General features: G+C 72.8%; 50 protein-coding genes (1 of these 50 running past the window's edge). 27 read left to right on the forward strand and 23 right to left on the reverse strand.

Annotated elements, in window-relative coordinates:
- Positions 1-452: 452 nt before the first annotated feature.
- Positions 453-1652, reverse strand: coding sequence for a PucR family transcriptional regulator (locus SGA01_RS29290; RefSeq protein WP_141300093.1), 1200 nt, complete (start codon positions 1650-1652; stop codon positions 453-455).
- 194 nt (positions 1653-1846) lie between these two features.
- Between SGA01_RS29290 and SGA01_RS29295 the strand changes: the two genes are divergently transcribed.
- The 5 genes from SGA01_RS29295 to SGA01_RS29315 are packed head-to-tail and all read left to right on the forward strand — an operon-like array spanning position 1847 to position 6722.
- Complete coding sequence (locus tag SGA01_RS29295; RefSeq protein ID WP_141300095.1) at positions 1847-2665, forward strand: ABC transporter ATP-binding protein; 819 nt, start codon at positions 1847-1849, stop codon at positions 2663-2665.
- Positions 2662-3456 (forward strand): ABC transporter ATP-binding protein, encoded by a 795-nt coding sequence (locus tag SGA01_RS29300; protein ID WP_141300097.1) that lies wholly within the window; start codon positions 2662-2664, stop codon positions 3454-3456. The genes SGA01_RS29295 and SGA01_RS29300 overlap by 4 nt, the downstream gene beginning before the upstream one ends.
- Positions 3453-4343: a branched-chain amino acid ABC transporter permease gene (locus SGA01_RS29305; RefSeq protein ID WP_055640585.1), complete on the forward strand. Its 891-nt coding sequence runs from the start codon at positions 3453-3455 to the stop codon at positions 4341-4343. The genes SGA01_RS29300 and SGA01_RS29305 overlap by 4 nt, the downstream gene beginning before the upstream one ends.
- Complete coding sequence (locus SGA01_RS29310) at positions 4336-5460, forward strand: branched-chain amino acid ABC transporter permease (protein WP_141300099.1); 1125 nt, start codon at positions 4336-4338, stop codon at positions 5458-5460. Before SGA01_RS29305 ends, SGA01_RS29310 begins: the two co-directional genes overlap by 8 nt.
- Positions 5457-6722: an ABC transporter substrate-binding protein gene (locus SGA01_RS29315; protein ID WP_141300101.1), complete on the forward strand. Its 1266-nt coding sequence runs from the start codon at positions 5457-5459 to the stop codon at positions 6720-6722. The genes SGA01_RS29310 and SGA01_RS29315 overlap by 4 nt, the downstream gene beginning before the upstream one ends.
- Here the strand turns inward: SGA01_RS29315 and SGA01_RS29320 are convergent.
- Positions 6710-7546 carry an NAD-dependent epimerase/dehydratase family protein gene (locus SGA01_RS29320; protein ID WP_141300103.1) on the reverse strand — a complete coding sequence of 279 codons (837 nt, stop codon included), beginning with the start codon at positions 7544-7546 and terminating at the stop codon, positions 6710-6712. The genes SGA01_RS29315 and SGA01_RS29320 overlap by 13 nt on opposite strands.
- A gap of 59 nt (positions 7547-7605) precedes the next feature.
- Between SGA01_RS29320 and SGA01_RS42985 the strand changes: the two genes are divergently transcribed.
- Positions 7606-8619 (forward strand): GNAT family N-acetyltransferase, encoded by a 1014-nt coding sequence (locus SGA01_RS42985; protein WP_371866201.1) that lies wholly within the window; start codon positions 7606-7608, stop codon positions 8617-8619.
- A gap of 82 nt (positions 8620-8701) precedes the next feature.
- Here the strand turns inward: SGA01_RS42985 and pssA are convergent, their stop codons facing one another.
- The 9 genes from pssA to SGA01_RS29370 all read right to left on the reverse strand — a co-directional run bounded on the left by pssA (position 8702) and on the right by SGA01_RS29370 (position 19607).
- On the reverse strand, positions 8702-9574 hold the full coding sequence (pssA, locus tag SGA01_RS29330; protein ID WP_141300220.1) for a CDP-diacylglycerol--serine O-phosphatidyltransferase: 873 nt from the start codon (positions 9572-9574) through the stop codon (positions 8702-8704).
- Positions 9567-10223, reverse strand: coding sequence for a phosphatidylserine decarboxylase (locus tag SGA01_RS29335; RefSeq protein ID WP_055640581.1), 657 nt, complete (start codon positions 10221-10223; stop codon positions 9567-9569). Before SGA01_RS29335 ends, pssA begins: the two co-directional genes overlap by 8 nt.
- 169 nt (positions 10224-10392) lie before the next feature.
- Complete coding sequence (locus tag SGA01_RS29340) at positions 10393-11598, reverse strand: acyl-CoA dehydrogenase family protein (protein WP_055640580.1); 1206 nt, start codon at positions 11596-11598, stop codon at positions 10393-10395.
- Between the two features lie 2 nt (positions 11599-11600).
- Positions 11601-12125, reverse strand: coding sequence for a MaoC family dehydratase (locus SGA01_RS29345; protein WP_030320137.1), 525 nt, complete (start codon positions 12123-12125; stop codon positions 11601-11603).
- A 4-nt stretch (positions 12126-12129) separates the two neighbouring features.
- A complete protein-coding gene (locus SGA01_RS29350; RefSeq protein ID WP_055640579.1) occupies positions 12130-13095 on the reverse strand; it encodes an HpcH/HpaI aldolase/citrate lyase family protein in 966 nt (321 codons plus the stop codon).
- Entirely contained in the window at positions 13092-15128 is a 2037-nt protein-coding gene (locus SGA01_RS29355; RefSeq protein WP_141300105.1) for an ethylmalonyl-CoA mutase, read from the reverse strand. Before SGA01_RS29355 ends, SGA01_RS29350 begins: the two co-directional genes overlap by 4 nt.
- Before the next feature lie 14 nt (positions 15129-15142).
- Entirely contained in the window at positions 15143-16480 is a 1338-nt protein-coding gene (gene ccrA / locus SGA01_RS29360; protein ID WP_141300107.1) for a crotonyl-CoA carboxylase/reductase, read from the reverse strand.
- Positions 16481-16891: 411 nt separating this feature from the next.
- Positions 16892-17710, reverse strand: coding sequence for a TetR family transcriptional regulator (locus SGA01_RS29365; protein ID WP_055640576.1), 819 nt, complete (start codon positions 17708-17710; stop codon positions 16892-16894).
- Positions 17711-17825: 115 nt separating this feature from the next.
- Positions 17826-19607 carry a 3-hydroxyacyl-CoA dehydrogenase family protein gene (locus SGA01_RS29370; protein ID WP_055640575.1) on the reverse strand — a complete coding sequence of 594 codons (1782 nt, stop codon included), beginning with the start codon at positions 19605-19607 and terminating at the stop codon, positions 17826-17828.
- A 310-nt stretch (positions 19608-19917) separates the two neighbouring features.
- Between SGA01_RS29370 and SGA01_RS29375 the strand changes: the two genes are divergently transcribed.
- Positions 19918-20532, forward strand: a complete 615-nt coding sequence (locus SGA01_RS29375; RefSeq protein ID WP_141300109.1) for a HEAT repeat domain-containing protein — start codon at positions 19918-19920, stop codon at positions 20530-20532.
- Here SGA01_RS29375 and SGA01_RS29380 read toward each other — a convergent pair.
- Together SGA01_RS29380 and SGA01_RS29385 are read right to left on the reverse strand one after the other, a co-directional pair.
- The gene (locus SGA01_RS29380; RefSeq protein ID WP_229917849.1) at positions 20491-21750 is read right to left on the reverse strand and encodes an MFS transporter; all 1260 of its coding nucleotides are present in this window, start codon (positions 21748-21750) and stop codon (positions 20491-20493) included. The genes SGA01_RS29375 and SGA01_RS29380 overlap by 42 nt on opposite strands.
- 145 nt (positions 21751-21895) lie before the next feature.
- Positions 21896-22351, reverse strand: coding sequence for a RidA family protein (locus SGA01_RS29385; protein ID WP_141300111.1), 456 nt, complete (start codon positions 22349-22351; stop codon positions 21896-21898).
- Between the two features lie 453 nt (positions 22352-22804).
- Between SGA01_RS29385 and SGA01_RS29390 the strand changes: the two genes are divergently transcribed.
- Positions 22805-24058, forward strand: a complete 1254-nt coding sequence (locus tag SGA01_RS29390; RefSeq protein WP_371866204.1) for an MFS transporter — start codon at positions 22805-22807, stop codon at positions 24056-24058.
- Between the two features lie 97 nt (positions 24059-24155).
- On the opposite strand, the gene SGA01_RS29395 is transcribed toward SGA01_RS29390, so the two are convergent.
- Together SGA01_RS29395 and SGA01_RS29400 are read right to left on the reverse strand one after the other, a co-directional pair.
- Positions 24156-25847, reverse strand: a complete 1692-nt coding sequence (locus tag SGA01_RS29395) for an alpha/beta fold hydrolase (protein ID WP_141300113.1) — start codon at positions 25845-25847, stop codon at positions 24156-24158.
- Positions 25848-25950: 103 nt separating this feature from the next.
- Positions 25951-26985 carry an Rv2578c family radical SAM protein gene (locus SGA01_RS29400; RefSeq protein ID WP_141300115.1) on the reverse strand — a complete coding sequence of 345 codons (1035 nt, stop codon included), beginning with the start codon at positions 26983-26985 and terminating at the stop codon, positions 25951-25953.
- A 158-nt stretch (positions 26986-27143) separates the two neighbouring features.
- Between SGA01_RS29400 and SGA01_RS29405 the strand changes: the two genes are divergently transcribed.
- Together SGA01_RS29405 and SGA01_RS29410 are read left to right on the forward strand one after the other, a co-directional pair.
- Entirely contained in the window at positions 27144-27587 is a 444-nt protein-coding gene (locus SGA01_RS29405; protein ID WP_055640569.1) for an SRPBCC family protein, read from the forward strand.
- Positions 27588-27825: 238 nt separating this feature from the next.
- A complete protein-coding gene (locus tag SGA01_RS29410; protein ID WP_141300117.1) occupies positions 27826-30333 on the forward strand; it encodes an MFS transporter in 2508 nt (835 codons plus the stop codon).
- A 24-nt stretch (positions 30334-30357) separates the two neighbouring features.
- On the opposite strand, the gene SGA01_RS29415 is transcribed toward SGA01_RS29410, so the two are convergent.
- Positions 30358-31581, reverse strand: coding sequence for a hypothetical protein (locus SGA01_RS29415; protein ID WP_141300119.1), 1224 nt, complete (start codon positions 31579-31581; stop codon positions 30358-30360).
- A gap of 205 nt (positions 31582-31786) precedes the next feature.
- Here SGA01_RS29415 and SGA01_RS29420 point away from each other — a divergent pair, with 205 nt between their 5' ends.
- The 4 genes from SGA01_RS29420 (at position 31787) to SGA01_RS29435 (ending at position 36982) form a co-directional block, all read left to right on the forward strand.
- Positions 31787-32620, forward strand: a complete 834-nt coding sequence (locus tag SGA01_RS29420) for a M55 family metallopeptidase (protein WP_141300121.1) — start codon at positions 31787-31789, stop codon at positions 32618-32620.
- On the forward strand, positions 32613-33947 hold the full coding sequence (locus tag SGA01_RS29425) for a M20/M25/M40 family metallo-hydrolase (RefSeq protein ID WP_141300123.1): 1335 nt from the start codon (positions 32613-32615) through the stop codon (positions 33945-33947). The genes SGA01_RS29420 and SGA01_RS29425 overlap by 8 nt, the downstream gene beginning before the upstream one ends.
- A gap of 63 nt (positions 33948-34010) precedes the next feature.
- Positions 34011-36032, forward strand: a complete 2022-nt coding sequence (locus tag SGA01_RS29430; protein WP_141300125.1) for a S9 family peptidase — start codon at positions 34011-34013, stop codon at positions 36030-36032.
- Entirely contained in the window at positions 36029-36982 is a 954-nt protein-coding gene (locus SGA01_RS29435) for a S66 peptidase family protein (protein WP_141300127.1), read from the forward strand. Before SGA01_RS29430 ends, SGA01_RS29435 begins: the two co-directional genes overlap by 4 nt.
- 114 nt (positions 36983-37096) lie before the next feature.
- Here the strand turns inward: SGA01_RS29435 and SGA01_RS29440 are convergent, their stop codons facing one another.
- Both SGA01_RS29440 and SGA01_RS29445 read right to left on the reverse strand, forming a co-directional pair.
- Positions 37097-38185 carry an adenosine deaminase gene (locus SGA01_RS29440; protein WP_141300129.1) on the reverse strand — a complete coding sequence of 363 codons (1089 nt, stop codon included), beginning with the start codon at positions 38183-38185 and terminating at the stop codon, positions 37097-37099.
- A gap of 220 nt (positions 38186-38405) precedes the next feature.
- Positions 38406-39152, reverse strand: a complete 747-nt coding sequence (locus SGA01_RS29445; RefSeq protein WP_055640561.1) for a GntR family transcriptional regulator — start codon at positions 39150-39152, stop codon at positions 38406-38408.
- Between the two features lie 214 nt (positions 39153-39366).
- On the opposite strand from SGA01_RS29445, the gene SGA01_RS29450 reads away from it, so the two are divergent.
- A complete protein-coding gene (locus tag SGA01_RS29450) occupies positions 39367-39621 on the forward strand; it encodes a LapA family protein (protein WP_141300131.1) in 255 nt (84 codons plus the stop codon).
- Positions 39618-39968: a hypothetical protein gene (locus tag SGA01_RS29455; RefSeq protein WP_141300133.1), complete on the forward strand. Its 351-nt coding sequence runs from the start codon at positions 39618-39620 to the stop codon at positions 39966-39968. The genes SGA01_RS29450 and SGA01_RS29455 overlap by 4 nt, the downstream gene beginning before the upstream one ends.
- On the opposite strand, the gene SGA01_RS29460 is transcribed toward SGA01_RS29455, so the two are convergent.
- A complete protein-coding gene (locus SGA01_RS29460) occupies positions 39904-41235 on the reverse strand; it encodes an MFS transporter (RefSeq protein WP_229917847.1) in 1332 nt (443 codons plus the stop codon). The genes SGA01_RS29455 and SGA01_RS29460 overlap by 65 nt on opposite strands.
- Before the next feature lie 126 nt (positions 41236-41361).
- Between SGA01_RS29460 and SGA01_RS29465 the strand changes: the two genes are divergently transcribed.
- From SGA01_RS29465 to SGA01_RS29490, 6 genes are all read left to right on the forward strand, one after another.
- A complete protein-coding gene (locus SGA01_RS29465; protein ID WP_141300136.1) occupies positions 41362-41901 on the forward strand; it encodes a CGNR zinc finger domain-containing protein in 540 nt (179 codons plus the stop codon).
- Between the two features lie 80 nt (positions 41902-41981).
- Complete coding sequence (locus SGA01_RS29470) at positions 41982-42521, forward strand: ArsR/SmtB family transcription factor (RefSeq protein ID WP_141300138.1); 540 nt, start codon at positions 41982-41984, stop codon at positions 42519-42521.
- Entirely contained in the window at positions 42518-43804 is a 1287-nt protein-coding gene (locus SGA01_RS29475) for an MFS transporter (protein WP_141300140.1), read from the forward strand. Before SGA01_RS29470 ends, SGA01_RS29475 begins: the two co-directional genes overlap by 4 nt.
- Before the next feature lie 175 nt (positions 43805-43979).
- The gene (locus SGA01_RS29480; protein ID WP_141300142.1) at positions 43980-44741 is read left to right on the forward strand and encodes a MerR family transcriptional regulator; all 762 of its coding nucleotides are present in this window, start codon (positions 43980-43982) and stop codon (positions 44739-44741) included.
- A gap of 170 nt (positions 44742-44911) precedes the next feature.
- Positions 44912-45463: a GNAT family N-acetyltransferase gene (locus SGA01_RS29485; protein WP_141300144.1), complete on the forward strand. Its 552-nt coding sequence runs from the start codon at positions 44912-44914 to the stop codon at positions 45461-45463.
- Positions 45464-45511: 48 nt separating this feature from the next.
- On the forward strand, positions 45512-47470 hold the full coding sequence (locus SGA01_RS29490) for a DUF5107 domain-containing protein (protein ID WP_141300146.1): 1959 nt from the start codon (positions 45512-45514) through the stop codon (positions 47468-47470).
- 347 nt (positions 47471-47817) lie between these two features.
- Here the strand turns inward: SGA01_RS29490 and SGA01_RS29500 are convergent, their stop codons facing one another.
- Together SGA01_RS29500 and SGA01_RS29505 are read right to left on the reverse strand one after the other, a co-directional pair.
- Positions 47818-48654 (reverse strand): methyltransferase domain-containing protein, encoded by an 837-nt coding sequence (locus SGA01_RS29500; RefSeq protein WP_141300148.1) that lies wholly within the window; start codon positions 48652-48654, stop codon positions 47818-47820.
- A 90-nt stretch (positions 48655-48744) separates the two neighbouring features.
- A complete protein-coding gene (locus tag SGA01_RS29505; RefSeq protein ID WP_141300150.1) occupies positions 48745-49395 on the reverse strand; it encodes a GNAT family N-acetyltransferase in 651 nt (216 codons plus the stop codon).
- Between the two features lie 174 nt (positions 49396-49569).
- Here SGA01_RS29505 and SGA01_RS29510 point away from each other — a divergent pair, with 174 nt between their 5' ends.
- The 3 genes from SGA01_RS29510 to SGA01_RS29520 all read left to right on the forward strand — a co-directional run bounded on the left by SGA01_RS29510 (position 49570) and on the right by SGA01_RS29520 (position 53479).
- Positions 49570-50814 carry a sulfite oxidase gene (locus tag SGA01_RS29510; protein WP_141300152.1) on the forward strand — a complete coding sequence of 415 codons (1245 nt, stop codon included), beginning with the start codon at positions 49570-49572 and terminating at the stop codon, positions 50812-50814.
- 153 nt (positions 50815-50967) lie between these two features.
- Positions 50968-52203: an aminotransferase class I/II-fold pyridoxal phosphate-dependent enzyme gene (locus SGA01_RS29515; RefSeq protein WP_141300154.1), complete on the forward strand. Its 1236-nt coding sequence runs from the start codon at positions 50968-50970 to the stop codon at positions 52201-52203.
- Between the two features lie 145 nt (positions 52204-52348).
- Positions 52349-53479, forward strand: coding sequence for an MBL fold metallo-hydrolase (locus SGA01_RS29520; protein ID WP_141300156.1), 1131 nt, complete (start codon positions 52349-52351; stop codon positions 53477-53479).
- Here the strand turns inward: SGA01_RS29520 and SGA01_RS29525 are convergent.
- Entirely contained in the window at positions 53459-54124 is a 666-nt protein-coding gene (locus SGA01_RS29525) for a DedA family protein (protein WP_141300158.1), read from the reverse strand. The genes SGA01_RS29520 and SGA01_RS29525 overlap by 21 nt on opposite strands.
- Positions 54124-54903 carry an MBL fold metallo-hydrolase gene (locus tag SGA01_RS29530; RefSeq protein WP_141300160.1) on the reverse strand — a complete coding sequence of 260 codons (780 nt, stop codon included), beginning with the start codon at positions 54901-54903 and terminating at the stop codon, positions 54124-54126. Before SGA01_RS29530 ends, SGA01_RS29525 begins: the two co-directional genes overlap by 1 nt.
- A gap of 180 nt (positions 54904-55083) precedes the next feature.
- Between SGA01_RS29530 and SGA01_RS29535 the strand changes: the two genes are divergently transcribed.
- The gene (locus SGA01_RS29535; protein ID WP_055640546.1) at positions 55084-55488 is read left to right on the forward strand and encodes a recombinase family protein; all 405 of its coding nucleotides are present in this window, start codon (positions 55084-55086) and stop codon (positions 55486-55488) included.
- Positions 55489-55715: 227 nt separating this feature from the next.
- A protein-coding gene (locus SGA01_RS29540; protein WP_141300222.1) for a phage holin family protein crosses the window boundary here: on the forward strand, positions 55716-57671 show its 5' portion. It continues 123 nt past the right edge of the window; the window shows 1956 of its 2079 coding nt (coding positions 1-1956); its start codon is at positions 55716-55718; the stop codon falls past the right edge of the window.

The following is a 57671-nucleotide window of genomic DNA, read 5'->3' on the forward strand; positions in this document are numbered from 1 at the left end:
ACCCCCGCCCCGTTGTGGGTTGCGCCCGCCGCACCCCACCCCGTTGTGACCATTCGTCCCGCCGGGGCGGGGAACCGGACGGCGCCCCACCCCGTTGTGGCCGTTTGTCCCGGCCGGCGATCGGGCGGCGCCCCACCCCGTTGTGGGCATTCGTTCCGCTGGGGCGGAACGGGTGGGCACAACGGGACGGCGCCCCTTGCCGGGCCTAGGCTTCCGCGCCTGGACCCGCACCCGGTGTGCGGCACCCCGGTGGTGCGGGTAGGTGCAGGGAGCGGAGGCGCCCGCAGAGGGCGCCGTCCCGTGTGCCCACCCGTCCCGCCCTGCGGGACGATTGCCCACACGGGGGTGGCTGCAAGGCCCCCGCACGGGCGGGGCGCGAGGTCCACGCAGGAGAGACGCAGGCCCACGCAGGCCGGGCGCAGGCACACGTGGCGTGGGTGGCTCGATCCGGCCTACCCCGGTGCCGTCAGGCGGAAGGCGTCCAGGGCCAGGGTCATCTCCGTGAGGTCCCGCGGGCGGGACAGTGACCTGGACGTCAGTTGTTCCAGGCGGCGCAGGCGGTTGAAGACCGTGTTCCGGTGGCAGTACAGGCGCCCCGCCGCCCGCCCCGCCGACCCCTCGCAGTCGAGCCACACGTCCAGCGTCTCCAGGAGGACCGCCCGGTCCGCCGGGTCCAGTTCGAGGAGGCCGCCCAGGACGTCCGAGACCAGCAGGCTCGCCATCTCCGGCTGGCCCACCACCAGCGCCCCCGCCATCCGGCGGTCGAGCCGCACGATCTGCCGGCTCCCCGGCGGGCACGTCCGCAGGGCCAGCTCCGCGAGGCGCCGCGCCCGGCCCAGCTCGGTCAGGCCGACCACGACCGGACTGATCCCGCCCGGCCCCGGGCACCGCCCGTCGAGGAGCTCCGACAGCGCGTCCAGACCGGTCTCCCCGGCCAGCGCCACCACCCCGATCTCGCAGTCCGCGCCCATCCGCCACAGGAACCGCACGCCCTCGCCCTGCACCTGCCGGTGGAACGGCTCCCGCTCCTCCCGCCGGTCGTAGCGCAGCACCACCACCGCGTACCGCCCCTGCTCCGGCAGGTCCAGGCCCGCCGCCGCACGCGCGACCAGCTCGGGCGACCGCTGCCCCTGGAGCAGCGCGTCCAGGAGCGCCTGGAGCTGCTCGTCGGTCCGGCGGCGCAGCTCCGCCTCCCTCGACCGGTACGCCTCCGACGCCGTGTCCGCCTGCGCGTCCACCGCCGACCACACCGTCGTCGCCGACTGCATCAGCGCCGTCAGGTGCGCCGTGTCCGCCCCCGCGCCCTCGATCAGCGCGTCCCACACGAGGTGCCCGGCATGCCGGTACGCGTGCACGACCAGCTCCAGGGGCATGCCCTGCGCGGCCCGCCGCCGCCCCATCTCCTCCGCGTGTTCGAGGTCCCGCCGGGGCGAGTTCCGGGGCGCCGAGATCATTTCGACCCCGATCCGCATCGCCTCGTGGGCCTCCTGCCAGTGCTGGTCGTACGGCAGGATCCGCCCGTAGGCGGGCTCGTACGCGTGCAGCTCCCTCAGATGCTCGTCCACCAGTTCCGGTACCCGCTCCAGAAGCGTCGTGCACGCCTCGGCGAGCACCTTCCAGTCGTCACCGGTCCGCCGTCTGCGCCGTCCCATGCCCGGAGGATCCACCGCTCCGGGCCCTCGGCACACCCCTGACGCGCAGCGTTGTGCGCATGCACAGCCCATCGCCGTCCCCGCTGGTCACCGGCAGCGATTCGGTCACCGGGCGTGGACGGGCGGTCCGGCGCGGTGCTGGGGTGAGCGCCATTGAACGGCCGGGTAACAAAAACGGCCGGGGAAGGGGATCCATGGGAGGAACCGCACCCGCCCTGGAGGTCAAGGACCTCACGGCGGGATACGGACCGGTGCGCGCGCTGCGCCAGGTGTCGCTGACCGTACCGGCGGGCGCCGTCGTCACCGTCCTGGGCGGCAACGGCGCCGGCAAGTCGACCCTGCTGCGGGCCGTCTCGCGCACCCTGCGGTTCCACGGCGGGTCCGTGGTCTCCGGCACGGTGAGCCGTGACGGCCGGCCGCTCGACGGGCTGCCGCCCGACCGGGTCGTCACCGCCGGCGTCTCGCAGGTGCCGGAGGGCCGCCAGGTCTTCGCCCGGATGACCGTCGAGGACAACCTGCGTGCGGGTGCCCTCGGCCGCCGCGGCGACCGCGCCGCGAAGGCCGCCGCGCTGCGCCGGGTCCACGAGCTCTTCCCGGTCCTCGCCGACCGAGCCCGCCAGCAGGCGGGGCTGCTCTCCGGCGGCGAACAGCAGATGCTCGCCGTCGGCCGCGCCCTGATGGCCGCGCCGGGCCTGCTCCTCCTCGACGAGCCGTCCCTCGGGCTCGCCCCGCTGATGGCCGCCCGGATCGCGGACGCCGTCCGCGAGATCAACGCCCAGGGCACGGCGGTGCTCCTGGTCGAGCAGAACGCGGCGCTCGCCCTGCGCCTCGCCTCCCGCGCCTACGTCCTGGAGGTCGGCGAGGTCACCCTCTCCGGCCCCGCCGCCGAGCTCGCCGTCTCCGACGAGGTCCGCCGCCGCTATCTGGGCGTGGTCGACGAGGACGCGGCCGCCGACGCGGCCCGCGCCCGGACCGCGCACCCGGTCCTGTCCCGCTGGGAGGAGAGCCGATGACCGACACATCAGCGGGTGCCCCGGAGGCCCTGGTCGTCGAGGACCTGACCGTGCGGTTCGCCGGGCTCACCGCCCTCGACGGCATCGGCTTCACCGTCCGGCCCGGCACCGTCCACGCCCTCATCGGCCCCAACGGCGCCGGCAAGTCCACCTGCTTCAACGTGCTCTCCGGCGTCTACCGGGCCACGGCCGGCTCCGTCCGGCTCGGCACGCACGAGCTGACCGCCCTGCCCCCGCACCGGATCGCGGACCTCGGCGTCGGCCGGATCTTCCAGAACCTGGCCCTGCCGCCCCGCGCCACCGTCGAGGACAGCCTGATGCTCGGCCGTCACCGGCTCACCCGCACCGGCTTCCTCGCCGCCGGCCTCCGGCTTCCCTCCGCCGCCCGCGAGGAGGCCCGCCACCGGGCCAGGGTCCGGGAGATCGCCGCCTTCGTCGGCCTGGAGAAGCAGCTCGCGCAGCCCGCGGGCGCCCTCCCGTACGGGCAGCAGAAGCTCGCCGAACTGGCCCGCGCCCTCTGCATGGAGCCGAAGCTCCTGCTCCTCGACGAACCCGTCGCCGGCATGACCGCCGACGAGCGGCGCCGTACGGCCTCCGTCATCGCGGGCGTCCGCGACGGCCTCGGCATCTCGGTCCTCCTCGTCGAGCACGACATGGGCCTGGTGATGAGGCTCGCCGACTCCGTCACCGTCCTCGACTTCGGCCGCCGGATCGCCGACGGGGCACCCACCGACGTCCAGAACGACCCGGCGGTCGTCCGCGCCTATCTCGGAGAGGAGTCCGCCGCGTGAGCACCTTCGCCGAGTTCCTGATCAACGGCGTCTCACTGGGCTCGATCTACGCCCTCATCGCCCTCGGCTTCGTGGTCATCTTCCGCGCCACCGAGGTCGTCAACTTCGCCCACGCCTCCCTCCTCCTGGCCGGCGGCTACGTCACCGCCGTGCTCCACGACGAGATCGGCTTCTGGCCCGCGCTGCTCGCCGGGATCGCGGGCGCGGCGGTGGTCGGCGCGGCCGTCGAGTTCTTCGTGATGCGCCGTCACCGGGGCGCCGACCACAGCGTCCTCGCGATCGTCACCATCGGCGTCGACATCCTGCTCGCCACCGAGCTGACCCGCCGGATCGGCACCGACATCCTCGCCCTCGGCGACCCGTGGGGCGACGCCGTCCTCACCGTCGGCCCGGTCACCATCGCGCAGACCCGGATCGCCGCGCTCCTCGTCGCGGCCCTCCTCATCACCGCCTTCCTGCTCGCCTTCCGCTACACGTCCTGGGGCGTCGCCATGCGCGCCGCCGCCGAGAACCAGGAGACCGCCGCCCTCATGGGCATCAGGCTCGGCCGGGTCTCGCTCGGGGCCTGGGCGGTCGCCGGCGCGCTCGCCGCCGTCGCCGCGCTCTTCCTCACCGTCTTCCCGACACCCGGACTGGAACGGGCCACCTCGCTCGCCGCCCTCAAGGCCTTCCCCGCCGCCATCCTCGGCGGCCTCGACTCCACCACGGGCGCCCTCGTCGGCGGACTCCTCGTCGGCATCACCGAGTCCCTCGCCACCGGCTACCAGAGCGACCTGGCCTTCCTGGGCCGGGGCATCGGCGACCTCGCCCCCTACCTCGTCATGGTCGCGGTGCTGCTGATCCGCCCGGCCGGACTCTTCGGTACGAAGGAGCTCGCCCGTGTCTGAGACCCTCGCCCGCGGCGGCCTGCGGGTCCGTACCCCCGCGCTGTACGGCTGGGCCGCGGCCGCCCTGGTCCTGGTCGCGCTCCCGTTCTACCTGGACCGGTTCTGGCTCCAGGCAGGGCTGTTCGCCATGGCCGCCGCCCTCGGCGCCCTCGGCATCAACCTGTTGACCGGAGCCACCGGTCAACTCTCCATGGGGCACGCCTTCTTCCTTGCCGTCGGCGCCTACGGCTACTGCCTCTTCGCCGGCGACGGCACGGACGGACTCGCCGGCCTCGGACTGCCCGGCTGGCTCGCCGCGGTCCTCGCGGTGGCCCTCGCGGGCCTGGCCGGCGGGGTGTTCAGCCCGATCGCGGGCCGGCTGCGCGGCGCGTACCTCGGCATCGCCACCCTCGCGCTGATCTTCATCGGGCAGCATGTGCTCTTCAACGCCCATGACCTCACCGGCGGTTACAACGGCCGCGCCGTCCCGCCGCTCTCCCTCTTCGGCCTCACCTTCGACGACACCGAACTCCTCGTCGCCCAGGTGCCGTTCGGGGCGGTCGAGAAGCTCTGGTACCTGGGCCTCGCCCTCCTCCTCGGCGGCGCCCTCTTCGCCCGCGGAGTCCTCAGGGGCCGCCCGGGGCGCGCCATGAACGCGATCAGGGACCACCGGATCGCCGCCGGGGTCATGGGCATCCCCGTGGCCCGCTACCGCGCCGCCGTCTTCGTCCTCTCCTCCATGTACGCGGGCCTGGCGGGCGTCCTGCTCGCGCTGGTCTTCCAGCGCACCGTGCCGGAGTACTTCGGCATGGCGCTGTCCCTCGAATACCTGGCCATGATCGTCATCGGCGGTCTCGGCTCGGTCGCCGGCGCGGTCGCCGGAGGCGTCTTCGTCTCCCTCCTCCCGCAGCTCCTCACCCGGTACAGCGACGCGCTGCCCCTGGTCTCCGCCCCGGGGACGGGCGGGATCGCACCGGGGGAGGCCTCGCGCTACCTCTACGGCGCCGCCGTCGTCGCGGTGGTGCTGTTCCTGCCCGGCGGCCTGGCGCGTCTCGCCGCCCGGAAACCCAAGAGCCCCACGCCCCACGACACCCCACCACCCTCTTCTTCCACCGAACCCTCAGGGGAGGCACGATGAACCACCGACGACAGGCCGTGCGGGGCCTGGCGGCCGCGCTCGCCGCACTGGTCGCCCTCACCGCCGCCGGATGCAGCTCCAAGGCCAAGACCGGCGACGGCAAGCAGACCGGCGCGGGCGGGGTGAAGACCGGCGAGGGCGTCACCGACAAGACGATCGCGCTGGGCGCCCTCACCGACATGACCGGCGTGTACGCGACCCTCGGGAAGAGCGTCACCCAGGCCCAGCAGCTGTACGTGAAGCAGGTCAACGCCGCCGGCGGGATCTGCGGCCGGCAGCTGGAGCTCACGGTCCGCGACCACGGCTACGACCCGCAGAAGGCGCTCGCCGCCTACACCGAGCTGGAGCCGAAGGTCGTCGGCTACACCCAGTTCATCGGCTCCCCGTTCGTCGCCGCGGTCAAGCCCCAGGTCGACGGCAAGGACAAGGGGCTCGTCCTGCCCCAGGCGTGGTCGGCCTCGCTGCTCGGCTCCCCGTACATCCGCGTCCTGGGTGCCACGTACGACGTCGAGACGATCAACGCCGTCGACTTCCTGCTCAAGGAGAAGGGCCTGAAGTCGGGCGACAAGCTCGGCCACGTCTACTTCGAGGGCGACTACGGCGAGAACGCGCTGAAGGGCTCGAAGTACGTGGCCGGGAAGGCCGGTCTGACCGTGGTCGAGCAGAAGATCAAGCCCACCGACAACGACATGTCGGCGCAGGTCTCGGCGCTCAAGCAGGCCGGGGTCAAGGCCGTCGTCATCAGCGCGGGCCCCCGCCAGGCCGCCTCCCTCGTCGGCGTCGCCGCGGCCACGGGCCTCAAGGTCCCGGTCGTCGGCAACAACTCGGCGTTCGCGCCGCAGCTCCTCGGCACCCAGGCGGGTCCCGCCCTGGAGAAGATGTACTGGTTCGCCTCGCCGAGCCTGCCCATCGGAGCGGACACCCCGACGGCGAAGAAGCTCGTCGCCGACTACCAGGCCGCCTACCCGGGCGACAGCCTCGACAACGGCATCGTCGCCGGCTGGACCGCGGCCGGCGTCTTCGGCGAGGCGCTGAAGAAGGCCTGCGCGGACAAGGACCTCACCCGCGAGGGCGTCGACAAGGCGCTCCTGACCCTGAAGGCCCACGACGCGGGCTTCGGCATGACCCACGACCTGGGCGACCCGAAGGCACCGTCCTCCCGCGAGTCCGTCATCATCCAGCCGGACAAGTCCGTCCCCGGCGGCATGCGCACGGTCCGGCAGCCGTTCGTCGCGGAGGCGGCGAAGTCCTACACGCCCTGATCCGTGAACCCGGTCCGCCAGGACGGGCGGACCGGGGCCCAGCCGAGGGCACGGGCCCGGGTGTTCACCGCGCCCCGGGCCCAGGGCGTCCGCCCCTCGGCCCGCTCCGGGGCCGGGACACCCAGGGCGTCCGCCAGGACCGGCAGCCAGTCGTGAGCGGCGGCGGGCTCGTCGTCCACCACGTTGTACGCCCCCGAGGGCCACGCGAGGGCCCGTACGGCCGCGTCGGCGGCATCGGCGACGTGCACGAACGAGCTCACCGAGGCGTCCGCCGCCGTGCTGCCGAGGAACCGGGCTTCCGGGTCCCCGGCCAGCGAGGCGGCCACCGCGCCGCCCGGCGCGTACCAGGTACCGGGCCCGTAGAGGATCCCGTAGCGCAGGACGACGGCCTCGGGAAGCTCGGACACCACGGCCTCCAGGGCCCGCACCCCGGCGACGATCCGGGCCCGGGGCAGCTCCTCCGTCCCGTCGAGCGGTACGGACTCGTCGGCGGGCGCGTCCCCGGGGGCGTACGCCCAGCTGATCGACTGCGCGACGATCCGTCCGACGCCCGCCGCCCGCGCCGCGTCCACGAGGTTCCGGGTGCCCTCGACCCGCACCCGGTTGTTCGCGGCGCCGTCCGCGCCACCCAGGTCCGTCAGCTGGTGCACCACGGCGTCCGGCGCGGCCTCGGCCACCGCGCGGCGTACCGCCCCGGCGTCCAGCACGTCCACCGGACGTGGACCGCGCCGGGAGATGCCCACCACCTCGTGCCCCGCGGCTTCGAGGCGGGGGACGAGCTGACGACCCACGGCGCCCGTGGCGCCCGCAACCAGTACACGCATGCGCCCCAGAGTAAAAGATCTTCACGTCCAGGAAACATGGCGGTGTGAAGCTCGGGCCCATGACTGCACGTATGACCGCGCACATCGAGGAGAACCGCTCCCACCCCGACCTCGCCGGCCTGCTCGGCGCCTACCACCTGGTCAACCAGGCGGAGAAGGGGACGACCGTGGAGACGGTCGCGGAGCTTCCGGCCGTATACCGCGTCGAGGCCGATGACCCCGCCGCCGCCTTCGTCGCCGACACCGTCCTGCTGGCCACTCCCGCCGGCGCCGACGCCCCGGCCGGCTGCGTCGTCCTCAAGGCACCCCGCGAGGGCCGTCCGCCCGAGATCAAGCGGCTCTGGGTCGCGCCCGAGGCACGGCGGAAGGGCCTCGCCAAGGCCCTCATGGCCGAGGCCCTGCGCCGGGCCGCCGCCTCCGGAGCGCCCGCCGTGCGGCTCACGGTCTGGTCCTGGCGCGACGAGCCGCTCGCCCTCTACCGGAGCCTCGGCTTCGCCACCGTCGCCCCATGGGACGACCGCCCGGACCTCCTCTGCCTGGAGAAGCCGCTCGACGTCGTCGAGCGGCTGTCACCCGAGGCCGTACGGGCCCACGCCGCCGGCGGTCTCGCCGCGCTCCTCGTGGACGCCGTCGACGGCGGGGCCTCCGTGGGCTTCCTGGCGCCCCTGGAGACGGCCCTGGCCGCCGCCTGGTGGTCCGGTGTCGCCGAGGAGGCCGCGGCGGGCGTCCGGGACGTCTGGGCCGCCTACGCCCCGGACGGGAGGCTGACCGGTGTCGTGACCCTCGTCCGCACCGGCACCGCCAACGGCCGGCACCGCGGCGAGATCGCCCGGCTCCTCGTCCACAGCTCCGCCCGCGGCCGCGGCCTCGGGGGGCGCCTGCTCGCCACGGCCGAGGCCCATGCCGCCGCCACCGGCCTCACCCTGCTCGTCCTGGACACCCAGACCGACAGCCCGGCCGAGCGGCTCTACCGGGGAGCGGGCTGGACGGCCGCGGGCACGATCCCGGACTTCGCCGCCGACCCGGCCGGCACCCTCCGCCCCACCACGCTCTACTACAAGCGCCTCGGCTGACGGCGCACGCCCCGGGCACACGAAAGGGCCCCGGGAGGCTTGTCGCCTCCCGGGGCCCTTCACGTACCACTCGTTCGTTGCGCTACCGCAGCTGCGCCGCGCGAGCCTCACGGCTCTCACGTCGGTTGCCGCGGAAGGTGTTCACCCGGCGGGCCGTCGCGAAGAGGGGGATCACGGCGCCCATCACCACCTGGAGCGCGCACCCGGTCTGGAGCAGGAACGCCCCGCCCGGGGCGTCGAACGCCCAGGCGGCCAGCATGCCCATCGCACCGACGATCCAGGCGAGCATCGCCACCGCGAGGACACCCCGCGGCTTGGGGTACTCGACCCGGCTCACCATCAGCCAGGCCACCCCGATGATCGCGAGGAGCGTCGGGACGAACGGCAGCTCCAGCAGCACGATCGAGACGACCGTCAGCGCGCCGAAGGGGCTCGGCATGCCCTGGAACATGCCGTCCTTCATGGTCACGCACGAGAATCTCGCGAGCCGCAGCACCACGGCGAGCAGCACCGCGACCGCGGCCACCGCCGAGACCTTCTGCTGCGCGCCGTCCGGCACCGCGACCATTCCGTACACGAGGACGAAGTAGGCCGGGGCCAGACCGAAGCTGATGAGGTCCGACAGGTTGTCGAGCTCGGCACCCATCGGCGAGCTGCGGAGCTTGCGCGCCACGATGCCGTCGAAGAGGTCGAAGATCGCCGCGGCCAGCATCAGGATCACGGCGGTGGCGGCGCTGTTGCGCGCCATGCCGGTCTCCGTGCTGCCGGTGAGATGCGGGATCAGGATGCCGGTCGTCGTGAAGTAGACCGCCATGAAGCCGCACGTGGCGTTACCGAGCGTGAGGGCGTCCGCTATGGACAACCTCAACGACAGCGGCATCTCCTCGGCCTCGTCGGCCGCGTCCGCCTCGGCGTCGGCAACCCATTCGGCGGCCCGTGTGTCGGGATCAATCACGGTCAATGCGAGTCACCCCCGCGGTTGTGGCCTGGCCGACCTCGACGGCGACCTCGACACCCTCCGGGAGGTAGATGTCGACCCGCGAGCCGAAGCGGATCAGACCGATCCGGTCACCCTGCTCGACCTTCGTCCCCTGCGGGATGTACGGCACGATGCGTCGTGCCACGGCACCCGCGATCTGGATCATCTCGATGTCACCGAGCTCGGTGTCGAAGTGCCAGACAACGCGCTCGTTGTTCTCGCTCTCCTTGTTGAACGCCGGGACGAACCCACCGGGAACGTGCTCCACGGACGTGACCGTGCCGGACAGCGGCGCACGGTTGACGTGGACATTCAGGGGGCTCATGAAGATGGCGACCCGGGTGCGCCCGTCCTTCCACGGCATGATGCTCTGCACCACACCGTCGGCGGGGGAGATGACCCGGCCCTGAGCGATCTCGCGCTCGGGGTCGCGGAAGAACCAGAGCATGCCGGCCGCGAGAGCGGTGGTCGGCACGGCGATGGCCGCGGCGCGCTTCGACTTGCGGGAGCGCACGAGGCTGAGCGCCGCGGTGGCCACGGTCGGCAGAAGCCACGGCGATGCTCCGCGTGCGATGCGTACGCCCTTGGGGCTGTCGCGGTGTGCAGAGGTTCGACTGTCGGGCATGGATGACCTTCGTAGCGGATGATGCCGCACGGGCAATGGGGGACGGCGGCTTTCCGGCGATGCTATCGGTTGCGGGGCGCAACTGGGCAAGCCAGGAACCGAGTCGACGGCCGGAAGACGAACACAGGGTGTGATCTTCTTCGCGGCCGAACCGACTCAAACGCGACAATCAACCCTGGAAGCGGTACTCCTCGAGCAGCCGACGACCAATGATCATTTTCTGGATCTCGGCGGTACCTTCACCGATGAGCAGCATCGGCGCCTCACGGTAGAGACGCTCGATCTCGTACTCCTTCGAGAACCCGTACCCGCCGTGAATGCGGAAGGCATCCTCCACGACCTCCTTGCAGTATTCGGAGGCGAGGTACTTCGCCATCCCTGCTTCGAGGTCGTTTCGTTCCCCGGAGTCCTTTTTGCGTGCTGCGTTCACCATCATGGCATGAGCGGCCTCGACCTTGGTAGCCATCTCGGCAAGCTTGAACTGAATCGCCTGGTGTTCGGCGATCGCCTTGCCGAAAGTGTGACGTTGCTGGGCATACGAGACACCCAGTTCGAAAGCACGCTGCGCGACACCGCAACCACGCGCCGCCACGTTCACACGGCCGACTTCCACGCCGTCCATCATTTGGTAAAACCCACGGCCCGTCGTGCCGCCGAGGACCCGATTGGCCGGAATGCGCAGTCCGTCCATGATGAGTTCGGTCGTGTCGACGCCCTTGTAACCCATCTTGTCGATCTTCCCGGGAATGGTGAGGCCGGGGCGGACCTCTCCGAAGCCGGGCTCCTTCTCGACGAGGAAGGTCGTCATCGACTTGTGGGGGGCGGTGCCCTCCGGGTGTCCTTCGTCACTTCGGACGAGAACGGCGACCAGCGTTGACGTTCCGCCGTTCGTCAGCCACATCTTCTGACCGTTCAGGACGTACTCGTCGCCGTCCTTGACCGCCTTCGAGGTGATGGCCGACACGTCCGAGCCGAGGCCCGGCTCCGACATCGAGAACGCGCCGCGCGTCTCGCCGGCCGCCATCCGCGGAAGGAAGTAGTCCTTCTGCTCCTGCGTGCCGTGCTGCTTCAGCATGTACGCGACGATGAAGTGCGTGTTGATGATGCCGGAGACCGACATCCAGCCACGGGCGATCTCCTCCACGCACAGCGCGTAGGTGAGCAGCGACTCGCCCAGGCCCCCGTACTCCTCGGGGATCATCAGACCGAAGAGACCGAGCTCCTTGAGCCCGTCGACGATCTGCTGGGGGTACTCGTCGCGGTGCTCCAGCTCGGTGGCGACCGGGATGATCTCCTTGTCGACGAACTCCCGGACGGTCTTGAGGATCTCCTGCTGGACGTCCGTGAGCCCGGCGGTCTGGGCGAGTCGGGCCATGGCTACTTCTCCGTCTTCTTGGCGGGCTCGATCAGCTCGGGGCGGCCGGGCTGCTCGCCGCCGCGCTCCTTGATGTACGTCTCGGTGGGCACCATGACCTTGCGGCGGAAGACGCACACGAGGGTGCCGTCCTGCTTGTAGCCCTTGGTCTCGACGTAGACGATGCCGCGGTCGTTCTTCGACTTCGACGGGGTCTTGTCCAGGACCGTCGTCTCGCCGTAGATCGTGTCGCCGTGGAAGGTCGGCGCCACGTGCCGCAGCGACTCGATCTCCAGGTTGGCGATCGCCTTGCCGGAGACGTCCGGCACGGACATGCCGAGCAGCAGCGAGTAGATGTAGTTGCCGACGACGACGTTCTTGCCGAAGTCCGTCGTGTTCTCGGCGTAATTCACATCCATGTGCAGCGGATGGTGGTTCATCGTCAGCAGACAGAAGAGATGGTCGTCGTACTCGGTGACCGTCTTTCCGGGCCAGTGCTTGTAGACGGCACCGACTTCGAACTCTTCGTAGGTACGACCGAACTGCATGGTGCTACGCCTCCGGGATCTCGAACTTGCTGGTGCGCTGCATGCCGGCGGCGCGGCCCTTGCCGGAGATGACCAGGGCCATCTTGCGGGAGGCCTCGTCGATCATCTCGTCGCCGAGCATCGCGGAGCCCTTCTTCCCGCCGGCCTCGGACGTGTAGTAGTCGTACGCGTCGAGGATCAGCTCGGCGTGGTCGAAGTCCTCCTGCGAGGGCGAGAAGATCTCGTTCGCGGCGGCGACCTGGTCCGGGTGCAGCACCCACTTGCCGTCGAAGCCCAGGGCGGCGGCGCGCTGCGCGACGGCCTTGTAGCCCTCCGGGTTGCGGATCTGGAGGTAGGGGCCGTCGATCGCCTGGAGGTTGTTGGCGCGGGCGGCCATCAGGATGCTCATCAGGATGTGGTGGTAGGCGTCGGCCGGGTAGCCCGGCGGCTGCTCGCCCACGACCAGCGACTTCATGTTGATGGAGGCCATGAAGTCGGCCGGGCCGAAGATGATCGTCTCGACGCGCTGGGAGGCCTGCGCGATCGCGTTGACGTTGGTGAGGCCCTGGGCGTTCTCGATCTGCGCCTCGATGCCGATCTTGCCGACCTCGAAGCCCATCGTCTTCTCGATCTGGGTGAGCAGGAGGTCGAGCGCGACGATCTGCTGGGCGTCCTGGACCTTCGGCAGCATGATGCAGTCGAGGTTCTGGCCGGCGCCCTCGACGACCGTGACGACGTCGCGGTACGTCCAGTGGGTCGTCCAGTCGTTGACCCGCACGACCCGGGTCTTGCCGGTCCAGTCGCCCTCGTTGAGGAACTTCACGATGGTGTGGCGGGCCTCGGGCTTGGCCAGCGGCGCGCAGGCGTCCTCCAGGTCCAGGAAGACCTGGTCGGCGGCGAGGCCCTGGGCCTTCTCCAGGAACCGCGGGTTGGAGCCGGGGACCGCGAGGCAGGAGCGGCGCGGGCGCAGACGGTTCACGGGGCTGGTCATGCGGGGACCTCCGTACTTTCAAGGGGGCTGAGCTTGTTCGCTTGCCGGATCTCGTCGACGATACGGCCGATGATCTCCGTGATGCCGAAGTCCTTCGGTGTGAAGACGGCGGCGACACCCGCACGCTTCAGATCTGCGGCGTCGGCGTTCGGGATGATCCCGCCGACGATGACCGGCACATCGGTCGCGCCCGCCTCGCGGAGGCGGTCGAGGACGTCCGGGACCAGCTCGGCGTGCGAGCCGGAGAGGATCGACAGGCCCACGCAGTGCACGTCCTCGGCGAGGGCCGCGTTGACGATCTGCTCGGGGGTCAGCCGGATGCCCTGGTAGACCACCTCGAAACCGGCGTCACGGGCGCGTACGGCGATCTGCTCGGCGCCGTTGGAGTGCCCGTCGAGGCCCGGCTTGCCGACGAGCAGCCGCAGCCGCCCGGCGCCGAGCTCCTCGGCGGTCCGCGCCACCTTGTCCCGCACGAGAGCCAGCGGGGTGCCGGCCTCCGCCGTCACCGCGACCGGGGCCGAGGAGACGCCGGTCGGCGCCCGGAACTCGCCGAAGACCTCGCGCAGGGCCTCGGTCCACTCACCGGTGGTGACGCCGGCGCGGGCGCACTCGAGGGTGGCCTCCATGAGGTTCCCGGTGCCCTTGGCGGCCTCCTTGAGGCGTTCGAGGGCCTTGCAGGGGCGCGGGTGGTTGAACGGCGGCTGGTAGCGGTTGTCCCGCCACGTCTTCAGCGAGCCGACCACCCGCGCCTCGACGGCCGGGTCGACCGTCATGATCGCGGTGTCCAGATCGGCGGTGAGAGGGTTCTCCTCCGTCGACTGGAAGATGTTGACGCCGATGATCTTCTCGTCGCCGGCCTCGATCCGGGCGCGCCGCTCGGCGTGCGAGGAGACGAGCTGCGACTTGAGGTAGCCGGACTCGACGGCCGCCATCGCGCCGCCCATCTCCTGGATCCGCTGGATCTCGGCCAGGCACTCCTCGACGAGCGAGTCGACCTTGGCCTCGATCACGTGCGAGCCGGCGAAGATGTCCTCGTACTCCAGCAGGTCGGACTCGTGGGCCAGCACCTGCTGGATGCGGAGCGACCACTGCTGGTCCCAGGGCCGGGGCAGACCGAGCGCCTCGTTCCAGGCGGGGAGCTGCACGGCCCGGGCGCGGGCGTCCTTGGAGAGGGTGACGGCCAGCATCTCCAGGACGATCCGCTGGACGTTGTTCTCCGGCTGGGCCTCGGTCAGGCCGAGCGAGTTGACCTGCACGCCGTAGCGGAACCGGCGCTGCTTCTCGTTCTCGATGCCGTACCGCTCGTGGGTGATCTTGTCCCAGATGCGGCCGAAGGCGCGCATCTTGCACATCTCCTCGATGAAGCGGACGCCCGCGTTCACGAAGAACGAGATGCGGGCGACGACCTCGCCGAAGCGGTCCTCCGGGACCTGACCGGAGTCGCGGACCGAGTCGAGCACCGCGATCGCGGTGGACATCGCGTACGAGATCTCCTGGACCGGAGTGGCCCCCGCCTCCTGCAGGTGGTAGCTGCAGATGTTGATCGGGTTCCACTTCGGGATGTTGTTGACCGTGTACGCGATCATGTCCGTCGTGAGGCGGAGCGAGGGGCCGGGCGGGAAGACGTGCGTCCCGCGCGACAGGTACTCCTTCACGATGTCGTTCTGGGTGGTGCCCTGGAGCTTGGTGATGTCCGCACCCTGCTCCTCGGCGGCCACCTGGTAGAGCGCCAGGAGCCACATCGCCGTGGCGTTGATGGTCATCGAGGTGTTCATCTGCTCCAGGGGGATGTCCTGGAACAGCCGTCGCATGTCACCGAGGTGCGAGACGGGGACGCCGACCCGGCCGACCTCGCCGCGGGCGAGGATGTGGTCGGGGTCGTAGCCCGTCTGCGTCGGCAGGTCGAACGCGACCGAGAGGCCGGTCTGACCCTTGGCGAGGTTGCGCCGGTACAGCTCGTTGGACGCCTCGGCGGTCGAGTGACCGGCGTAGGTCCGCATGAGCCACGGCCGGTCCTTCTGGCGCTCAGTCATCTATGGTCCCGGTGTCAGATGTTGCGGAAGCGGTTGATGGCGTCGATGTGCTTCTCGCGCAGCTCCGGGTTGCTGACACCCAGGCCCTCCTGCGGCGCGAGCGCGAGGACGCCGACCTTGCCCTGGTGCAGGTTGCGGTGGACGTCGTAGGCGGCCTGGCCGGTCTCCTCCAGGGAGTAGACCTTCGACAGCGTCGGGTGGATCTTGCCCTTGGCGATCAGGCGGTTGGCCTCCCACGCCTCGCGGTAGTTGGCGAAGTGCGAGCCGATGATCCGCTTGAGCGACATCCACAGGTAGCGGTTGTCGTACTCGTGCATGTAGCCCGAGGTGGAGGCGCAGGTGGTGATCGTGCCGCCCTTGCGGGTGACGTACACGGAGGCGCCGAAGGTCTCGCGGCCCGGGTGCTCGAAGACGATGTCGATGTCCTCGCCGCCGGTGAGCTCGCGGATGCGCTTGCCGAAGCGCTTCCACTCCTTCGGGTCCTGGGTGTGCTCGTCCTTCCAGAACTTGTAGCCCTCGGCGTTGCGGTCGATGACCGCCTCGGCGCCCATCGCGCGGCAGATGTCGGCCTTCTCCGGGGAGGAGACGACACAGATCGGGTTGGCGCCGCCGGCGAGGGCGAACTGCGTGGCGTACGAGCCGAGGCCGCCGCTCGCGCCCCAGATGAGGACGTTGTCGCCCTGCTTCATGCCGGCGCCGTTGCGGGAGACCAGCTGGCGGTAGGCGGTGGAGTTCACGAGGCCCGGGGAGGCCGCCTCCTCCCAGCTGAGGTGGCCGGGCTTCGGCATCAGCTGGTTGGACTTGACGAGGGCGATCTCGGCGAGGCCGCCGAAGTTGGTCTCGAAGCCCCAGATGCGCTGCTCGGGGTCGAGCATCGTGTCGTTGTGGCCGTCGGAGGACTCCAGCTCGACCGAGAGGCAGTGGGCGACGACCTCGTCGCCGGGCTTCCACGAGTTCACGCCGGGGCCGGTGCGCAGCACGACGCCCGCGAGGTCGGAGCCGATGACGTGGTACGGCAGGTCGTGGCGCTTGCTGAGGTCGCTGAGGCGGCCGTAGCGCTCCAGGAAGCCGAAGGTCGACACCGGCTCGAAGATCGAGGTCCAGACCGAGTTGTAGTTGACCGAGGAGGCCATCACGGCGACCAGGGCCTCGCCCGGGCCGAGCTCGGGCAGGGGCACGTCGTCGAGGTGCAGCGACTTGCGCGGGTCCTTGTCGCGGCTGGCGAGCCCGGCGAACATCTCGGCCTCGTCCTTGTGGACGGTGATGCCCCGGTACGACTCGGGGAGCGGGATGCTCGCGAAGTCGGCGGACGTGGCGTCCTGCGACTGGATCGCGGCCAGGATTTCCTTCACGGGTTGCCTCCGGCGATGAGCGTCCTGAGGGAGGGACGCCTGGGGGTTACGGCGGGAAGTGCTGCTGCTGTGGAGGTGTGCCGTCGGTTCGGCTCGGGTGGTGCGGTGGCGCGGCGCTGGTGGCGCGAGGGTGCCTGTGACGCAGGCGTCCGGGCGCACGAGCCGTCGGCTTGTGGGGACAGCCGGCGAACGAGGTGTTCTCTGCTCGCCGGCCGCCCGGACAACATCAACGTATGACACGCCGTGCCACCGCACAAGGCACTGCGTGCCAACAATTTCACTCAGATGCAATCCGCCCGTCACGGATGAGCGATGATCGATCGAAATCCGCCCTGAACTGGGACGATACGAAGAAGGCCGCCCCCGGGAACCGGGAGCGGCCTGCTCGATGGAGCGGTGTTCAAGGCATTCTCAGGGGCTCTTGAGCGCCTGCTGGATCGTGCGCATGACCTCGTCGAGCGGGGCGTCCGTGCGGGCCACGGCGACCACCACGTCACCGGTGGTGGAGGCCCTGACGGCCGGCGCCTGCTCGGTCTGCGGGGACGGGGCCGGCCGGCCCGCGCCTATGCCGCTGCCGAAGGTGTCCCGGACGATCGCGAAGGCGTGGTCCAGCTGGGCCTCCACGTCGCCCTGGCCGCCCGCCCGCAGCCAGCGGCGCAGCACGTGGTTGTGCGCGGTGACGACCGCCGAGGCGGCCACCTCCGCGAGCAGCGGGTCGTCGTTGCCGTCGTGGTGGTCGCGCTCGTCGAAGTGGCCCAGGAGATAGCGGGTGAACAGCCGCTCGTAGCGGGCCACCGAGGCGATCTCCCGCTCCCGCAGGGTCGGCACCTCACGGGTGAGCCGGTAGCGCTCCACGGAGACCGCGGGGGAGCCCGCGTACATCTTCATGACTTCCTTGATGCCCCGGCACACGGTGTCGAGCGGGTGCTCGTGCGGCGGGGCCGCGTTCAGCACCGCCTCCGCCCGCACCAGCGTGTCGTCGTGGTCGGGGAAGATCGCCTCTTCCTTGGAGCGGAAGTGGCGGAAGAAGGTCCGCCGGGCGACCCCGGCCGTGGCCGCGATCTCGTCGACCGTCGTCGCCTCGTACCCCTTGGTGGCGAAGAGCTCCATCGCCGCCGTGGCCAGCTCCCGGCGCATCTTGAGCCGCTGGGCGGCGGCACGGGTGCCCGCCGCGCTCTCCGGAGCGTCGGACGTGGACGTGGCACGGGGTGTCTTCGCGGCCTTGGGCATGGTCCGAACGTACTGCATCGGAGTGGGAGTGTGCCCAGGTGGGGGCGGGGAGCCCCCCGGGGCACCGGAGGTGCCCGGGGAGCTCAGCAGGCCGCCCCAGCCCGCGGTGGGCGGCTCAGCGGCGGGCATATTCGCGGAAGCCGCGTCCCGTCTTGCGGCCGAGGCAGCCGGCGGCCACCAGGTGCTCCAGGAGCGGGGCCGGAGCGAGGCCCGGGTCGCGGAACTCGCGGTGCAGCACCTGCTCGATCGCGAGCGAGACGTCCAGACCGACCACGTCGAGCAGCTCGAACGGGCCCATCGGGTAGCCGCCGCCCAGCTTCATCGCGGCGTCGATGTCGTCGAGGGTCGCGTAGTGCTCCTGGACCATCTTGATCGCGTTGTTCAGGTACGGGAAGAGCAGCGCGTTCACGATGAAGCCGGCGCGGTCGCCGCAGTCCACCGGGTGCTTGCGGATCTTCGCGGTGACCTCGCGGACGGTCGCGTGGACGTCGTCGGCCGTCAGGACCGTGCGGACGATCTCGACCAGCTTCATCGCCGGCGCCGGGTTGAAGAAGTGCATCCCGATGACGTCCTGCGGGCGCGAGGTGGCCCGGGCACAGGCCACGACCGGCAGCGAGGAGGTCGTGGTGGCGAGCACCGCGCCCGGCTTGCAGATCTTGTCGAGCCGCGCGAACAGCTCCTGCTTGATCTCCAGGTCCTCGGCGACCGCCTCGACGGCCAGGTCGACCTCGGCGAAGGCGTCGAGCGTGCCCGCGGCGGTGATCAGGGCCAGGGTGGTGTCACGGGCCTCGCCGGTCATCCGGCCCTTGTCCACGGAGCGGGCCAGGGACTTGGCGATCCGGGCCTTGGCCGTGTCCGCCTTCTCCTGCGAGCGGGCCGCGAGGACGACCTCGTACCCGGCCTTCGCGAAGACCTCGGCGATGCCGGAGGCCATGGTGCCGGAGCCGGCGACGCCGACCGAGCGGACCTCACGGGCGGCGCCGGCGTCGGCGGAGGTCAGCGGGGTGAGCGCGTCCCGGACGACCTCGCCGGAGCCCGGCGCCTCGTACGTGTAGAAGCCGCGGCCCGCCTTGCGGCCGGTCAGGCCCGCCTCGCTGAGCTGCTTGAGGATCGGGGCCGGGGCGTGCAGCCGGTCGTGCGAGGAGGCGTACATGGCCTCCAGGACCGTACGGGCCGTGTCGACGCCGATCAGGTCGAGCAGCGCCAGCGGGCCCATCGGCAGACCGCAGCCCAGCTTCATCGCCGCGTCGATGTCCTCGCGGGAGGCGTACTTCGCCTCGTACATGGCGGCGGCCTGGTTCAGGTAGCCGAAGAGCAGACCGTCCGCGATGAAACCGGCCCGGTCGCCGACCGCCACCGGCTCCTTGCCGAGGTCCTGCGCGAGCCGGGTGACGGCGTCGACGGCCCGCGGGTCGGTCAGCACGGAGGAGACCACCTCGACCAGCTTCATCGCCTGCACGGGGGCGAAGAAGTGCAGGCCGAGCACCCGCTCGGGGTGGGCCGAGTCGGCGGCGAGCCGGGTGACGGAGAGCGCGTTGGTGCCGGTGGCCAGGATGGCGTCGGGCCGGACGATCCCGTCGAGCGCCCGGAAGACCTCCTGCTTCGCCTCGTACGACTCGGGCACGACCTCGATCACGAGGTCGGCCTCGGCGGCCGCCTGGAGGTCGGAGAAGGTGCGGAAGCGGGCCAGGACGTCCTGCCGCTCCTCCTCGGTGATCCGCTCGCGGGCCACGGCGCGGGCGGTGGAGGCCTCCAGGGCGGCGACGGCCCGGGCGGAGGCGGTGTCGTCGATGTCGATGCCGATGACCTCGCGGCCGGCCCGGGCGAGGACGTCGGCGATGCCGGTGCCCATGGTGCCGAGACCGACGACGGCGATGGTGGAGAGAGGGGTGTCCATCAGGGGACTCCAGGGAGGAAGAGTGACGACTGAGGGCAGTGCGCGCGCGAGAGGGAAAGGGCGCGGGAAAGAACGAGGGCGAAGCCCTTGGAAGGAAGGGCGAAGCCCTGAAGAAAGGGGCGACGGACTCTGTCCCGGAGTCACATCGAAACTGCCGAACCGACGAAACGCTCACAACAACTGCGTCACCAGGTTGTTGTGAGGAGCGCGGGTGGTGACCCGCTCACCTGAGACTAACCGGCCGGTAACGAGCGCGCCAGTCCCGGCAAGTTGAGAAAGTGTGATCTGGATCGCGGATAGGCTCGGATGCATGGAAAGCGCCGAGGATCCGGAATTCTGCTCGATGATCGATCGATTGCGGGAAGAGATCGAGAATGACACCGGAGAAGTCCCGGCGGCATTCGGAGAACTCGCCGGAACCGACGACCCGGAAGAACTCCACCAGGTCCTCACCGCCCCCGGACAGCCGCTCTGGGCCCGCGAGATCGCCGCCTTCAAACTCGGACTCGCGGGCGACCCCCGGGCCTTCGAGGCGCTCGTCCTCCTCCTCAACCACCGCGACGCCGAGCGCTGCGTCACCGCCGCCCACGCCCTGGTCCGGCTCGGCGACCCGCGCACCGCCCGCGCGGCCGCCGCCCTCGCCACCAACGAACTCCGCGTCGCCTACGCCCTCCTGCCGGTCCGGCTGCTCGCGCAACTCCGCGCCCCCGAGTCCGTCCCGGCCCTGATCACCGTCCTCCGGCGGCGCCTGCCGGCCGACGACCCGCACTGGCGGGTCGGGCTCGCGTGCGTCGAGGGCCTCGGCACCCTCGGGGACCCGCGAGCCCGTACGGCATTGGAGTCCGCGCTGCCGCACCCCCGGCTCGGCCGCGCGGCCGAGGAGTCACTCGCCCGGCTCGGCTCCGACAGCGTTTCCGGCGGCTGACGGCGCCGGGAGCAGCGTCACGACCGCCGTGACGACGGCCGGCAGCGCCGCGAGCGCGAAGCAGAGGGCCAGGGGCAGCCGGCCGACGAGCAGCCCCGCTCCGGCCGTGGCCGCCGTGCCGCCCGCGTTGAACGCGGTGTTGACCCAGGCCCCGGCCTGGGTGCGACGGCCGGGGCCCGCCGACTCGTCGGCGAGCAGATAGGCGCTCGTGAGCGCGGGCGCCAGGAACAGACCGCCGAGCGCGACACAGCCGACCAGGACGTACGGGTGAGGGGACAGCCCCGCCGCCGCCAGGACCGCGCCGAGCCCGAGCGTGAGCAGCGACAGGCGTACGGCGGTGGGGATCCGTACGTCCACGGCGCCGAGCGCCAGACCGCCGACCGCGCTGCCCGCCGACAGGGCCGACATCGCCCACGGCACGACCCCGGGCCGGTGGTGCGCGTCGGCGAAGGCGATCACCAGCAGGTCGAAGGCGCCCAGGCAGACGCCCATCGAGGCGGCGACGGCGACGGCCCGCACGACGCCGGTACGCGCCGGGATCGCCGTCCCGGTCTCCGCCCCCGAGGCCTCGCTCGCGTCCGCCCGCTTCCTTCCGGCCCCGCCCCGCACCACCGGAGACGTGACGAGGGCGAGCGTCCCGGTCAGGACGAGCCCGGCGCTCACCGCGAGCCCGGCCGCCGCCGGCGCGTACCCCGTGAGCAGCCCCACCAGCAAGGGTCCGGAGACGAAGAGGAGTTCCTCCGCCACCGTGTCCAGGCTGTAGGCGCGCCGCAGCAGATCCCGGTCCGGGATCATCGCGCTCAACTGGGCCCGCATCACCGGGCCCAGCGGCGGGGTCACCGCGCCCGCCGCTCCGGCGAGGGCCATGAGCGTGAGCAACGGGGGCGCGGTCCCGGCGGCTGCCACCGCGAGCGCGGTGAGCAGCAGCGCGTATCCGAGCGCCAGCGGGGGCAGGGCCCGGCGCGGTCCGAGGCGGTCGACGAGGGCCGCCCGCGCGGGCGAGAGCAGGACGGCGGTCAGCCCCCACACGGCCATGACCGTGCCGGCCGCCGCGTACGAGCCGGTGCTCGTCTTGACCGAGAGGAGCAGGGAGAGCGGGGCTGTCCCGTTGGAGAGCCGCCCGAGCAGCGCCGCCCCGAAGGTGCGGCGGACGTGCGGGATTCTCAGGACCGCCGCGTAGGTGGGCGCGGGGGACAGGGCAGGGGAGGTCGCGGACACGGCGAAATACCTCGGGTGTTCCTCGGAAGGGCGCCGGGCGAGGGGGCCTGCGGCGCCGAAGCGTGCTGGGTCGGCTGAGGACCGCGCCGCGTGGGCACGATGCGTCGGGTCGCCGACTCCTAGGCACGGAAGAGGAACATGTGCGTCAACGTATCAAACGAAGATCCGCCCCACTGCCGTCGGGCACGTCCGTGACCTGCTCGGGGACGAGCGCGAACGCCTCGATCTCCAGGAGCAGTTCCGGCCGGACGAGCGCCGAGACCTGCACGGCCGAGCTCGCCGGGAGCGGCGCCCCCGCGAAGTAGGCGTCCCGGGCGTCCCGCACCGCCGGGAGGTGGGCCACGTCCGTGACGAAGTAGGTCAGCTTCACCACGTCCCCGAAACCCGCGCCCGCGGCGGCGAGGCAGCGCTCCAGATTGGCGAAGACCTGGTGGGCCTGGGCCACCGCGTCGCCCTCCCCGACCACCGCGCCCGAGGCGTCCAGCGCGCACTGGCCGGATATCGCGACGAACCGGCCGGTCCCCCAGACGACGTGGCTGTACTGCGGACTGGGCGCGAGGCCGTCGGGAGCGGGAACATGCGTGAGGTGTTGGCTGGTCATGCCTCACATCCTCGCGCACACCACTGACAGCCCCCGCACCGCTCCCTGCAGGAAAAGCCCGAGTTCATGACAGATGGTCTGCTTTGCGAGGTTTGTCCATTTGGTTCAGGATTATCTGCCTGGAGGATCGTCATGGGATGCGAGTTCCTCACCGGTGCGGGAGCCGCGAGTTGAGCGCGCGTGCGGGGGGTGGATCCCCGGCCGCTGCCGCTCGGGCCTCCACCGGTGTTCTCACGGCTACCTGCGTCTCGGCTTTCGTGGTGAACGCCAACACATCCGCTGTCAGCATTCTTCTGCCCGCCATCAGCGAGGACACCGGTTCCTCACTGGCCACGCTGCAGTGGGCGGTGACCGGGTACTCACTGGTCGGCGCGGCGGTCATCGTCACCTCCGGGGCCCTGGGGGGACATCTTCGGCCGCCGCCGGATCTGCATCGGCGGCCTGCTGCTCTTCGTGGCGTCGTGTGTCCTGATCGCGCTCGCGGAAAGCGGTGGGATGGTCATCGCCGGCCGCGCCGTCCAGGGCGCGGCCGGTTCGACGATCCTGGCCTGCGGGCTGAGCCTGCTGTCCGCGGGGACCTCGGGTGACGAGCAGATGCGGGCGGTGTCGCTGTGGGGGGCGGCGTCCGCCGCGGGTGCCGCCGCAGGGCCGTTGGTGGGCGGGGCGCTCGTCGACGTCACCGGCTGGCAGGGCCTGTTCTGGATCGACGCCGTCATCGCCGCAGTGTGCGTGCCGCTGACCCTGCGTACCGTGCCGGAGTCCTCCGACCCTTCGCGTTCTCGCTCCGTCGATGTGGCCGGGACCGTGCTGATCGCCGCCGTCCTCGTGCCGTTCGTCTTCGCCGTGACCGAGGGCGCGGACTGGGGATGGCTCAGCGCACCGACGCTCATCTGCTTCCTGGTCTCGGCCGCCGCCGTGGTCGCGTTCGTCGCCGTCGAGAAGCGGGTGCGCGCGCCTCTGCTCGACCTGGCGCTGCTGCGCAACAGGTTCCTCGTCGGGTCGAGTGTGGCGATCCTCGTGGTGGCCGGCTGCATCAACGCCGTCATGTACGTGTGCAGTCTCTACTTCCAGAACCCCGACGGCCTGGGCATGACCCCTCTCGAAGCGGGCGTGGCAACCCTGCCGGCCGCGGCCGGCATCGTGATCACCGCGCCGTTGATCACCCGGTTCGTCGATCGCCTCGGCGCCCGGAAGGTCATCGCGGCGGGGTTCGGGATCGCGACCGTCGCCTTCGCCGTGTTCGCCTTCGTCACCGCGGACTGGAGCTATGCCGTGTTCGTCGTGCCGTTGGTCGTCCTCGCCTTCGGGCTCGGACTGGCGAACGGGCCTTCCTCGTCCGTCGCCACCGCCTGCGTCACCACCGACCAGGTCGGTGCGGCGTCCGGTATCTCCAACATGGCGGCCGTTCTCACCGCCGTCACCGCCGCCCTCTTCAGCGCGGTCTACACCCGTCAGCACGCGAACAGCGCCGCCGTGGCGGACGCCCTCGCGGCCGGGTTCTCCCGCGCCGCCATCGGCCTGGCCCTCTTCTGCGCGTTCGGAATCGTCCTGACCCTCCTGGTCGGCCGTATCCGCCCCACAGGACCGCCCACCACCGCCCACTACGCCGCGGCGGCGGCCGCCGGCTCCCACACCGTTCCCACCCGGCCCGTCCCCACCCAGTCCGTCACCACGAGAACGGACCCGGTGGACGGCGCCCCCGAGTGAAGGCGCCACCGACAGTGCCCGCGTCCCCCGGGGCGCGGGCACTGTCAGTGGGTCCGTGAGCGCTTTCGGTCGGTGCGGACGTCGTCAGCGGACGTCGTCAGCGGACGTGGCCGAGGAGGCCGTGCAGGGTGACGGCGGTCGCCTCCGGGCGCAGGGCGCCGACCCTCTTGCCCGAGGCCGCGTCCTTCCCGGTTTCCTTCCCGGTTTCCTTCCCGGCTTCCGTTCCGGCTTCCTTCCCGGCCTTCTTCTCGGTCTTCCCGGCCGGGGCCAGGGGCTCGGGCTCCGGCTCCGGGAGCGCCTCGCAGACCGCGTCGACCTCGCCCCCGTCCTTGGCGCGCGGCACCGTGCCGGTGGCGAGGTAGGCGGCCAGGTGGTCGTCGAGGCAGTCGTTTCCGCCGAGGGTCACCCCGTGGTTCCCGCCGCCCTCCTCGACGACCAGGCTGGAGCCGCGTACCAGCCGGTGCAGCGCCATGGCGCCCTCGTACGGGGTCGCCGCGTCCTCCGTCGCCTGGAGGATGAGGACCGGCGGCAGCTGGTCGTTGGTGACGTCCGGCGGGGTCAGGGCCGGCACCGGCCAGAAGGCGCAGGGAGCGTTGTACCAGGCGTTGTTCCAGGTCGAGAACGGCGCCTTCGCGTGGACGTCCCAGCTGTCCTTCCGCCAGACGTTCCAGTCGCGGGGCCAGGCCGCGTCCCGGCACTGCACGCTCGTGTAGACCGAGTAGCCGTTGTCGGCGGAGGCGTCGGCCTCCCCGTACTTCTCGTACGCCTCCGTCAGGGGCGCCGCGTCGCCGTCGTTGACGTAGGACGAGAACGCGCTCGCGAGGCGGGGCCAGTACCCGTTGTAGTAACCCCCGGGCAGGAAGGTGTCCTCCAGCTCGCCCGGTCCGACCTTCCCGCCGGCCGGGGCCTCGCGCAGCGCGTCGCGCATCCGGTACCAGGCGGCCTCGACCGCCGCCGGGTCGGTGCCCAGCTTGTAGACCGCGTTCTGCCGGGCGACCCAGGCCATGAAGTCCTTGTGGCGGGTGTCGAAGGCGTAGTCCTGCGCGATGTTGTCCTCGTACCAGACCCCGTGCGGATTGACGACGGAGTCGAGCGCCATGCGCCGCACCCGGTCCGGGTACAGCCGTGCGTAGACCGCGCCCAGGTAGGTGCCGTACGAGTAGCCGAGGTAGTTGACCTTCGGCGCGCCGAGCGCCTCCCGGATCGCGTCGACGTCCCGGGCGGTGCTCACGGTGTCGATGTACGGAAGGACGTCGGCGTACTTCTTGCCGCAGGCCTCCGCGAAGGCCTGGGCCCGCTCGACCGCCGCCTTCTCGGCGTCGGCGCCGAGCGGCACCGAGTCGGGACGGACCGGCGCGAAATGGCCCGGCCGGCAGTCGAGCGCGGGCTCGCTCCGGCCGACCCCGCGCGGGTCGAAGCCGATCACGTCGTACTCGGCGGCCACCTTCGGGGGCAGCGAGGCCGCCACGTACCCGGCCATCGTGCGTCCGCTGCCGCCGGGACCGCCGGGGTTCACGAGCAGCGGCCCCTGGAAGGTCTTCGCGGTGTGCGGGACCCGGGTGAGGGCGAGCGTGATGCTCCGCCCGGCCGGGTCGTCGTGGTCGAGCGGCACCTTCAGGGTGGCGCACTGGAGCTTCGGGTACGCCTGAGTGGCGCAGCCGGTCCAGGCGAGCCGGGGCAGCGGTCGGGGGGTCGGTTCGCCGGCGTCCGCGGGGCCGGCCGGCAGGACGGTGACCGTCCCGGCGACCAGCGCTCCAGCGGCGATCAGCATTCCTGCGCGTGGGGTCATAGGGCGTCCGTGCCCCGCGGGGGCCGCGGGACGGCCGTTTTCGCCGAGAGTTGACCCGAACAGAGGAGGATCCGACGGCGTGTCAGGTGAACCGGTCCGATGATCAGAGCAGAGTGAGCTGCTCGGGAGCGGCCGCGAGCGCGGGCTCCTCCGGAACCGCGATCCGGCGCGGCGCGGCGCCCCGATCGGCGGGACCTATGCCGAACTCGGCGGCCAGTTCGTGGACCTGACGGGTGATCCGGCGCTGGTACCAGGTCGGCGCGTACGCCCCGTCCGCGTACATCCGCTCGTACCGCCGCACCAGCTCCGGGTGGTGGTGCCGCAGCCACGTCATGAACCACTCGCGTGCGCCTGGCCGCAGGTGCAGGACGAGCGGGGTGACCGAACTCGCCCCGGCCTCGGCGATCGCGCGGACCGTGGCGCGCAGCTGCTCGGGGCGGTCGCCGAGGAAGGGGACGACGGGGGCCATGAGGACGCCGCAGTCGATGCCGTGCGCGCCGAGGGTGCGGACCACGTCGAGGCGGCGCTCGGGGGACGGGGTGCCGGGCTCGATCGTCCGCCACAGCTCCCGGTCGGTGAAACCGACCGAGACGGAGATGCCGACCTCGGTGACCTGGGCGGCCTGGGTGAGGAGGTCCAGGTCGCGCAGGATCAGGGTGCCCTTGGTGAGGATCGAGAAGGGGTTGGCGTGGTCGCGCAGGGCGGTGAGGATGCCCGGCATCAGGCGGTAGCGGCCCTCCGCCCGCTGGTAGCAGTCGACGTTGGTGCCCATGGCGACGTGGGCGCCCTGCCAGCGGGCGGAGGCGAGCTGGCGGGCCAGCACCTCCGGGGCGTTGATCTTGACGACGATCTGGGAGTCGAAGCCGAGCCCGGTGTCGAGGTCCAGATAGCTGTGGGTCTTGCGGGCGAAGCAGTACACGCATGCGTGACTACAACCCCTGTACGGGTTGACCGTCCACTCGAACGGCATGCGGGAGGCGCCGGGCACCCGGTTGAGGATCGAGCGGGCCCGCACCTCGTGGAAGGTGATGCCCCGGAACTCCGGGGTGTCGAACGTCCGCGTGGTCACCGCGTCCGTACCGAACAGGCCGATGTCGGCGGGCGCGCTCGGCCCGTCGCCCAGATTGTCCCAGCGCACGGACGCCTCCTCGGTTGCTCTGCCTCGCCTCTGGCTCCACCTTGCGCCCAGAATAGAACACCTGTTCCCTTGATCACCGCAACCCGGATTTCGTGCCCCGGAGCCCGCGTGGTTCGCTTGGGCCACACCCCCGAGGAACCACAAGCTGGAGGAAGTCAATGGCGCAGGTCGAGGCCACGACGGAACGAATCATCGCCGCGGACGCGGAGACGGTGTTCGACGCGCTGGCGGACTACAGCGGCACGCGCGCGAAGGTGCTGCCCGAGCACTTCAGCGAGTACGAGGTGCGGGAGGGCGGCGACGGCGAGGGCACCCTCGTCCACTGGAAGCTCCAGGCCACCAGCAAGCGCGTCCGCGACTGCCTCCTGGAGGTCACCGAGCCCACCGACGGGCAGCTCGTCGAGAAGGACCGCAACTCGTCCATGGTCACCACCTGGACCGTCACCCCCGCCGGCGAGGGCAAGTCGCGCGCCGTCGTCACCTCCGTCTGGAACGGCGCCGGCGGCGTCGGAGGCTTCTTCGAGAGGACCTTCGCGCCCAAGGGCCTGGCCCGCATCTACGACGCCCTGCTCGCCAAGCTGGCGGACGAGGTCGAGAAGTAACGCTCCGGGCGTTCACCGATTCGAGTGGTTCGCCCGCACCCCCGTACCGGAGCCCCGTGCACCGAGGGGGCGCGGGCTTCCTCGTAAACGCGCTGATGAGCGACCCAAGTGCGCCGTACCACAGGGCCGTTCACCGCCGGGGACGCCACTGACCTCCCGTACCGCCCGACTTGCTCCCGCTTCGCACCCAATGCGAAGAATGGCGCGGCGCAGACGCCGTGTCGAGGGGAGCAGGTACGTGGGTGCGATCACCGTCGTGAAGGCCACCAGGGGCGCGGAGGGCGCGGAACCGCTTCCCACGGACGGCCACCCCGCCGCGGACGGCCCGCCCGTCGGCCTCGCGCCACCGTCCGACCCCGGACCCGCCCCCCTCGACCCCCGCCGGGTGCGGCTCGTCTTCTGCGGCCTCATGCTCGCGCTGCTCCTCGCCGCGCTCGAGCAGATGATCGTGGCCACCGCCCTGCCGAAGATCGTCGGCGAACTCCAGGGCCTGGACCGGATGTCCTGGGCCATCACCGCCTATCTGCTGACCTCCACCATCGGCCTGCCGATCTACGGGAAGCTGGGCGACCTCCTCGGCCGCAAGAGCGTCTTCCTCTTCGCCATCGTCGTCTTCGTCATCGGCTCCGCCCTGGCCGGCTGGTCCCGCAGCATGGACGAGCTCATCGCCTTCCGCGCGATCCAGGGCGCCGGCGCCGGAGGCCTGATGATCGGCGTCCAGGCGATCATCGCCGACATCGTCCCCGCCCGGGAACGCGGCCGGTACATGGGCCTGATCGGCGCCGCCTTCGGCCTCGCCTCCGTCGCCGGACCCCTGCTCGGCGGCTTCTTCACCGACCACGTCTCCTGGCGCTGGTGCTTCTACTTCAACGTGCCCTTCGGGCTCGTCACCCTCGCCGTCGTCGCCGTCGTCCTCAAGCTCCCCAGGCCCACGGCACGCGCGCGCTTCGACGTCCTCGGCGCCCTGCTCCTCGCCGCCGCCTCCACCTGCCTGGTCCTGCTGACCAGTTGGGGCGGGACCGAGTACGCCTGGGACTCCCGGGTCGTCCTCGCGCTCGCCTGCGGCGCCGCCGGAACGACCCTGCTCTTCCTGGTCGTCGAGCACGTCGCGCCCGAACCCCTCATCCCGCTGCGGCTCTTCCGCGACTCCGTCTTCACCGTCACCGCCCTCGTCGGGGCCGTCGTCGGCATCGCGCTCTTCGGCGCCGCCAGCTACCTCCCCAGCTTCCTGCAGATGGTCGAGGGCGCCACCGCCACCGAGTCCGGCCTCCTGATGCTGCCGCTCATGGGCGGGATCGTCATCGCCTCGGTCGTCTCCGGCCAGCTCATCAGCCGCACCGGCCACTACAAGATCTACCCCGTGGTCGGCGGAGCCGTCTCCGTCCTCGGCATGTGGCTGCTCTCCCGGATGGACACCGAGACCCCGCGCCTCCAGCACAGCCTCTGGCAGGCCGTCCTCGGCACCGGCATCGGCCTGGTCATGCCGGTCCTCGTGCTCGCCGTGCAGAACTCCGTACGCCCCGCCGACCTCGGCACCGCCACCAGCGCCCACAACTACTTCCGCCAGATCGGCGGCAGCGTCGGCGCGGCGATCTTCGGCACCCTCTTCGCCTCACGGCTCGACGACGCCCTCGGCGACCGGCTGGCCGGAGTCCTCGCGCAGGGGGACCCGGTGTCCCTGCCGCCGGCCGAGTCGATCACCCCGCAGACGGTGCACACCCTGCCGCCCGCCCTGCGCGACGCCTACATCCAGGCGTACGCGGACGCGATGCCGCGCATCTTCCTCTACCTCGTGCCGGTCCTCGTGCTCGGCCTCGTCCTCGCCTTCTTCCTCAAGGAGAAACCGCTGGTGTCCCACCACAGCCCGCTCACCGAGGCCACCGACGCCACCGTGGCCACCGAATTCGGCGGCACCCAGGCGGTCCCGCACGCCCGGCACGCCGCCCCCGCCCACCCCTCCCGCTCGTCCCCGGAAGGGCCCGCCCGTTCCGGCGTCCCGGTCTGCGGTACCGTCCAGCACCACGACGGCAGCCGGGTGCCCCGGGCCGCCCTCACCCTCATCGACGTCCAGGGGCGTCAGGTCGGGCGCGGTGCGAGCGCCGAGGACGGGCGGTACGCGCTGAGCGTGCCCGACCGCGGCGCGTACGTCCTCATCGCGGCGGCCGGCGGACACCAGCCCCAGGCGGTCTCCGTCACCGTCGGCGACCGGCCCGTGGAGCTCGACGTCGTCCTCGGCGGCGCGGGGCGGCTCGCGGGCAGCGTCGTCACCGCCGACGGGACCCCCGTCCGGGACGCCGCCGTCACCCTCACCGACGTACGCGGCGAGGTCGTAGCCTCCACCCGCAGCGGACGCGAAGGCGGGTACGTCATCACCGAACTGGTCGCCGGCGAGTACACGCTCGCCGCCAGCGCTCCCGCCTTCCGGCCCGCCGCGCTCCCGGTGAGCGTCCAGTCCTCCCGCGAGACCCGCCAGGACATCGAGCTGGCCGGCGGGTCGGTGCTGCGCGGCACCGTACGGGCCGGTGGCGGACGCCCCGTCGAGGACGCCCGCGTCACCCTCCTCGACGCCGCCGGAAACGTCATGGACACCCTCACCACGGGGGCCGACGGCACCTTCCGCTTCGTGGACCTGTCCTCCGGCGAGTACACCGTCATCGCGGCCGGGTACCCGCCCGTCGCCACCGTCCTCCAGATGGCCGGCGGGGGCCGCACGGAGCGCGACCTCCAGCTCGGCCACCAGGACTGACCGGCCGGCCCCGCAGCACTGTCCTCAGGAGGTGGTCGACGCCTTGCGCAGCGCGCTGATGCAGGTGCCGATCGCCTCCTGGAGGGCTTCGAGGCGCTGGAGCATGTCGGCCTCGTAGATGTCCTCCTCCATCACCTCGTCCAGGGTCAGCTCCTCGAAGACCTTCGTGGCCTTCTGCAGGCTGTTGTAGAACTTGGTGCGCCGCTCCTGGACCCGCAGCGCCGGGTCCTCCTCCACGGCCCGCGCGACCAGGCCCTTCACCGCGTCGTACGCCTCACCGGCCCACTCGCCCGCCTCCTCGGAGTCGTCGAGCTCGTCGATGAGCGACAGGTGCCGCTCCGCCTCGGCGCGCAGCTCGGCCGGTGCCTCCACCGTCTGCCCGGCCGGGGTCTTGATCTGGCCGTTCTCGACGATCTGGCGCACATAACCGATGCGGTCGGCCGCCTTCGCCTCGCTCGCCACCGCCTTCTTCAGGTCGTCGGTGCGGGCGATGGCGCGCGCCATCTCCGTCTGGAGGGCCGGGTCCTCCTTCATCCGGTCCAGGAGCGCGCCGCGCGCAGCCTCGGCCGTGCCGGGGTCGGCGAGGATCGCGGCCCGCAGCGCCGTCGGGTTCTCGGCGACCTCCAGGGCCTTCGTCGGCCGGATGCCCTCCGCCTCGGCCGCGGCGCTGATCGCCTGGCCGCGCACGGAGGACGCGCTGTTGCGGGAGGTGTAGTACGAGAGCCAGACGTCCGCGTCGGGCAGCTCGACGTCCTCGCCGGGCACCAGGACCTCGAACTGCGGGACCAGACCGTCGTCGGCCGCCATGTCCCAGGCCTTGTAGTAGCGCATGACCCGGTCCGGCGAGCATCCCGCGAGCGCGGCGAAGGCCTTCGCCGAGACCTTCGTCCGGGCCGTGCCCTCGGCGGGCTGGCCGCCGGGGCGCACACTCCGCGCGACCTTGAGCGCGAAGGCCCAGCCGCCGGTGCGCGCGTAGATCCCGAAGTCCTGGGCGTCACGGACGACGACGGGGTCGTGATCGTCCGCCGACACGGGCTCCGCAGGCTCCTGGGGCTCGCTGGACTCCTGGGGCTCGGTGGACTCCTCGGGCTCGCTGGACTCCTCGGGCTCCTCGGGCTCCGCCGATTCCGGCTCCGGGGCCGACGGCACCCAGAACTCCGGCTCCGAGATCGCCGCCGGGGCGGTCTCGGGAGCGGCGGTCTCGCGCTCGTCGGCGGACGTTTCGGACGGGGTGAAGGCGATGGTCACCGAGAGCTCTCCGGAAGGTCGGGTACGACAACTGCGGCCGACAGCCTATACGCACATGTTGGCGATATTTCGCCCCATTCGATCCCGGCGTGCGGAACCGTGCCGCTGAACCGTACCGCCGGCCCGGTGATCGTCATTGGTCCACTCCAACGGCGGTTATCCACAGGGGTGGTAGGGCCGCCGGGCGGCGACTACGGTGCGAGACATGAAGATCCTCATCAGCGCCGACATGGAGGGCGCGACCGGTGTGACCTGGCCCGCCGACGTACTGCCCGGTACGCCCCAGTGGGAGCGCTGCCGCGCGATGTTCACGTCCGACGTGAACGCGGCCGTGCTGGGCTTCTTCGACGGCGGCGCCGACGAGGTTCTGATCAACGAAGCGCACTCGAGCATGCGGAACCTGCTCCTGGAGCGGCTCGACGAGCGCGCCGAGATGCTCACCGGTCGGCACAAGGCGCTGTCGATGGTCGAGGGCGTGCAGCACGGGGACGTCGACGGCATCGCGTTCGTCGGGTACCACACGGGCGCCGGCGCGGAGGGTGTCCTCGCGCACACCTATCTCGCGAACTCGATCACGGGCGTGTGGCTGAACGGCGAGCGGGCGAGCGAGGGCGTGCTCAACGCCCACGTGGTGGCGGAGTACGGCGTCCCGGTCGTGCTCGTCACCGGCGACGACCTGACCTGCGAGGACGCCCTCGGATACGCACCCGAGGCCCGCAAGGTGGCCGTCAAGGACCATGTATCGCGGTACGCGGCGGTGTGCCGCACCCCGGCCAGGACCGCCGCCGACATCAGAGCGGCCGCGAAGGACGCGACCTCGCTCGCCGTCCGGCACGAGCCGGTCCGCGGCGGACCGTTCACGGTGGAGCTGGAGTTCGACGCCGACCACCTGGGAGCCGCCGCCACGGTGGTTCCCGGCGTGGCGCGGAGCGGCGAGCGGCGCGTCTCCTACACGGGGGAGACGATGTACGAGGCAATTCGCACGTTCAAGGCGGTCACGACCATCGTCTCGGCCGCGGTGGAGGAGCAGTATGGCTGAGGAGGTCCGGGGCCCGGACACGACGGCGCTCGACGAGGTGGTCACCTTCACCTCCGAGCTCATCCGCATCGACACCACCAACCACGGCGACGGCGAGTGCCGCGAGCGCCCCGCCGCCGAGTACGTCGCCGAGCGGCTCGCCGCCGCCGGCATCGAACCCACCCTCCTGGAGCGCACCCCAGGCCGCACCAACGTCGTGGCGCGCATCCCCGGCACCGACCCCTCGGCCGACGCGCTCCTCGTCCACGGCCACCTGGACGTGGTCCCCGCCGACCCGGCCGAATGGACCGTGCACCCCTTCTCCGGGGAGGTCCGCGACGGAGTCGTGTGGGGCCGCGGCGCCGTCGACATGAAGAACATGGACGCGATGGTCCTGGCCGTCGTCCGCTCCTGGGCCCGCCAGGGCGTCCGGCCGCGCCGCGACATCGTCCTCGCGTACACCGCCGACGAGGAGGCCAGCGCGGAGGACGGCTCCGGCTTCCTGGCCGACCGGCACGCCGCGCTCTTCGCGGGCTGTACGGAGGGCATCAGCGAGTCCGGGGCGTTCAGCTTCCACCCGCAGCCCGGCACGACCCTGTACCCGATCGCGGCGGGGGAGCGGGGCACCGCCTGGCTCAAGCTGACCGCCCACGGCCGCGCCGGCCACGGCTCCAAGGTGAACACGGCCAACGCCGTCACCCGCCTCGCCTCCGCCGTCGCCCGGATCGGCGCCCACACCTGGCCGGTCCGCCTCACCACCACCGTCCGCGCCGCCCTCACGGAACTCGCCGCGCTGTACGGCATCGACATCGACACGAACGACCGCGACCTCGACGTCGAGCTCCTCCTCGACAAGCTGGGACCCGCCGCCGCACTCGTCGAGGCGACCGTCCGCAACAGCGCCAACCCGACGATGCTGAAGGCCGGATACAAGGTCAACGTCATCCCGGGCCAGGCCGTCGCCTACATCGACGGACGGACGCTGCCCGGCGGCGAGGAGGAGTTCGCCACGACGATGGACGCGCTCACCGGGCCCGACGTGGACTGGGAGTACCACCACCGAGAGGTGTCCCTGGAGGCCCCGGTCGACTCGCCGACCTTCGCGAAGCTCCGGGCCGCCGTCGAGCGCTTCGACCCGGACGGACACGTCGTGCCGTTCACCATGTCCGGCGGCACCGACGCCAAGCAGTTCTCGCGGCTCGGCATCACGGGCTACGGCTTCTCGCCGCTCAGACTGCCACCGGGGCTCGACTACGGGGCGCTGTTCCACGGCGTCGACGAGCGCGTCCCGGTCGACGCCCTGCACTTCGGTGTCCGGGTGCTCGACCACTATCTGAAGTCCGCGTAGCCCTTCGTGGCTCCACGTAGTTCTCGTGCAGCACCGTGCAGGACCGTGACAGGGGGAGTCGAGATGGCCGCCACCGAGACGACGCACACGACCACGGCCGCCCACGGCAGCTGGCCGTCGCCCGTCGACGCCGCGCTCGCCGCCGCCCACGACGGCCGCCCCGAGTACATGGGCACCGTCGGCGACGAGCTGTGGTGGACCGCGCCGCGCCCCGCCGAGGGCGGCAGGCGCGCCCTCGTCCGGCGGCGCGCCGACGGCACCGAGGAGAGCCTGCTCCCCGCCCCGTGGAACGTCCGCAGCCGGGTCGTCGAGTACGGCGGGCAGCCCTGGGCCGCGACCGCGCGGCCCACCGGCGGACCTCTCGTGGTCTTCAGCCACTTCCCCGACCAGCGGCTGTACGCGTACGAGCCGGAGGCCGGTGCGGACGCCGGGCCCCGGCCGCTCACCCCCGTCTCCGGCGTCGGCGGCGGAGCGCGCTGGGTGGACCCGGTGATCCACCCTGACCGGGCCGAGGTGTGGGCCGTCCTGGAGGAGTTCACCGGGCCCGCGCCGACCGACGTGCGCCGGGTCCTCGCCGCCGTACCGCTGGACGGCTCGGCCGCCGAGGACCGCGGTGCCGTGCGCGAACTCTCCGACGGGCGGCACCGGTTCGTCACGGGCCCCCGGCTCTCCCCGGACGGGCGCCGCGCGGCCTGGATCGCCTGGGACCACCCCCGCATGCCCTGGGACGGCACCGAGGTCCAGCTCGCCGAGGTCGCCCCCGACGGCACCTTCCACGGCGCGAGGACCGTCGCCGGAGGCCCCGCCGAGTCGATCCCCCAGGTCGCCTGGGACGCGGCCGGACGCCTGCTCTTCGCGAGCGACCGCACCGGCTGGTGGAACCTCTACCGGGCGGAACCCGCCGCGGACGGAGGCCTCCGCGAACCGGTCCCGCTCCACCCCCGCGACGAGGAGTTCGCCGGACCGCTCTGGAAGATCGGGCTGAACTGGTTCACCCCCCTGGAGAACGGCCTGATCGCCGTCGTCCACGGCAAGGGCACCACCTCCCTCGGGATACTCGACCCCGACAGCGGCACCCTCGTCGACACCACGGGCCCCTGGACCGAATGGGCCGCCACCCTCGCCGCGCACGGCACCCGTGTCGTCGGGGTCGCCGCGGGACCGCGCAGCGCCTACGAGCTCGTCGAGCTCGACACCCGCACCGGCCGCACCCGTGTCGTCGGCGCCGCGCACACGGACGCCGTCGACCCCGCGTACTACCCCGATCCGCTGATCCGCACCTTCACCGGCCCCGGCGGACGCGAGATCCACGCCCAGGTGTACCCGCCGCACCACCCCGGATTCACCGGCCCCGCCGGCGAACTGCCGCCCTACGTGATCTGGGCCCACGGCGGTCCCACCGGACACGCCCCGCTCGTCCTCGACCTGGAGATCGCCTACTTCACCTCGCGCGGGATCGGCGTCGCCGAGGTCAACTACGGCGGGTCGACCGGCTACGGCCGGGAGTACCGGGAGCGGCTGCGCGAGCAGTGGGGCGTCGTCGACGTCGAGGACTGCGCGGCCGTCGCCGTGGCCCTCGCCGCCGAGGGCACCGCCGACCCCGCCCGGCTCGCGGTGCGCGGCGGCAGCGCGGGCGGCTGGACGACCGCCGCCTCCCTCGTGAGCACCGACGTGTACGCCTGCGGCACCATCATCTATCCCATCCTCGACCTGCGGGGATGGGCCACCGACGAGACCCACGACTTCGAGTCCCAGTACCTCCACGGCCTCATCGGCCCGCTCGACGAGGTCCCCGACCGCTACGAGGCACGCTCGCCGATCGAGCACGTCGACCGGATCACGACCCCCTTCCTGCTGCTCCAGGGGCTCGACGACGTCATCTGCCCGCCCGCACAGGCCGAGCGCTTCCTCACCCGGATGGCAGGCCGGGGCGTCCCCCACGCCTATCTGGCCTTCGAGGGCGAGGGGCACGGCTTCCGCAGGGCCGACACGATGACCCGGGCCCTGGAAGCCGAACTCGCCCTGTACGCCCGGACCTTCGGCATCACCCGATCCGACGTCCCCGACCTGGACCTCCGCTCGTGACCCCGAAGAGCCCGCACGCCACCGTCGTACCCCTGACCCGGGCCGCGCGCCTGAGGCCCGGCGCGCGGATCGCCGTCGTCGCCCCCAGCGGACCCATACCCGAGGAGCGGCTCAGGGCGGGGCTCGACGTCCTGCGCGGCTGGGACCTCGACCCGGTGGTCGCCCCGCACGTCCTCGACACCCATTCCACGCTCGGCTACCTCGCGGGCGCGGACCGCGCGAGGGCCCGCGACCTGACCGAGGCCTGGTGCGACCCCTCCGTCTCCGCCGTGATCTGCGCGCGCGGCGGCTACGGGGTGCAGCGCATGGTCGACCTCGTCGACTGGGCGGCGATCCGGGCGGCCGGGCCGAAGGCGTTCGTCGGCTACAGCGACGTCACCGCCCTGCACGAGGCGTTCGCCGTCCGGGCGGGGCTCGCCACGCTCCACGGGCCGATGGTCGCCGCGGCCACGTTCCTCTCGGACCCGGACACCCAGGAGTCGCTGCGGGCCACCCTCTTCGAGCCGGAGACCGTACGGACGCTCGGCCTGGGGACCGCGCGGACCCTGGTCCCGGGCCGCGCCCACGGGGTCACGCTCGGCGGCTGCGTCAGCCTGCTCGCCGCCGACCTCGCCACCCCACACGCCAGACCCTCGGCACGCGGCGGGCTGCTGCTCCTGGAGGACGTCGGGGAGGAGCCGTACCGCCTCGACCGGATCCTCACCCAGCTGCTGCGGTCCGGCTGGCTGGACGGCGTCGCGGGCGTCGGCCTGGGCTCGTGGGAGGAGTGCGGCCCGTACGAGGACGTGCGGGCGGTCCTCGTCGACCGGCTGGGCGGTCTCGGCGTCCCCGTGGTGGAGGAGCTGGGCTTCGGCCACAGCGCTACGGCGCTGACCGTGCCCCTCGGTGTCCCCGGAGTGCTCGACGCGGGGGCCGGCACCCTGACCCTGGACGTACCGGCGCTGCGCTGAGCGCCACGACGTCACCCCGGCCGGGACGAGGGCAGCGCCCCCGCGAGAACACGGGGGCGCTGGGCATCGGGTGCCGGTACCGCCGCTGACGCGCGTCGCCGGGATCCGGAGGTCCTAGAGCGCGGCGTATCCGGGGCGGACGACCTCGTCGATCAGTCGCTGCCGCTCCGGCAGCGGCAGGAAGGCGGCGTCCAGGGCGGCGACCGTGAACTCCTCGAACACCTCGGGGCCGTAGCCGAAGGCGTCCACCATGTGCTGGAACTCCTCGCTCATGGTGGTGCCGGAGACCAGGCGGTTGTCGGTGTTGAGCGTGATCCGGAAGCCGAGGCGGCGCAGCTCGTCGATCGGGTGCGAGGCGTAGTCCTTGGCGGCGCCCGTCTGGAGGTTCGAGGTCGGGCAGACCTCCAGGGCGATGCGGTTGTCCCGGACGTACGCCGCGAGCGTGCCCAGGGTGCCGTCCTCGGCGATGTCGTCCGTGATCCGCACACCGTGGCCGATCCGCTCCGTGCCGCAGACCTGCACGGCCTCGTGGATCGACTCCGCGCCGACGGCCTCGCCCGCGTGGATCGTGAAGTGGCAGTTCTCCCGCTTCAGGTGCTGGAAGGCGGGGAGGTGGCGGGCCGGCGGGTTGCCGATCTCGCCGCCGGCGATGTCGAAGCCCGCCACGCCGTTCTCCCGGTGGGCGACCGTGAGCCGCGCTATCTCCAGGGAGCGGTCCGTGTGCCGCATGCCGGTGAGGAGCGTACGGACGGTGATCCGGCCGCCGGTGCGACGCTCGCCCTCGCGGAAGCCGTCGTTGACCGCCTCGACGACCTCGTCGAGGGTCAGCCCGCCCTCCAGGTGCTGCTCGGGGGCGTAGCGGATCTCGGCGTAGACGACACCGTCCGCCGCCAGGTCCTCGGCGCACTCGGCCGCGATGCGGGTCAGCGCCTCGCGGGTCTGCATCACCGCGCAGGTGTGGGCGAAGGTCTCCAGGTACCGCTCCAGGGAACCGGAGTCGGCGGCGTCCCGGAACCAGACCGCGAGCTCGGCCGGGTCCTCGGTCGGCAGCGCGGTGTAGCCGTGCTCCCGCGCCAGCTCGACGATCGTCGCGGGGCGCAGCCCGCCGTCGAGGTGGTCGTGGAGGACGGCCTTGGGGGCCCGGCGGATCCACTCGGAGACGGTGGCGGCGGCAGGCGTGGCAGGGTTGTCAGACAAGTGCATGGCGGGGAAGTGTACGCCACGGCCGGGGGGTGTGCGGAGACGGCCGCGGAGGGCGGCGTTCGGCGGTGGCTCCGGCGGCGTTCGGCGATGGGTCCGGCGGCCTTCGGAGGCCGGTCCGACGGCGGGCGGCAGGGGGCCGGGAAGGCTGTCGGGCCGTTCGGAGCGGGGCCGTTCGGTGCGGGACCGTTCGGAGCGGGGCCGGGGCCCGACTGCGTACCGCTCAGTGCGACTGGAGCACCGGCAGCGCGGGGGTGCCCGTCGGCAGCATGTGCTTGGCGGCCAGGACCGGGGTCTCCCCGACCCGTACGACCTGCGTGACCAGGACGGCCGGGGTGTCCGCCGGGCGGCCCAGCTGGTCCCCGCGCCGCCTCCCGAGCAGCGTCGCCGTGATGCCGCTGTGCGCGCTCAGCGCCGTCTCGCGCGAGGCCCCGAGGAGGACCGAGAGCATCGACGCGGCGGCCGGCTCCGTCGCCCGCAGGGCGCGGGCGAACTCGGGGTGCACCCGGTCGAGCACCTCGTCCGCCGCCGCCCACTCGTGGCTCAGCGCCGCCGCCGTACCCTCCCCGGTCAGCACGGACTCCCAGAACCGCAGCTCGGCACGGGCCGGGGCGAGCAGGTGCTGCGTCGTGAAGTCGGTGGGCTCCTCCACCGTCCGCAGAAGCGCCCGCACGCGCAGCGGCGACCCCGCGCCGATCAGCTCCTCCAGCGGCTGGATGTGCTCGAAGCCCCGGCGCGGCGGACGGTCGTTGACGGTCCGGCCGACCCCGCGGCGCACGGTAAGGAGACCGTCCTCCTGGAGCAGCAGGAGTGCCTCGCGGAGGGCGGGCCGGCTCACGCCCAGTTCGGCGGCGAGCTTCGGCTCGGAGGGGAGTGTCGAGCCCGGCGGGTAGGTGCCGTCGTGGACGGCGTCCGCGATCCGCTCGTACAACGCCACGACCGGTCGACGCCGCTGTCCGCTGACCGCCACGGTCGCCTCCTCGTGTGGTTCCCGCCGTGTTCCCGTCGGTGTCCGGGACCACCGTAGTCGGCCCACGTTGTCTGACAAGTCACCCGTACGGCTCCTCCCACCGTCACGGTGAGGCCCCGCTCACCCCATTCTGGTCCCACGGCTCGCTCCCGCGGCGCGGGCCGAGTGCGACCGACGGGTACGACCGACGGCACGACGGAGGAGAGGGCCGGGCATGAGTCCCAAGGACACACCGGGGGCGTCCCGCACGGGCGGCACGTCCCGGTTCAGCGGTGCCTTCACCCCGGGCCGGATCGCGATGACGGTGGTCGCGGTCCTCACCCTGGTCTTCATCTTCGAGAACACCCGGGAGGTCAGGATCCGGATCCTGATCCCCGAGGTGTCCATGCCGCTCTACCTGGCGCTCCTCGCGACCGCCGTCCTCGGCGCCGCCTGCGGTTACTACGCCGCGGCCCGGAGGCAGAAGTGAGGCGGGCCGCCGTCGTGGGCGCGACCGCCGTCCTCGCGCTCGCGGCCGTCGCCGTCTCCTCGGCCGAGGAACCCGCCGTGCCGGGCGACGAGACCGGGACACGATCCATGCCGGACCTGTTGGGCGTACCCCTGTGGCGGGTCTTCACCCGGCTCGACCGCCGGACCCGCCTCGACGTCCACGACGCGAGCGGACGGGACCGGCGGGTGCTGTGGCCGCCGAACTGGCGGGTGTGCACGCAGTACCCGGCGCCCGGCACGGAGCTCGACCGACGGACCGCGGTCACGATCGGGGTCGTACGGAGGGGCGAGACCTGCCCGCCCCGGGTCCGCACCGCCCGCCGCTGACCTCACGACGTGTGCCGCGGCGGGCATCGCGCCTGGTCAGGACGTAGAGCAGGGCTGCCGCCGCCTGTACGAGGGCGATGCCGGCCAGGTACTCGCGCGCGGTGCCGGCGGTGGCAAGTCCGGCGAGCGCGGAACCCGCGGCGGCGCCGGACATCTTCAGCCCCGCCCCGATGGTGAACACCTGCGTGCGCCGGCGCGTGGGGGAGTGGTCGGCGCGGAGGCGGAGGGTCACGGTCAGCACGAGACCGTCGAACGCGCCCGCCACGGCGAAGCAGGCCGCCGCGACGGGGACGGAGGGGGCGCTCGCCGCGGCGGCGAGCCCGAGGGCCGTACCGGCCAGCCCGATGACGGCCAGTCGCTGCGGCGAAACGGTGGGCCTCACCCGGGTGAGGCCGAGTGTCCCGGCCAGGGCGCCGACCGCGAACGCGGTCATCAGCAGGCCGCCGGCTCCGGCGCTTCCCAGGTGGGTGGCGAGCAGGACGCCGGTCGTGGTCAGCGCACCGATTCCGGTGAAGGCGAGGCAGGTGGCAGCGGTGATGGCGCGCAGTTCGCGTTCCCGCCACACCGTCCTCAGGCCGTCGGCCAGGTCGCGGCGAAGCCGAGTCGGCGCCACCGGCGAGGCTTCGGCTCCGGCGGGGGCTTCGGCGCCGGTGGGGGTTTCGGTAGCGCCTTCGGCTCGGGCCGGCGCTTCGGTGCCGGCAGGGACTTCGGCGCCCATGTCGGCGCGCAGCGGGAGCAGGGCCGTCAGTGCGCAGGCGCATGCCGCGGCCGCCGACAGGGCGAGCATCGCCGCCGCCGGTGAGACGGCCGAGGCGAGGAGCCCGGCGGCGCCGGGGCCGCCGACGGCGGCGGCGTTGTAGACCACGGCATCCCAGGAGTAGGCGCGGTCCCGCTCCGCGCCCGCCGGCAGCAGCCGCGAGATCAGGCTGGAGAGCCCGCCGGAGACGATCGGCCCGCAACAGCCTCCGGCCGCCGCGACGACGAGGACCAGGGGGAGGGGGAGGCGTCCCACGCTGAACGCCACCGCGGAGATCGCCAGGGCGAAGCCGCCGAGCGCGCCGCAGTGGAAGAGCCGGGGCCGACGTGCGCGTTCGGCCAAGGCGCCGGCCAGAGGGGCCGCGAGGACATGGGGGGCCATCCAGGCCGTCAGGACGAACGCCCCGTGCGCGGCGCTCCCCGTTCGGGCCACGGCCAGCATGACCACGGCGACGGCCGTGCCCTCGTCGGCCAGCCGCGCGAAGAACGCGGTGACCAGGTAGCGGGGCACTCCCGCTCGTTCACTCGTCGGTTCCGACATCCCGCCCCCATGTGACAGCGCCATGCAGCAAGGCCTTGTAACGCCTTATGATGGAAAGACGTTACAAGGCGGAGTCGTGGATCAGGGAGTGCAGACGTGAAAACCCAGGGTTTCCAGGCCGGCCGGCGCCTCATCGACCTCGCGAACGCCGTACGAACCCACCCCGACCTGCCCCGCGACGTGGCGGTGCCGCTCCTGGCGAGCCACGGCGAGAGCCCGCAGGACCTGACCGAAGCGGCGCTCTCCGACGCGGACCTGCGGAAACTGAGGGACGCCGCCCTGAAGATGACCGGCATCCTCACCGAGACCGACACCGACCGCGCGGCCGCCCTCCTCAACGAGACCCTGGCCGACCACGCCGCCGCCCCCCGGCTGTCCCGGCACGACGGCCACCCCTGGCACCTGCACGTCGACCGCCACGACGCAGGATGGGCCGACTGGTTCCTGGCCTCCAGTGCCCTGGCCCTCGCGCAGATCCTCACCGAGCACGGCCGCGCCACCTGGGGCGAGTGCGCGGCCCCCGGCTGTCGCAACCTCTACCTCGGCACCGGCCCCGGCAGCCCGCGCCGCTACTGCTCCACCACCTGCGCGTCACGCGCCCGGGTCGCCGAACACCGCCGCCGCAAGCAGCCCTGACTCCGCCGAACGGACCGGATCTGACTCGTATTCGGGAAATCCTCTTGCGCAATGGTCAAGAAGTGTTGACCATTGGGGTCATGGCAACCGATGATCTTCCCGAGGCGTTCCACGTCACCACGGACGAGCAGCTACGCGCCGTCTCCAATCTCACGCGCCACCGGATCATGGCCGTGCTCCGCTTCGAGCCTGCGACGATCACGCAGATCGCCGAGCGGATCGGCCTCGCGAAGGGGAGCTCCAGCTACCACGTACGGCTGCTCGAACGGGCCGGCCTGGTGAAGGTGGTGCGCACGCGGAAGGTCCGGGGAGTCACCGAGCGGTACTACGCCATGGCTGCACGGTCGATCGTGCTGCCGGACCCCGGCGAGGGAGGCCCGGATGTGCTGATGCGGCACGCGGTGGCGGACCTGGAGGCGTCGCCGGCCGATGGCGAGCGGCACGTGGGGATGGCGCATCTGCGGCTCACCGACGAGCAGTTCGCGGAGCTGGGAGCGCGGCTGCAGGCGCTGGCGAAGGAGTACCGCGAGCTGTCCGATCCGTCGCTGCCGGACACGTCACTCGTCTTCGCACTGTTCCACCCCGCATCGAGCAAGCAGACCGAAGGAGACGCCAAGTGACCTCAAATGTTCAGAAGTTGCCGACCGGGTTCGGACGGCTGTGGACCGCCCAGACGATGTCCTCGCTCGGTGACGGGGTGAGGCATGCCGCGCTGCCGCTGCTCGCGCTGACGCTGACGCGGGACCCGATGGCGCTCGCCGTCGTCACGGCCGCCGGAACGCTGCCGTGGCTGCTCTTCGGGATCCTCGGCGGTGCGCTGGTGGACCGCTGGGACCGCCGGCGCACGATGTGGGTCACCGACGCGGCACGCGCGGCGCTGCTCGCGATACCGGCGGCAGCCGCCGCGCTCGACATGCTGAGCATTCCCCTGCTCGCGGCCGTCGCCTTCCTCCTCGGCCTCGGCGGACTCTTCTTCGACACGGCCGCCACGGCCTATCTGCCGGACCTGCTCGGCCGCGACCCCGCGCTCCTGGAGCGCGCCAACTCCCGCCTGCGCGGCACCCAGACCGCCGCGTCCGGCTTCGCCGGACCCCCCGCCGGCAGTGCCCTGCTCGCGCTCGGCCGGGCCGTTCCGCTGCTCGCCGACGCGGTGTCGTTCGCGGTCTCCGCACTGCTCGTACGGTCGCTGCCCGCCGTACCCCGGCCCGTACCACAGGCCCGTGAGTCGCTGCTGCGGCAGGCTCGGGCCGGCGCCTCGTACGTCTTCCGGGACCGGCTGCTGCTCGGGCTGGCGCTGCGTCCGGCGGTCGGGAACATCGCCTTCGTCGCCATGGAGACCGTCCTCGCGCTCTTCGCCCACGACCGGCTCGGCATCGGCACCTTCGGCTTCGGCCTGCTCCTCACGGCGGAGGCCACCGGCGGTCTGCTCGGCGCGGGCATCGCCTCCTTCCTCGGCCGGAAACTCGGCACCGGCGCCGCGCTCACCTGCACGGCCGCAGTCGAGGGACTCGCCATCCTGGGCCTTGCCGCCGCCCCGAACCCGTACGTCGCCGGCCTCGCCCTCGCCTTCTGCGGAGCGGGCGTGGGTGCCACGATGGTGCTCGCCCCCTCCCTCCGGCAGACGGTCGTCCCCGCCCACCTGATGGGCCGGGTCGCCTCCACCTCCCGCATGCTCGGCATGTGCGCCGCCCCGTTCGGCGCCTTCCTCGGCGGCTGGCTGGCCACGGCGTACGACGTACGCACCCCGCTCTACGCAGCCGCCGGTCTCCTCCTCACCATGACCGCCGTCACCGCGACCATGACCAGCAACCGCCGGGTCGAGGCGGCGCTGCGTGCCGCCGCCTCCGCCGGTGATCCGGATCAGCCGGAACCCTCGGATCCCGTTCAGGCGGGTGCCGTCTAGGCTCCACGACCGGTCCGGATCCTCGGCCGGCGACAAGCCGTGGGTGAGCGTCGTGAGAAGCCCGTCCCGAAGGGCCCGGCTCGTCGAGGGTTGCGGTTGTCGCAGCGGCAGCTTCTACCGTCCTGAACAGAGCCGGAAAGACCGGCCCGGTGAGGCGATCGTGAGGGAGACGGCGATGGGATGGCCGATTGCGGAGGTCGCGCGCATGTCGGGCGTGACCGCCCGGACCCTGCGGCACTACGACGAGATCGGCCTGCTGCCGCCGGCCGGAATCGGGGCCAACGGCCACCGCTACTACGAGGAGCACCAGCTGCTGCGGTTGCAGCAGATCCTCGTACTGCGGGCGCTGGGCGTGGGACTTCCCGAGGTCGGTCGGATCCTGGCCGAGGAGATCGACGAGGTGGACGCCCTGCGGGGGCACCACCGCAGGCTGCTCGCCGAGCGTGACCGGCTCGAAGCCCTGGCCGGCACCGTCGCCCGCACGATCGCCGAACTGGAGCAGTCCAGGAAGGACGGCACGCCCATGACCGCCATCAACCGACCGGAGAACCTGTTCGAGGGCATCCGGCCCTCGCAATACCAGGAGAGCCTGCGTGACTTCCCCGGGCATGCCGAGGAAGTCGCCCGAAGGGTCGCGGCGATGACCCCGCAGGACGTCGAGGCCGGGCAGCGTGAGCGCACGACACAGATGATCCTGCTGGCCGAGCTGATGGCCGCAGGCCATCCGGCCGACGCCGAGCCCGTCCAGGCGCGGATCGACGCCCAGTACCGGGCCTTGAGCGAACTGCGACCCGTGTCCGCCGAGGAGTACCGCGCCATCGGACGCTCCTGCGTGGACAACGAGGCCTGGCGTGCGGCGTACGAGACGATCGCGCCCGGCCTGGCCGCGTACCAGCGGGACGCCATCGAGGCGTACGTCACCCACCGGCTCGGCTGACCCAAGACCGGGCCGGCCACGGGAAACCCTCCCCTTCACGCCGCTCCGGCAGGCTCACCTCGCCCGGCTTCACGGAGGCCGAGCGAGGTGCTCCCCGCTCCATGAAGCACTCGCCGGCAGGGCGTCGATCGGTCATGCCCCGGCCCTCGCGCACGCTCTACCCTTGGTCCATGCCCGACGACCTTGGCCGATTCCTCGCCGCCGGGCCCCGCGTGGGCCTGCGTCCTTTCTCGCCCGACGACGCCGAGGAGTTCACCGCCCGCGCCCGCGAGAGCCGGGAACTCCACCGGCCCTGGCTGTTCCCGCCGTGCACCCCCGAGGCGTACGCCGCCTACGCGGGCGTGCTCATCGAGGACCCGGCGCGCGCCGGATTCCTGGTCTGCGAGCACGCCGAAGGGGCGGACGGCGGGCGGATCGCCGGCTTCGTCAACATCAACAACATCGTCCGCGGCGCCTTCCGCAGCGGCGCCCTCGGCTACGGAGCCTTCGCACACGCCGCCGGCCGCGGACTGCTCACCGAGGCGCTCGGACTGCTCCTGGCGTACGCCTTCGGCCCCCTGGAACTGCACCGACTCGAGGCGAACATCCAGCCCGGCAACACCGCCTCCCGGGCGCTCGTCCGCCGCGCCGGCTTCCGCCTGGAGGGCTTCTCACCCGCGATGCTGTTCATCGACGGCGCCTGGCGGGACCACGAGCGCTGGGCGGTCACCGTCCCGTCATAGGCGAGCGAACCCCTGGTCAGGACGGGCCCCGGCGTGTTCCATGGGTGGATGACGACCGTACGACGTGCCGTACTGACGCTGCCCGCGGCCCCGTTGGGCCCGGACAGCCCCCTGCCCGCCCTGCGGACCCATCACGGGACCCACGCGGTCGACGAACAGACCCTCGCGGAACTCCCGCGCGACATGGCCCGGGGAATCGGACGCGCACCCCTGCGCAGCCTGCTCCCCGCCCCCGTGCGAGACGGATACGGGCGCGAACGCACCCCCACCGACCTCGACGCGATCGTGATCGAGAACGACCGGCTCCGGGCCACCGTGCTCCCGGGCCTCGGCGGCCGCGTCCACTCCCTGCACCACAAGGCCACGGGACGCGAACTCCTCTACCGCAACCCGGTGTTCCAGCCGGCGGCCTTCGCCCTCAACGGCGCCTGGTTCTCCGGCGGCATCGAGTGGAACATCGGCGCCACCGGCCACACCACCCTCTCCTGCTCACCCCTGCACGCGGCGGTCGTCCGCGCGCCCGACGGCGGTGACATGCTCCGGCTGTGGGAGTGGGAGCGCCTGCGGGACCTGCCCTTCCAGGTCGACCTCTGGCTCCCGGAGGGCTCCGACTTCCTCCATGTCGGCGTCCGCGTCCGCAACCCCCACGAGCGGCCCGCCCCCGTCTACTGGTGGTCCAACACCGCCGTACCGGAGGACCGTCGCGTCATCGCGCCCGCCGACGCGGCCTGGCACCACGGCTACGACCGCGGGCTGCGCCGCCTGCCCTTCCCCGTCGCCGAGGACGGTGACGGCACCGACCGCTCGTACCCGCTGAACGGCGACCACGCCGCCGACTGGTTCTACGACCTGCCCGACGGCCGGCGCCGCTGGATCGCCGCCCTCGACGCCGACGGCGCCGGCCTCGTCCAGACCTCCACCGACCCGCTGCGCGGCCGCAAGCTCTTCCTGTGGGGCCGGGAGCGCGGCGGCCGGCGCTGGCAGGAGTGGCTCACCGAGCCCGGCACCCCCGGCTACGCCGAGATCCAGGCCGGCCTCGCCCGCACCCAGCTGGAGCACCTGGAGCTCCCCGCCGGCGGGGAGTTCAGCTGGCTGGAGGCGTACGGACCGCTCGCCGCCGATCCCGCCGCGGCGCTCGGCGACGACTGGGACGCGGCCCGGGCGGCCGTCGAGAGCAGCCTCGCAGGAGCGCTGCCGCGTGCCGGGGTCGACGCGGCGTACACGGCCTGGCGCGAGCAGGCGGCCGAGTCCGAACCCGAAACCGTCCTCGCCGTCGGCTCCGGCTGGGGAGCCCTCGAAGTCCTGCGCGGACACTACGAGTTGCCCGGCACCCCTTTCCCCGAGTCGACGCTCGGACCCGAGCAGGAACCCTGGCGCGAACTGCTCGACACCGGAGTCCTGCCGGCCCCCGAGAAGGGAGCCGTGCCCGGCGCGCCGCTGGTCTCGGCGCCCTGGCGGGACATGCTGGAGACCGCCCCGGCCGACCCCTCCACCGAGTACCACCTCGGCATCGCCCAGTGGCACGCCGGAGACCGTGCCCAGGCGGTACGGAGCTGGGAACGCGGACTGGGCGAGGCTGCCGCACGCTGGCCGTTGCTCTACTGCCTGGCCGTCGCCGACCGCGAGGACGGACACCCGGCGCGCGCCGCCGAACGGTTCGCCGAGGCCTTCACCGACCACGCCGACCGGGCCGTCGAGGACGAGGCGGTGGCCGCCGCCCTCGGCCGCGAGACGGTCACCGCGCTGCTCGCCGCCGGACGTACCGGCCGGGCGCGCGAGGTGTGGGCGCTGCTGCCGGAAGAGGCCCGGGGGAGGGGCGCCTTCCGACTCCTGGAGGCGCGGCTGCTCCTCGCGGAGGGCAGGACGGACGAGGCCCGCGCCGTCTTCGACGCGGGCTTCGAGGTCGCGGACCTGCGCGAGGGCGCCGAGATCCTCGGCGAGGTCTGGGCGCGGCTCACCGACGAACCACTCCCGTACGCCTACGAGTTCAGGATGCGGCCGAGCTGACCTTCGTAGTTCTCGTGGCGGGGTCCGGCAGGCCCCCGCCGGTGATGTCGGTGGTGGCGGTGGTGGCGGTGAAGGGACGGGGGTCCGGAAGTGGCAGCCTGGGCGACGGCCGAGTGCCGGTGCGGACATCCGCGCTTCCGCCATGCAGAGCCGCGGTTCTCGGGCAGCTGCGGCGCCTGCCTCTGTGAAGCGTTCGTCCTGCCACCACCGGAGCCGGGCTTCCTGGCCCCGAGCCGGCGCGGCCCGAGCCGGACCGCACGCCGCATCCGAGCTGTCCGCTCCAGGACCCGGACTGCCTCGGGTTCCATGACTCCCTGTACTGACCTGCCGTAAAGGGCCCGCGGCGGTCAGGACACCCGGCACACGATCTCGCCGTGCGGGACCATGAACCAGGCGTCCTCCTGCTCGCCCCACTCCCGCCAGGCCTCCGCGATCGCCGTCAGCTCGGCGTCGGTCGCGTGGCCGCCCTTCACGGCCAGCTCGGCGTAGACGGAGGCGGTCGTCCGGTCCGCCCACAGGCCGCTCCACCAGGCGCGCTCCTCGGGGCCGGCGTAGCACCAGGTGCCCGCGGTCGTCGCGATGTCGGTGAAGCCCGCCTCCCGCGCCCAGGAGAACAGGCGCCGCCCGGCGTCCGGTTCGCCGCCGTTCGCCCGTGCAACCCGGTGGTACAGGTCCAACCACCCGTCCAATGCTGGGCGTTCGGGGAACCAGGCGAAGGCTCCGTAGTCGCTGTCGCGGGCCGCGACGACTCCGCCGGGCCTGCACACCCGCCGCATCTCGCGCAGGGCCTGGACGGGGTCGCCGACGTGCTGCAGCACCTGGTGGGCGTGGACGACGTCGAAGGAGTCGTCGGGGAAGTCCAGGGCGTGGACGTCCGCCACGGCGAACTCGACGTTCTCCAGGCCGCGTTCGGTGGCGACCACGCGGGCCTTGTCCAGGACGTCCTCCGCGGCGTCGACGGCGGTCACCCGGCCGGGCGCCACCAGCGCGGCCAGATCGGCCGTGATCGTGCCCGGGCCGCAGCCCACGTCCAGGACGTCCAGCCCCGCCCGCAGCTCCGGCAGCAGGTAGGCGGCGGAGTTGGCGGCGGTCCGCCAACTGTGCGAACGCAGGACGGACTCGTGGTGCCCGTGGGTGTAGACGGCGGTCTCGTGGGCCGCGGACGGGGCGGAGGCATGCGTCATGGAAGCGACTCCCTCGGTGTGGGTGCGTTCCTTCACCGTACGCACTCACGCCGCATTGTGAGACCCGCGTCTTGGGATATGGACAGCGGTTCAGTCGAACAGCTCCCGCCGGTAACGGAGTTCCTCCAGTTCCCTGCCGCCCGTGACGTCGTGTACGGCCCTGCCGTCCGGCCGCCAGCCCGCCGCCTCGTAGAAGCGGCGACCCCGTGTGTTGTCGGTGAACACCCACAGCACGGCGGTCCGGAAACCGGCCGTCACGAGCACCTCGGTGGACGCGGCGAGCAGCGACCGCCCGACGCCCGTGCCCCACACCTCCGGCAGGGCGTACAGCGCCGCCAGTTCGGCGGTGGTGGTGGGATCGAGCGCGTCGGTCCCGTCGGTCCCGTCGGTCCCGTCGGTCCCGTCGGTCCCGTCGGTCCCGTCGGGACCGTGGGATGCGTGGGAGGAGCCGGACTCCTCGGACTCCTCGGGCTCCTCGCCCGGCCAGGCCCTGAGACAGGAGAAGGCCACCACCCGCCCGTCGGCTTCCGTCGCCAGGAGCACCGTGGGCCGGTCGGGCGCCGTCAGACGGTCGCGCCACACGGCGGCCCGCTCCTCAGGGTCCAGGGAGTCCAGGTACGGCCCCGGGAGCAGGTCGCGGTAGGCGGCCTGCCAGGAGCGGACGTGTACGCCGGCGAGTGCCGCCGCGTCCTCGGGAGTCGCCTCGCGTATCGATGTCGTCGTACCGCTCGATGTCGTCATGCCGCATTCTCGGTCGCGGAGGCCGTGTGCCGCGCCGTGTTTACGGCACCCCGGCCCGACCTGACGGATCCGTGTGTGACAGCACCATGAACGGACCGTTCCGCCCCCCTCCCCGCCTCTAGGATCGGCCCGCCGCCGCCTGGTGGCGCACCCGCCCACGTGCCGAGGAGTCCCGTGCCGTCGTACCCGCCCGCGCCCGACCGCCGCTCCCTGCTGAAGCTGCTCGCGGCGGCCCCCGCGGCGTCCGCCCTCGGCGGGCTCGCCGCCACCGCGCCCGCGCACGCGGTGCCCGCGCAGACGGCACGCGCGTCCGGCGCCGTAGCGTCCGGCGCTGTAGCGTCCGGCATCGTGAAGTCTCTCCCTTCCGAGTGGTTCACCGTCCGGGGCACCAATGCCGAGGCGCGGTTCGACTCCTTCGCGGACACCGGTCTCCTCACCCCCGCCGACCGCTTCTTCGTCCGCAACCACACCTCCACCCCCGTCCTCGACGCCTCCGACTGGCGCCTCACGCTCTGGGGCGACGGACTCCACGGCCGCAGCCCCGTCCACTTCACCTACGGACAGCTGCGCGACCTGCCCTCCGTCACCCGAACGGCCCTGATCGAGTGCGCCGGAAACGGCCGCAGTCTCTACACGAGCCAGCAGGGCGAGCCCGTCACGGGCACCTCCTGGACCCTCGGCGCCGTCGGAGCGGCCCGCTGGCGCGGTGTCCGCCTCTCCGACGTGCTGCGACGCGCCGGGATCGCCCACGACGCCGTCGCCCTCCAGCCGCGCGGCCTCGACGACCCGTACGTCTCCGGCGGCGTCGACTACGGCCGGGTCCGCCGCCCGCTGCCGGTCGCCAAGGCCTTCGACGACGTCATCCTCGCGTACGAGATGAACGGCGAACCGCTGCCGTACGACCACGGCCACCCGGTCCGGCTCGTCGTGCCCTCCTGGGTCGGCATCGCCTCGATCAAGTGGCTCGGCGACATCGAGGTCTCCGCCCGCCCGCTGACCTCGCCCTGGTCCACGGACTGGTACCGCCTCTTCGGCCCCGCACACCCGTCCGGCGGCAGCGACCCCATCACCGTCCAGACGATCAAGTCCGCGTACGAACTCCCCTTCGGCGCCACCCTGGAGGCCGACCGCGTCCACCGGCTCACCGGGCGCGCCTGGTCCGCCCACGCGCCCGTCCGCTCGGTGGAGGTCTCCACCGACGGCGGGACCCACTGGCGGCGGGCCCGGCTCCTCGACACCCCGAGGCGGGACGGCTGGGTCCGCTGGACCGTGCCGTGGCGCCCCCACCGCACCGGGCCGGTCACCCTGCTGTCCCGTACGACCGACGCCGCCGGCAACACCCAGCCCGAGCGGGCCGTCCACAACACCCAGGGCTATCTCTTCGGTGCGGTCGTACGCCACCCGGTCACCGTCGCCTGAGCCGGCCGGCGGCACGGCGCCCGCCCCGACACCCCGCCGGCCCGCGGAAGGGCACCCGAAGCGCCTCCTGGAGCGGCGAAACCGCCCGGATCTTCGTATAAAGGGCTCGGGGTGCCGTTCCCGGTGCCCCCGTGCGCTCAGGAGGTACGGGACATGCACCACACGGCTCCGGAAGGCCGAGGGCCGGTGCGCTACGGCCCTCCCGCGCCCGACGCGGGCCTGCCCGTCCTCCCCGGGCTCGCCGCCCTCCTCGCCGCCGCGGCCGGACGCACCGCCCCCGAACCGCCCGGCGGCGGCCCCGTCCTGCGGGAGGCGGCGGCCGGCTACTGGTGGCGCCGCGGACTGCGGACGCACGCCGAGGACGTCGTCGCGGCCCCCGGTGCCCCCGCCCTCCTGCTCGCCCTGATCGCCGCGCACGGCGGCGACCTCCTGCTGCCCCGCCCCTGCCCCGCCTGGTGGGCCCCGCAGGCCCGGCTCCTCGGCCGCCCCGCCTACCACGTACCGACCCCCGCCGAATGCGGCGGCGTCCCCGACCCGTACGCCCTCCTGGAGACCGTCCGGCGGGTCCGGGCCGAGGGCGGCGACCCCCGGGTCCTCCTGCTCTCCGTCGCCGACGACCCCACCGCCACCGTCGCCCCGCCCGAGATCGTCCGCGAGGCCTGCGAGGCCGCCGTCGCCGAAGGCCTCCACGTCATCAGCGACGAGACCTGGCGCGACACCCTCCACCACCCGCACGACACCGTGCTCCTCAGCCCCGCCGAGATGTGCCCGGACGACGTCACCGTCCTCAGCGACCTCGGCGGCGCCCCCCTCACCCCGGCCGCCTGGCCCTGTGCCATCGCCCGCTTCCCGCCCACCGACCCGTCCCGCGCCGACCGCTGGACCGACCGCAGGGCCCGCGCCCTCGACGTCCTCACCGCCCTCGGCGCCGTCGTCCCCGGCCCTGTCGCACCCGCCGCCGCGCACGCCCTCGACGAACCCGAGGATGTGACCGTAATGGCCCGGCGGGCCGCCACCGTCCACGGCCGGCTCGCCGCCGCCGCGCACCGCACCGCCCTGGCCGCCGGGGCCCTCTCCCGGCCGCCGCAGGCGGGACGCCATCTCTACGTGGACCTCGGCAGGTTGAGGTCGGGACTCGCCGCCCGAGGTGTCACCGACTCCATGGAGCTGGAGAGCCACCTGACCGCACGACTCGGCGCCCCCGTCCCCGGCGGACACCGCTTCGGGGACGAACTCGGCGCCCTGCGCGTCCGGTTCGGCACCGGGATGTTCCTCGGCGGCACCGAGGAGGAGCGCGCCGAGACCCTCGGGTCCCCCAATCCCGAGGAACTGCCGCACGTGGCACGCGCGTTGACGGACTTCGGAGGAGCCCTGGAGGAACTCCGGTGACCCGCCCCACGCTCCGGCTTTGCCCTGCGTCCCGGCTCAGCCCCGCACGCCCTGCCCCTCCCGCACACGCCACTCGCCCCGCACGCCTCACTCGTCCCACCCGCCCCACCCCTCCCGTACGAGCCGCGCAGGACGGAGCCCGCAGATGACCGAACGGACGGCACACCCCGCCCACGCCGCCCAGGGCCCGTACCCCGCCGATCCCTCCGCGGCCACCGCCCCCACGCCGTCCCCGACGCAGCCCCCCGTACAGCCCCCCACTCCGGCCCTCGCCCCGGCGCCCGTCACGACACCCGCTCCGGCCCCCACTCCCGTGCTCCAGCCGGTCGGCAGGCTGCGTGCGGACTGGCCGCGGACCTTCGTCGACCGGCTCACCGCGCCCCTCCCCGGCGTACGGGCGATGGCGCGGCTCGCCCGCGAGGGCGCCGTGCGCCCCCGCCCCGAAGGCCTCCGCGACACCCCCCTGCTCCCCTTCGAGCCGGGGCCGCTGCCACCCGCCGGGCCCGACACCCTGGCCGTCACCTGGGCGGGGCACGCCAGTTGGATCCTGCGCGTCGGAGGACTCACCGTCCTGACCGACCCCGTCTGGTCCCGCCGGATCTTCGGCACGCCGGCCCGGCTCACCCCGGTCGGCGTCCGCTGGGAGGATCTGCCGCCGGTCGACGCCGTCGTCATCAGCCACAACCACTTCGACCACCTCGACGCCCCCACCCTCAGGCGACTGCCCCGGCACACACCGGTGTTCGTCCCGGCCGGACTCGGACGCTGGTTCGCCCGCAGGGGGTTCGGCCGCGTGACCGAACTCGACTGGTGGGAGGCGGCCCAACTCGACGGCGTACGCTTCGACTTCGTCCCGGCCCACCACTGGTCCAAACGCACCCTCCTGGACACCTGCCGCTCGCTGTGGGGAGGCTGGGTGCTCACCGACCCGTCGGGGCGCCGGGTCCACTTCGCGGGGGACACCGGGTACGGCCACTGGTTCGCCGAGATCGGCCGCCGCTTCCCCGGCATCGACCTGTCCCTGCTCCCGATCGGGGCCTACGACCCCCGCTGGTGGCTCAGCGACGTCCACACGGACCCGGAGGAGGCGGTCCGCGCCCACCAGGACCTGGGCGCCCGGCGGATGGCCCCCATGCACTGGGCCACCTTCGTCCTCTCCTCCGAACCCGTCCTGGAACCCCTCACCCGCGTCAGGGCCGCCTGGGAGAAGGCGGGACTGCCCCGCGAGGACCTGTGGGACCTTCCGATCGGCGCCTCACGGGTGCTCGCTCCCTGAGTGCCCCGCCACCCGCCCGGAAGACCCCCGCACCCGCCGCCACAGCGCCGGCAGCACGCTGATCAGCACCGTCAGCCCCACCGCCGCCACGACCCCCTGCCACGGCTCCGGGAAGAGCGAACCGCCCAGGATGCCGATCAGCTGGTACGTCGCCGCCCACGCGAGGCACGCCGCCATGTCACCCCGGGCGAAGCGCCGCAGCGGCATCTCCGAGAGCAGACACGCCAGCATCACCGGGATCCGCCCCGCCGGCACCAGTCGGGACAGCACGAGCACCGACACCTGATGGGTGTCGAGCCGCGCCTGCGCCTGCGCGAGCCGCTCAGGCGTCACCCGGCCCCGCAGCGTGGCCAGCCACCGCGAGCCGTTGCGGGAACGGACCCCGCGCTGCCCGAGCCAGTACAGCGCCACGTCCCCCAGGAACGCGGCGATCGCCGCCACGAGGAAGACGAAGAACAGCGCCAGCGGCGAGCTCTGATGGAAGGCGACGACCGCCGCCGAACTCACGATGGCACCCGTCGGGACGATCGGCACCAGCGCGCCCAGCGTCACGAGCAGGAACAGCGACGGGTAGCCGACCGCCTGCTGCGTCGACTCGGGCGGCAGCTCGCGTATCGCCCCGGCGACCCGGACGAGATCGTCCATCACCTGGCGACCTCCGGCCGCACCCGCTCGCCGTGGGCGAGCAGGTGCACCGCCACCTTCGGCGCGAGCCGGGCGGCGTGGCGGACGAACTCGTCCCCCGGCGCGTGGAACTCGTGCGGCCGGACCCCGTCGAGCCCGATCGGCCAGTACGTGCCGAAGTGCACCGGTACCGCGGCCGCAGGCGAGAGCGCGGCGAGCGCCTCGGCCGCCCGGCCCGCGTCGAGGTGCCCGTGCCCGAGGTACGGACCCCAGCCGCCCACCGGCAGCAGCGCCACGTCCACCGGACCCACCGCCTCCGCCATCCCGTCGAAGAGCCCGGTGTCCCCGGCGAAGTACGTCCGCGCCTCGCCTTCGACGACATACCCGAGGGCGGGGGAGCGATGCGGCCCGACCGGCAGCCGCCGTCCGTCGTGGAGCGCCGGAACGGCCCGTACCGTCACGCCCTCGACCGTCACGGTGTCGCCCGGCTCCACCTCGGTCACCCGCAGCCCGTTCCCGTCGAGCCTGCGCAGCCCCGGTACGGCGGCGGGCGCCCCGCGCGGCACGACGATCAGGGTCCCGGGCGCGAGCCGGGCCAGCGAGGGCAGGTGCAGATGATCGGCGTGCAGGTGCGAGACGAGCACGGCCTCGGCGCGGGTGGCCTCGGGCGGCGGCGGGGCGCCGCGCCGCCGCCGCAGGTGCGCGAGCCGCCGCGCGAACAGCGGGTCGGTGAGGAAGCGGACCCCGGAGTCCTCGACCGTGCAGGTCGCGTGACCCCACCAGGTGACCTCCACCGGCATGCCGCCTTCCGTTCTCCGTCAACCGTCAACCGTCAACCGTCAACCGGTCCACCGTCTCGGGGGCTCCGGCCGGCCGCGCCCCGATGTCCGCGACCGTTCCGTACCTCCGTAACGAGGGTAAATGTCCGGAGCGTGCTCCGGAGGATGTTCGGCCGTGCAGATCCCCAGTAGGGTCGGTCCATGGACGACGTTCGGGTGGCGGCGATCGCCAGCCTCACCCCGCTCGAAGAGCTGGACAGCGACCCCTTCCTGGTGGACACGCGCGGCCAGCACGAGCTGTGCGCCCGCTGGGCCGTCGACAAGGGGTACGTGCTCGCCCGCCAACTCCTCTTCTACGGCATCCGTCCCGACCACGCGGCGCTGTGGCAGGACGTGGAGGCGGGCGAGGTCGACCTCTTCGTCGCCGCCAACGAGCGGGTCCTCGCCCGCGCGTTGACCTCGGTGTCCGGCTTCCGCGCCGAGTGCGAGCGCCGCGGGGTGCGGGTCGAGACCGTCGGCCTCGACGAACCGGCGTACGACACGGCGGCCAAGGCCGGAGTCCACCGGCGGCTCTCCATGCCCACCGCCGGGTACGACGGTTCCTGACCTGACACCTGACACCTGACCTGACATCGCACCGTACGACCTGACACACATCAGCGCCGTTGCGACCTGACACACCCGGGCCGTTCAGCGTCACCCGTTTTCCGCCTTGACCGTGGGCGTTGTGCCACGCTTGAGGCAGGAAACGGGCGAAAGGTGAATCGGGCGTGGGAGACGGGCGATGGGGCGGCGCCGGGCGGTGGCGTACCGCGGGCAGCGCGGTGGTGCGGATGATCGTGGTCTGGGCGGTGTCCACCCTCACCATGCTCGCCCTCGCCGGAGCGCTCCCCGACTTCGAGCTCCAGTCCGCTGACGGCGACAGCATGACCAGGACGGCCGTCACCGCCGCCACCGCCGCGGGCGTCTTCGGTCTGCTCGGCGCGCTCGTGTGGCCGGTGATCGTCCGCGCCCTCCTCCTCGTCCCGGCGCTCGTCCTCGGTCTGCTCGTCTTCTTCCTCAACGGCTCGCTGCTGCTCGTCGCGCTCTGGCTGATCCCCGACGGGCGCGGCGCCGCCGACCCCGAGACCGCCGTCGTGGTCGCCGCCGTCATGTCCGCCGTCGCCTCCGCGACCGCCACGGCCCTCGCCGTCCGCGACGACGACGCCTACCGTCGCCGCCTCTACCGGCTCACCGGCCGCACCCGCCCCCGCGACCCCGAGGACTCGCCGGGGGCCGCCCCCGGCACCGTCTTCCTCCAGCTCGACGGCGTCGGCCACCACGTCCTGCGCACCGCCGTGGCCGACGGGCTCATGCCGACCGTCGCCGGCTGGCTCGACTCCGGCCACCGGCTCACCCCCTGGCGGACCGACTGGTCCAGCCAGACCGGCGCCAGCCAGCTCGGCATCCTGCACGGCACCAACGAGGACGTGCCCGCCTTCCGCTGGTACGAGAAGGACACCGGGCGGCTCATGGTGTCGAACCGCCCAGCGAGCGCCGTCGAGCTCCAGCGGCGGGCCGTGCGCCGCACCGGGGACGGCGGGCTGCTCACCCTCGACGGAGCCTCCCGCGGCAACCTCTTCAGCGGCGGCGCCGACCAGCTCGCCCTGGTCCTGTCGATGGCCGCGCGGCGTGGCAGTCGCAACCGCTCCCGGGCGGGCTACTTCGCGTACTTCTCCGATCCCGCCAACGCCGTCCGCACCGCCGGCTCGCTCGTCACCGAGTGCGTCCGCGAGGTGTGCCAGTCGACCCGGGCGCTGCTGCGCCGTGAGACCCCGAGGGTCTCGCGCGGCGGCACGTACCCCTTCGTCCGCGCCTTCGCGACGGTCGTCGAGCGGGACGTGGTGGTCTCCGCGGTGATGGGGGACATGCTGGCCGGGCGGACCGCGGTCTACGCCGACCTCGTCGCGTACGACGAGGTGGCCCACCACTCCGGGCCGCACGGCCGGGACACGGACCAGGTGCTGCGCCGCCTCGACCGCGCGGTCGCGCTGATCGAGACCGTCGCCGAGCACGCGCCGCGCCCGTACCGGATCGTGCTCCTCTCCGACCACGGGCAGAGCCCGGGAGAGACCTTCGAGTCGGCGTACGGCCTCTCGCTCAAGGAGCTCGTACGGGCCGGGTGCGGGCTGCCCGTGCCGCGCCGAGTCCGCCGCACCCGCAGTGGTTCCGAGGCGCGCGACGCCGCCAGGGACGCGCTGCGCAGCGCCCTGCACCGGCCGCTGGACGAGAACGGCGAGACGGCGCGCGAACTGCCCGTCAAGCCCTCCGAGCCGCTGGTCCTCGCCTCGGGCAACCTCGGCCTGATCTCCTTCCCCGACGTCCCGCACCGGATGACCCGCGAGGAGATCGACCGGCGCCACCCGGCGCTCCTGCGGACCCTCGCCCACCACCCGGGCGTCGGCTTCGTGCTCGTGGCGAGCGCCGAGCACGGCTCGCTCGTCCTGGCCCGCGACGGCGTGGAGGTGCCGGTCGCCGAGCTCACCGACGAGGGTCCGCTGGCCGTCTTCGGCCGGGGCGCGGCGGACGCCGTGCGCCGCACGGACGGCTTCCCGCACGTCGCGGACGTCATGATCAACTCGATGTACGACCCGGCGACCGGCACCGTGCACGCCTTCGAGGAGCAGATCGGCTCGCACGGCGGTCTCGGCGGCGAGCAGTCGCACCCCTTCCTGCTCTCGCCACCGGAGCTGTCGCCGCCCGTCGGCGAGGGGGAGGAGCTGGTCGGCGCGGAGCGGATCCACCGGGTG

Source organism: Streptomyces gardneri, assembly GCF_006539185.1.
In the GTDB taxonomy this organism is placed as follows: domain Bacteria; phylum Actinomycetota; class Actinomycetes; order Streptomycetales; family Streptomycetaceae; genus Streptomyces; species Streptomyces gardneri.

Bases quoted from the DNA above. Each gene is read 5' to 3' on its own strand.
- SGA01_RS29290 (WP_141300093.1), bottom strand. From the start codon at position 1,652: ATGGGACGGCGCAGACGGCGGACCGGTGACGACTGGAAGGTGCTCGCC.
- SGA01_RS29295 (WP_141300095.1), top strand. From the start codon at position 1,847: ATGGGAGGAACCGCACCCGCCCTGGAGGTCAAGGACCTCACGGCGGGA.
- SGA01_RS29300 (WP_141300097.1), top strand. From the start codon at position 2,662: ATGACCGACACATCAGCGGGTGCCCCGGAGGCCCTGGTCGTCGAGGAC.
- SGA01_RS29315 (WP_141300101.1), top strand. From the start codon at position 5,457: ATGAACCACCGACGACAGGCCGTGCGGGGCCTGGCGGCCGCGCTCGCC.
- SGA01_RS29320 (WP_141300103.1), bottom strand. From the start codon at position 7,546: ATGCGTGTACTGGTTGCGGGCGCCACGGGCGCCGTGGGTCGTCAGCTC.
- SGA01_RS42985 (WP_371866201.1), top strand. From the start codon at position 7,606: ATGACTGCACGTATGACCGCGCACATCGAGGAGAACCGCTCCCACCCC.
- SGA01_RS29335 (WP_055640581.1), bottom strand. From the start codon at position 10,223: ATGCCCGACAGTCGAACCTCTGCACACCGCGACAGCCCCAAGGGCGTA.
- SGA01_RS29340 (WP_055640580.1), bottom strand. From the start codon at position 11,598: ATGGCCCGACTCGCCCAGACCGCCGGGCTCACGGACGTCCAGCAGGAG.
- SGA01_RS29345 (WP_030320137.1), bottom strand. From the start codon at position 12,125: ATGCAGTTCGGTCGTACCTACGAAGAGTTCGAAGTCGGTGCCGTCTAC.
- SGA01_RS29350 (WP_055640579.1), bottom strand. From the start codon at position 13,095: ATGACCAGCCCCGTGAACCGTCTGCGCCCGCGCCGCTCCTGCCTCGCG.
- SGA01_RS29355 (WP_141300105.1), bottom strand. From the start codon at position 15,128: ATGACTGAGCGCCAGAAGGACCGGCCGTGGCTCATGCGGACCTACGCC.
- SGA01_RS29365 (WP_055640576.1), bottom strand. From the start codon at position 17,710: ATGCCCAAGGCCGCGAAGACACCCCGTGCCACGTCCACGTCCGACGCT.
- SGA01_RS29370 (WP_055640575.1), bottom strand. From the start codon at position 19,607: ATGGACACCCCTCTCTCCACCATCGCCGTCGTCGGTCTCGGCACCATG.
- SGA01_RS29375 (WP_141300109.1), top strand. From the start codon at position 19,918: ATGGAAAGCGCCGAGGATCCGGAATTCTGCTCGATGATCGATCGATTG.
- SGA01_RS29385 (WP_141300111.1), bottom strand. From the start codon at position 22,351: ATGACCAGCCAACACCTCACGCATGTTCCCGCTCCCGACGGCCTCGCG.
- SGA01_RS29395 (WP_141300113.1), bottom strand. From the start codon at position 25,847: ATGACCCCACGCGCAGGAATGCTGATCGCCGCTGGAGCGCTGGTCGCC.
- SGA01_RS29405 (WP_055640569.1), top strand. From the start codon at position 27,144: ATGGCGCAGGTCGAGGCCACGACGGAACGAATCATCGCCGCGGACGCG.
- SGA01_RS29420 (WP_141300121.1), top strand. From the start codon at position 31,787: ATGAAGATCCTCATCAGCGCCGACATGGAGGGCGCGACCGGTGTGACC.
- SGA01_RS29425 (WP_141300123.1), top strand. From the start codon at position 32,613: ATGGCTGAGGAGGTCCGGGGCCCGGACACGACGGCGCTCGACGAGGTG.
- SGA01_RS29430 (WP_141300125.1), top strand. From the start codon at position 34,011: ATGGCCGCCACCGAGACGACGCACACGACCACGGCCGCCCACGGCAGC.
- SGA01_RS29440 (WP_141300129.1), bottom strand. From the start codon at position 38,185: ATGCACTTGTCTGACAACCCTGCCACGCCTGCCGCCGCCACCGTCTCC.
- SGA01_RS29450 (WP_141300131.1), top strand. From the start codon at position 39,367: ATGAGTCCCAAGGACACACCGGGGGCGTCCCGCACGGGCGGCACGTCC.
- SGA01_RS29470 (WP_141300138.1), top strand. From the start codon at position 41,982: ATGGCAACCGATGATCTTCCCGAGGCGTTCCACGTCACCACGGACGAG.
- SGA01_RS29480 (WP_141300142.1), top strand. From the start codon at position 43,980: ATGGGATGGCCGATTGCGGAGGTCGCGCGCATGTCGGGCGTGACCGCC.
- SGA01_RS29485 (WP_141300144.1), top strand. From the start codon at position 44,912: ATGCCCGACGACCTTGGCCGATTCCTCGCCGCCGGGCCCCGCGTGGGC.
- SGA01_RS29490 (WP_141300146.1), top strand. From the start codon at position 45,512: ATGACGACCGTACGACGTGCCGTACTGACGCTGCCCGCGGCCCCGTTG.
- SGA01_RS29500 (WP_141300148.1), bottom strand. From the start codon at position 48,654: ATGACGCATGCCTCCGCCCCGTCCGCGGCCCACGAGACCGCCGTCTAC.
- SGA01_RS29505 (WP_141300150.1), bottom strand. From the start codon at position 49,395: ATGACGACATCGAGCGGTACGACGACATCGATACGCGAGGCGACTCCC.
- SGA01_RS29515 (WP_141300154.1), top strand. From the start codon at position 50,968: ATGCACCACACGGCTCCGGAAGGCCGAGGGCCGGTGCGCTACGGCCCT.
- SGA01_RS29520 (WP_141300156.1), top strand. From the start codon at position 52,349: ATGACCGAACGGACGGCACACCCCGCCCACGCCGCCCAGGGCCCGTAC.
- SGA01_RS29525 (WP_141300158.1), bottom strand. From the start codon at position 54,124: ATGGACGATCTCGTCCGGGTCGCCGGGGCGATACGCGAGCTGCCGCCC.
- SGA01_RS29530 (WP_141300160.1), bottom strand. From the start codon at position 54,903: ATGCCGGTGGAGGTCACCTGGTGGGGTCACGCGACCTGCACGGTCGAG.
- SGA01_RS29535 (WP_055640546.1), top strand. From the start codon at position 55,084: ATGGACGACGTTCGGGTGGCGGCGATCGCCAGCCTCACCCCGCTCGAA.